We start from the raw sequence: 57671 nt of genomic DNA on the forward strand, positions 1-57671 counted from the left end.
AACCCCATGAAGCTGGAATACGTTTTTCGCTAAGTCGATACCGACAGTTGTCATCGTCATGCTCGTTCTCCTTTCCCGCAGTTACCGCCATAGTAGACGGCTGAGAGAGGGGCGACCATTCCATTATTATACGGATCTTGAAATCCCTGCTCCATGGTACACTTCCTTTATTGACTGATTTGGTGTTAATGGCTCCTGGGCCATCATTTATAAGTGCTGTCAATATAGCGGAATCGCGCTACGACAAAAACCGAGAGAAAATAAGGTTATTGTCATACAACCCCATAATTGTTTGATTCAAATCACAATCGTTCTCAAGAATCGTCTTAGACTGAAATAATCACAAATAAAAAGAATGAAAGGCTTATGACAACGTCAGATAAACTTTACGATCAACTGCAGCAGCGCCTTGAACAAGAGCACGGAATGTTGTCACGCGAACTCAAACACGAGATGCTGCTCAATACCCTAGTGCCATCGGCAACGGCGATTGAGAATGCGGAACTTAGCGAATTAATCGTGATGGCCAAATCGTCTTTTATTCCCAACCTGTTTGACTTGGCCGCCCGGATGGAACGTGTCGACGCTGCCGTGTGCTCGGTGAAACTGGGGATGTACGGGCTGTGTGTCGATTGCGAAGAAGAAATTGCCCTCGAAGATCTCGAACAAGATCCGGCCCAGCCGCGCTGCAGTAGCTGCCGCGAGCACAGCCGCTACCACCACGATAGCTAACACCGACAATAAGCGGGCTCTCCCGCCTATTGTTATTTCGAACATCTCGTTATATTCGACTACCTTGTTTGCTGGTTATCGCAGCTAATAACAGTGTTAAGGTGCTGATTGCTGCTGCACCCATTGCTCGAAAGCAGCCCTTTCTTCCGCATTCGCCTTGCTGTACCACAGCTTGAGCTGGACAAAGGCATCACCAGTGATGCTCACTTCCCCTTTATCACTGACTTCCACCGCCGCCTGCTCGAGATCGACCGCATACCCCTCTTCAAAGGTAATACCGTGCTCGCGGTTGTACTCGGCCACGACCGCTTCCATATCGCTGAAGGCGGCAAAGCCCTTGCCCTGCAGCTCGACATGGTTTAGGAGCCGGGAAGTCCCATCCGCCAGCTCAAGCTGCCATTCTGGGCCGCGTTGGAAATACGCTTTGGCCTGGCTCAGGGTCGATAGACGGGGCAAGACAATGGTGGCATCTTGCTTCGGGACGTCCATTTCGAACAAGTAAGGACGTGTGGTATACATTTTGCTCTTCGAGCCGTCTTTGAGCTCGCCGTCAAAGCGGACCACCACCTGGTGGCGCCCTTCCGTCAGCTCGATGCTGTCAGTTTCGGACCAGAACGACGAATCGACCTTTTTGCCGTCGACCACCAGCAGCTTGATGTTATTGCCGGTGCTCAATGTGGCGGCCTGCACGCCCAGCGGCAGCGCCAATAGCCCAAGGGTCACTAACCATTTTTTCATTATCAATCCCTTACTTACTGTCATAACACAATTTTGTCACCACTAAGATAACAAAAAGCCGCCTGTGAAGGCGGCTTTTTAGGAGAGTTTTTAACCGAAAAAGACGATTAGAATACTACTTCCATACCTACTACGTAGCCGAACTCTGCGTCATCAGCGTCTGTGTAGCCGATTTCACCGTAAGCTTTAACATTGCTGTGTAGCTGCTGAGTCACGTTCGCGTAGAAAGTGTTTACGTCATCAGAAGTCTTACCACCAGCGGTTGGCTTTTCATCCCAACCTAGGTAAGTGTAACCAAGAGCAAAAGTAGTTTGGTTCATAGTGTATGAACCAGCAAGTGCTGCTGTGTCTGCTTCAACTTTACCTTTGTTAGCAGAAGTTGCATCTTCATACTCGATCTGGCCGAAAGAGGCAGCTAGCGCGAATGCATCCATGAAGTATTCCGCTTCTAGGTTGTAGCCGTCGATGTCCAAAGAACCATTTTGACCAAAGAAGCTAACGAAGTCGCCGCTCACATCAGAGCCAGAGTATAGGTATACACGCGCATCGAAGTTACCGAAACGAGCACCTAGACGGCCATCAACGATGCTTGTGTCTGCTGTTGTGTCTTTGTTGTCTTCAGCAATAACAGCAGAAATACCCGCGTAGAACTGGCCGTTGTCGTATACGTACTTAACAGTTTGATCGCCTTCAGCCTGAACGAAATCTAGACCGTCACCGCCTAGCTCGTAGTCTTTACCGATACCTGAGTCATCAGCAATCAATAGCTGGCGACCGAAAGTAACAGTACCGAAGTCGCCACCAAGACCAACCCATAGCTCGTCGTTCTTAACATCGCTATCTTCGAATGCGAAGGCAATACCAGCAACCGCATTCAACTGGCTGTTAACCGCGATAGTGGTGTTTAGCGCTAGGTCACCGTCATCCAAACGTAGGAACGGGTCGCTGTTTGGTGTGTATTCTTGAATGTACTGAACTTCAGCTGCAGCTGAAAGGTCAACGATTACACCGTTTTCGTCATATAGGTTTACACCAGCTTGTGCTGAACCTGCTGCTAGTACTGATAGTGCTAGAAGAGTCTTTTTCATGATATCCACTGCCTTTTCTTATTTAGACTGGAATTCCTGTTTCCAGAATTCCTTTTCTTTTTTTATCCCCAGTTTCCCATGCCTTATGAACATATAACGCAATAAGAAAACCAAAGAGTCGAAATTTATGGAACTCATCCTGACAGAATATTCCTCTTGATGTCAAATCTTCTAAATTCAAACTAAAAAAACATCAACAACCATTTAATTCAGTTACTTACAGAGCGTCTGCGTGCTAATTGAGCATTGTTTTAATATAAAAAAAGCCTATTCATAAAAAAGTAACCCATCAAGCATCAACATAAAAAACTACAAATCGAGAAAAAAAAGGACAATAAAAGCACAATTCACCACTCAGAGCAGGAACTTGTGGTGATTTAGCATTGAATAGCGCTCGCCCCACATACAACGAAACAAGTTCAATCTTATTTCGTGAACTGGTTCTCATTTTTAAAAGGCAAATAACAAAAACCTGCGAGCGGTCACATCCAGATGTTCGTGCTATAATGCCGCACCCTGTCCCTATGAAGTTTCAGTTATGCTACACAACCAGATAAAAAGTGATATCAAGCAGTGCTACGAGAACCTGAGCAACCAGCTCGATAACTTTATACCTAGAAGGGCTCAAAACTATCTGGTGGCTGAAATTGCCAAAACCTTGGGCGGCGAATACCATGCCAAGCACCGCATGCTGGTTGCCGAAGCTGGCACTGGGATCGGTAAATCGCTCTCCTATCTACTAGGAGCCATCCCTTTTGCCGTGTTCAATAACAAGAAAATATTGATATCAACGGCCACCGTTGCCCTGCAAGAGCAGCTGATCAACAAAGACCTGCCGCTGTTTAACCGTATTTACCCTAAAGAGTTCAGCTTCATCCTGGCAAAGGGCCGACAGCGCTATTGTTGCAACCACAAACTGGAAACCAGCTGTAGCAGTGATGAAAATCAACAGGTTAGCTTGTGGGATGAAAAACCTAAAAAGTCTGATTTAGATATTTTGAAGCGGATGTTGATAGCCAGCGAGAGCGGAAAATGGGACGGTGACCGCGACAGCTGGCCAACCACCATCCCCGATCGTGTCTGGCAGCAGATTGTCGCTGACAAACACAGTTGCCATGCCGGCCTGCCCAAGCACCGGGATTGCCCATTTGCCAAGGCCCGCGAACACCTGGAAAAAGCCGATGTCATCATTGCCAACCATGCCCTGCTGATGGCCGATATTGAGCTGGGCGGCGGTATCATCTTGCCGGAGCCGGAAAAAACCATCTATGTCATCGACGAGGCCCACCACCTGCCGCAGGTTGCACGTGACTTTTCATCGGCAGCGGCGAGCCTTAAAGGGGCCGCCAACTGGCTAGAAAAGCTCAATCAGTCTGTCGGTAGACTGGCAGAGCTGGCCGATTACAAGAAATCAGGCCGTTTCCAGACCGCGCTGAGCGAAAATATCGCCTTGCTGATCCCCTCCCTGCGCCAGATCGCCAACAGTATCGACGATGCCCAGTTCAACAAGGACGGCGTTTACCGCTTTGAGCACGGTGAACTGCCTGCATGGCTGCAAGAAGAGGCAAAGGGCTGCAAAGATGCCAGCAAGAAAGCCCTGCAGGCGCTGGGGAAAATTCACGACCTGATCTCCGAGCGCAGCAAAGACAATGAAATTTTGCCAAGGGTTGGTGAGCAGGCGCTTACTGAGTCTGGCTTTTACCTGCAGCGTCTGGAAAACCTTGAAAAGGTCTGGAACCTCATGGCCCAGCCCAACAAGGACAAAGGGGCACCTTTAGCCCGCTGGATAGAAAAAAGTCCGGATAGGGAGAATGACTACATCATCGAAGTCTCGCCGCTGGAAGTCGGCCACCGCCTCGACCAACTGCTCTGGAGCCGTGCAGTCGGCTCTATTTTGGTTTCTGCGACCCTAAGGGCATTGAACCAGTTTGATTATTTTTGCCGCCAGGCCGGTATCTTCGAAAAGGAAGCAACCCGGTTCTTGGCCTTGGCCTCGCCGTTTGACTACAAAAATAACGCACGCTTGGTGATCCCGGCCCTACCACTGGAGCCACAGGCTGACAAGTTTACCGATTTGCTTATCGACACCCTGCCGGAGTACCTCGAAGGTGAAACCTCTAGCCTGGTACTGTTTTCGTCCTATTGGCAGATGAACCAAGTGGCCGACAAACTACGCCCGCTGGCGAAGAAAAATCGCTGGGAGCTGCTGATCCAAGGCGAGGAATCGCGCCACATCATTCTAAAAAAACATAAAGAGAACTGTCAAAAAGGTAAAACCAGTATTTTATTTGGCACAGGAAGCTTCTCTGAAGGGCTTGATTTGCCAGGTAATTTACTCAAAAACCTGATCATCACCAAGATTCCATTCGCGGTGCCGACCTCACCAGTTGAAGAAGCGCATGCCGAGTACATCGAAAGCCGGGGCGGCAACCCGTTTTTACAAATTTCAGTCCCGGAAGCCAGCAAGAAACTGATCCAATCGGTCGGCCGCTTGCTGCGCAAAGAAGAAGATTCGGGTCGGGTGGTATTGCTCGACCGCCGGGTGATCACCCGGCGCTATGGCAAGGCTTTGCTCGATTCGCTGCCACCTTTCGAACGTGTTATCGAACACGTCTGATTGTAGGTAATTAACAATGATTGACATGATTGAGCCAAGCATGTGGCTCCTGCTTGGACTGGTAGCCCTACTCGCCGGTTTTATCGATGCGGTTGCCGGCGGTGGCGGTATGCTGACCGTCCCAGCTCTGCTGTCTATTGGTCTACCGCCCCACATAGCATTAGGTACCAACAAGCTCGCGGCAACATTTGCCTCGTCGACAGCCGCCTGGACCTACTACAGAAAGCAGCTCTTTTCGCCTTCATTCTGGCGCCAGTCGTTCGTTGCGACCCTGATTGGTGCGATTGCCGGGACCCTGGTGGTTGATTTGATTGCCACCGAATGGCTGGAAAAAATGCTGCCGTTGGTTATCTTGGCCACGGCGCTATATACCCTTTGGCATCCGCACCCAAAGGGAAACAGCCACAGTCTGCCCGAAAAGTCCGCAAGCCTGACAAAAAAGCAGTGGGTACAAGGCACCAGCCTAGGTTTCTACGATGGCGTTGCCGGCCCCGGTACCGGGGCGTTCTGGACCGTCTCTAACATGGCCCTCTACCGGTTGGATATCTTGATGGCTTCGGGGCTATCCAAGGCTATGAACTTTACCAGTAACCTGACCTCGCTGGTGACCTTTGCTATCTTAGGGCATATTAATGTGATACTGGGCCTGACAATGGGCGTCTGCTTGATGATCGGTGCCTATATCGGCGCCCATTCCGCCATTCGCTTCGGCGCACGTTTCATCCGGCCTGTCTTTGTCACCGTGGTGATTATTTTGGCCATCAAACTGGCCCTGCAGGCTTGGTTTTAACCGGCCGCTGAATCTGGAGTCATACCATGCTCGACTTCCAACGACTGGAAGACCTCGCCACCCAGTTGGCCGACGAGGCCGCCAATACCGATAGCAAACGGGGAGAAGCCCAGCGCCCGCTATTTGATGAGCAGCTGTTTCATTGCCGCAGCAAGCTGCTGGTTCCTTGCGTTGAAGAGATCCGTGAAGAAATCCTGGCACTCAGCCGTGAGCACAGCCAAGGCAAACTCAACCCCAGCCGTACCCAGCATATTTGTGAACGCATTGTTTCACAAATCCAGGCGGTACAACGGGAACTGGCCACACAGCAAATCCGCAAAAATGAACCACAACGAACGAGAAGCCGACGCAAGCCAATTTATGAACTCAAGCAAGATCTCGCCCAGCATCAGGTCTGGGCAAAACGTCTTGCGAACATGCAGCGGCACAAGGAGAGGGCGCTGAGCCAGTGCCGCTCTGCCGATGAGCAACAAGTATTACAAAACGAAGCGGCGACATTGGCCGAACGCTTGCGTCGCTGCAAAATCGCACTGGCAAAAATTGAAAAGCAAATCAGTATGCGGGAGCGTAAAGGCTAATGGCACTGCATCTGGTTTACCACCCAATATACTCACAGCTCGAGCTGCCGCCGGAGCACCGCTACCCTATCAACAAATATCGCATGCTGTATGAGTATCTGGAGCAAGCGCTGAAGCTTCATTCGCATCCCCAGCTCCGGTTACACTGCCCACAGCCTGTTGATATCGCGGAAATCAAACAGCTCCACCACCCTGACTATATTGATGGACTGTTCGGAAACACGCTACCGGCAGCCCAAATGCGCCGAATTGGTTTTCCTTGGAGTGCGCAGCTCATCGCGCGCACCCTGACCTCGTCTGGCGGGACCAAATTGACCGTCGATTTAGCCTACCAGTACGGCCTGGGTATTCACCTCAGTGGCGGCTATCACCACGCCCACCATGATTTTGGCAGTGGCTTTTGCCTGGTCAACGATTTAGCGCTGGCAGCTCGCCACGCCCTGACCCTGGACGGGATCGATAAAGTCATGATCATCGACTGTGATGTCCACCAAGGCGACGGTACCGCAACGCTACTGGCAGATGATCCAAGGATCATCACCTTTTCTGTACACTGCGACAAAAATTTCCCGGCCCGTAAGCCTGATTCGGATATCGATCTGGCCCTACCGCGGGAAACAACCACCCGCGAGTACCTGGATGCCTTTCGCGGGATCTTGCCCTTGGCTCTGGCGCAACACCAACCCGATATGGTGATCTATGACGCTGGGGTTGATATCCACCAGCACGATGAGTTGGGCTACTTCAATGTCTGTACCCAGGGGATCTACCAGCGCGATCACTTGGTACTCAGCCATTGCCATGACGCCGGTATTCCTGTCGCCGCAGTCGTTGGTGGCGGTTACCGAAGCGAACACCAACAGCTGGTCAACCTACACGCTCAGCTTATATACTCAGCCATGGATGTACTGGCACTGCGCTAGTTCGCGTTATTCACCAACCCTGTGAGCACTATGACAGACTCGACCTCATCACCACTCGACAACGCCCCTGACGACATCAAACTGGCGGTTGATCTCATTTATCTCCTAGAGAGTAACGAGATTGATCCTGAAACCGCGCTGTCGGCTATCAAGATAGTCAAAAATGATCTGGAAGCAAAACTAAAAGCCAAGCAAGGGAAGTAAGAACCGTCCCTAGGAATTCGAAAATATCGATAGCCTTGCCTGCCGCAGCCTTGGCTATCCCCCCTGTCAAAATTACCACGCCCCGGTTAACTTGAACCTATCAGCTTGCATACTCCCCGGCCACTCAGTCTCACAATTGTCAGTATCTACCCAGCTCGGTAAGCATATTCTTGCCATAAAACCGGCCGTCAAATAAATGGCAGAACAATAAACACTGATAACTAAAATATACTTACCCCTTTTTTGAAAATAACTATTTTACGGCTGGGTGTTTATCTTATATTTATATCGTTCTACAATCTTTTATTAAAAATACTAATAATATTCATAAATAAACTTCACTCATATATACCAATTGGAGCCGTAATGAAAAAGGGACTAACACTAACAGCGATCGCTGTTACTGTACTTCTATCGGGCTGTGCATCAGACTCCGAGGCAACGAAAGCACTTCCACTCGACAGCAATCAATCTGGCGTTTCCACTCAAATTCATTCAATTGCTCACAGTTTACGCCAAGCAGAAGATAAGCGTGATAGCGCAAAAGAAGATGAACTTCAATGGTTTGCAACCAAATACTATCAGGATGCAGATAAGGCACTCAGTGACGCCAAAGAGTATTACGCGGTATTTGAAACCGATCCGGGCAAAGCCCATAGCAGCACAGGATTCTTCAGTTCTCGAACCAATATCCAAGCCGCCGAAGAAGCATTAAATCAATTCAACCTCAATATTGCCAAGGCAGAAATCATCCGGGAAAAAGCATTATCGGTTCTCGATGAAGCCTTCTCTTACCGCGCCCAATTACAGTCATTAGATGTCGATAAATATTACCCAAAATCTAATGCGCGCTTAGAAAGCCAACTCAAAACACTGGTAAACCATATTGCGGATGAACGCACTGAAAGAGCAACGTCAGGCCAGCCAGATTTGGTCAGCAAACAACGCGCGCTTGAAGTCAAAACGGTGACCCGTATTTACCTCTCAGCGGCACAAAAAGAGTTGGCACGGTTGAAAAATAGCAATATTGCCCTGCATGCCCCGGATACACTAGCCGTTGCCTCTACCCGCGTCACAGCCGCAGAAGCCTTTATTGCTGCCGAGCCGCGCTCGTTCGGCAAAATCGAGCACAAAGCCGACGAAGCCATGTTCTCGCTAAACCATGCCGAGCATATCGCCGATGTGGTGCAAAAGCTCAAAGCACTTCCGGAAAAAGACTATGAACGCCACGTACTGACGTTTGAGAAAATGCTGGTTAATATTGCCAAGGCTCTGGGTAGCGAGGATCTACGCGATAACCCAATCAGTGAGCAAGGCAAGCTGCTTGTCTCTCTTATCGAAGCGCAAAAGGCCCAATCGAGTGAAGGTGCCCAAAACCTTGAGCAACTACTGGCGCAGCTAACGGATGAACAACAAAAAGTGGCGGAACTAGAAGCCTCTCTGGCTGCGCAGCACAAAGCCACAGAGCATGCAGACCAAACCGTCGCCCAGTTGGAAGCCAAAATTGCCGAGCTGAACGCCTCGCTAGTCGCCGCCTACACCCAAACAGGCGAGCCAATTAAAACCACTCCCCTTACGCAAACAAAAGCACCGAAAATAGCGGGTAGTACAGCTGACGTTGACCAGGGTTCCGACCAAGCCCCCCTCGCTGAAGCGGAGGTTATCGATACACAGGCTACTTCGCCAAAACTCAACGCTGAAGTTGAGTCCGTCCCTGCGGGCTGATCGTTTGAGGCGTTATTACGAATAAGAAGTGGCTCATTAGCCACTTCTTTTTTATTGACCTTTACCCTAGGGGAAGGTCTAAACTTGTAACAATTGGATACTAATAATTTCTAGCTGTTACATGATGACCTTGCGCAGACCGTACAATTTGCTGGCATTACTTCTGGTGTTGATAACAAGCCTGATTATCAACCCGGTTTTTGCTATGCCTGGTCATCCAATACCAGCGGACACTGACTCTTCAGCCCCTCATCAAACCAGAGAGAACAGCCAAGCCCGTCAAGCCAGCACTGCCCATCATCCAACCGACGGACATGCCGGGCATCACGCTCCAGTACCAGCCGAGAGCTCCGTTGACAGTCATGCTAACCATCAGGCCCCCCTTCATTGCGAAAACTGCAATGATAAAACCATGACCGATGGTAGCCACTGTGACAATAACGGCGATACCAACCATTGCAAGAGCTGTAACAGCAGTCATTGCCAGTACTCAGCCCTGCCGATTTTCTACCTCTCTCAACCCGCATTTTCCGACCAAGCTGCGCCGCTGCGTTTATTGGTAAGTACGCCGATTTCGCGTATCGAGAACAGCCTACGCCCTCCCATTCACTGATTCGTACTTTGCCACCACTGGGTATATGGCTTTCGCTACCCAGTCGTTATCAATGTCGAATAAGTGAATAAATACATGCAAAAAAACACGATTTACCGGGCATTAGCTATGGTGTCGCTCATGGGGTTAGCCACAAACTCATGGGGCAGCAACCTCCCTGCCAATACTGCTCACAAGCCATCGAGCTTGAATACGCTGATCAACTGGGCTATCGAACATGATGTCGCCCAGCAGCAAATCCAATTTCAGGCTGACACGATCAGCGAAATGGGGGTAGCCAACAGCCAATTGATGGATCCAAAGCTGAGAATGGGCGTCAACGGGCTACCTGTCGATAGCTTTGCTTTCGATGAGGATCCCATGACCAATATTTCAGTCGGTCTCATGCAGCAGTTTGGCCGAGGCAATAGCTTGTCTCTACAGCACAAACAGAGCCAGCAGCAGGCCGGTAGTGTACGCAAGCAGGCCGATGTCCGCCGACTGGATGTCACTCAGGCAATCACTAGCGCCTGGATAGAGCTGGCCTACCTTGATCAAAGCTACTCACTGATGAAGCAAAACCAAGCGCTGTTCCGTGAGCTTACCCGCTATCTCAGCACCAACTATGGTGTAGGTGTTAGCCAAGCACAGGATTTGATTCAGGCCGAACTTCAAGTCAGCAAGGTTGACGAGCAGCTCCAATCAAACCGACAAATGCAGCAGCGTCTGCGGGCCCAGCTCTCAGAGTGGCTTGGTGAACAGGCCTGGCAGGTCAAAGCGACAACTTACCCTAAGTGGCAGGCCTTGCAAGATTACTTTACCAACTCACCGCGAGATCACTATCAGGCCCTTGCCGCCCATCCCCGTATTCAGGTCACCGATGAATTGATCAAAAGTAGCGAAACCGGTGTCGAGTTAGCGAACGAGTCCTATCAGCCCCAGTTTGGTGTCGAAGTCATGTATGCCTACCGCCAGGCCGATCGGATGGACGGCTCTCCGGCGCCGGACTTGGTCAGCGCCTTCGTCACTATGGATCTCCCTTTGTTCACAGAAAAGCGCCAAGACAAAAAGCTGTCTGCCGCCCAGCATCAGGTGGGGGCAGCCCGCACCCAGCGAGACTTAGCGCTCAAACAAATGCATGCCCAAGTTAGCGCAGCGGCAATAGATAGAGACAACATTGAGCAGCGACTGGTTCGTTACCGCTCAATGTTACTAAAGCAAGCCAAGGAAAAAACCCAAGCCATCGAACGCGGCTACCAGAACAATACCAGCCAGCTGGATGAATACATCCGCGCGGCCAGCGAAGAGCTGGCTATTGAGCTGGAACAAGCGCGTCTTGCCGCCGACTTACAACAAGCAAATAACACCTTGGCTTACCTGCTGAACAAATATTAAGGGTTAACATGAAAAACGCATTTTCCATCGCCTTCATCGCTCTCGCCATCGGCGGCGCCCTAGGGTACGTTGCGAACGGCTATTTTTCCGATGGGCAATCAAGCAAGAGCAATGACGCTGCCAGCAATGAGCCACTTTACTGGGTGGCTCCTATGGATCCGAACTACAAGCGAGACAAGCCGGGCAAATCCCCCATGGGGATGGACTTGATCCCGGTCTATGAAGAAGATCTTACCGGTGGCAGTAATGATCCGGCAGGTACCGTTACGATCAGCCCTGCGGTCGAAAATAATCTCGGTGTCAAAACGACCCAAGTTAAACGCCAGAAACTGGCGCCGAAAATTGATAGCGTCGGCTACGTCAACTTTGATGAGAGTCAGCTGTGGCAAATAAACAGTCGTGTCAGCGGCTGGATCAAAAACCTCAGTGTCAATGCCATTGGTGAGCGCGTGCTTGCCGGACAGGTTCTGTTTGAAGTTTACTCGCCAGATCTCGTGAGGGCGCAGGAAGAGCTGCTCAATGCCAAACGGATGGGCAAAGCAGCCCTGGTTAATGGAGCCAAAGACCGCCTGCGCTCGCTGGGCGTGGATAACGGCCAGATCAACGACATTCTCCGCCGCGGCAAAACCCGCCAGTACATTGCGATAAAAGCACCGGCTGATGGTGTGATTGCGACGCTCAATATCCGTAACGGTGCTTACTTGTCGCCGCAGCAAACCGTGATCAGCGGCGGCTCTCTATCTGATGTTTGGGTTGATGCCGAAGTCTTCGAGCGCCAGGCCCACTGGATCACCCCCGGAGCTGAGGCCACAATGTGGGTTGATGCCTTGCCGGGCAAAAACTGGCAGGGCAAAGTTGACTACATCTACCCGATCCTCGACCCCGCCACCCGCACCTTGAGGGTACGACTCAAGTTCAGCAACCGTGAGGCCAACCTCAAGCCCAACATGTTTGCCAACCTGACCCTGATCCCGCAGACCAAGGAGTCGGTGCTGGTCGTGCCTGAGCAAGCGGTGATCCGCTCCGGCAATATGTCACGGGTCGTCCTAGCTGCAGGTGATGGCAAATACCGCACCGTGCGCATCGAAACCGGGCGGACGGCGGCCGGCATGGTCGAAGTTCTGGATGGCCTGGATCTTAATGACGCCATCGTCACTTCTGCCCACTTTATGATTGATTCGGAATCGAGCCAAAACGCTGATCTCAATAGGATCAATACTCATATCCCGACCGAACCCGTCAGCCAGGTGCAAACAACAGGAGTGATTCGAAACATTATGCCGGATCACAAAATGCTGACCCTGGAACACCCGCCAATTCCTGAATGGGGCTGGCCCGCAATGACTATGGATTTCACGGTAAGTGACGACAGTGATCTGAGCCAGTTTGTCGGCGGCCAGTCGGTGCGATTTCTAATTACTAAGCAAGACAGTGGCCAGTACACCCTGTCAGAGATACAAGCGGATGAGGCGCACTCTAGCACCAACATGGACCATAGCACCATGGACCATAGCACCATGGACCACAGCACCATGGACCACAGCACCATGGACCACCCGCCACAGGTGCCGGCAATGGAGGAGGCTGAACAATGATCAGTGCCGTGATCCGTTGGTCTATCCAGAACCGTTTTTTGGTATTGGTTGCCACCGCTTTTTTAATTGCATCCGGTATATACAGCCTCAAGCGCACCCCGATTGATGCAATACCTGACCTGTCTGACGTGCAGGTTATCATCAAAACCAGCTACCCGGGCCAAGCGCCTCAGGTAGTAGAAGATCAAGTCACCTACCCGCTGACCACCGCCATGCTGGCGGTACCGGGGGCGGAAACCGTTCGCGGCTATTCCTTCTTTGGTGATTCCTATGTCTATATCATCTTCAACGATGATACCGACATGTACTGGGCGCGTTCGCGGGTACTGGAGTATCTCAGCCAGGTTGCCCCCAACCTACCGGACAGTGCCAAGCCGACACTGGGCCCCGATGCCACCGGTGTGGGCTGGATTTACAGCTATGTCCTGGTCGACAAAAGCGGCCAGCATGATCTCAGCGAGCTGAGAAGCCTGCAGGACTGGTTCCTGAAATACGAACTGCAAACCGTTGAAGGCGTATCGGAAATAGTCACTGTTGGCGGGATGGTCAAGCAATATCAAGTTCAGATTGATCCGAACAAGCTACGTGCCTACAACCTGACACTCCAACAGGTCAACATGGCGATTCAGGCCGGTAACCAGGAAGCTGGTGCCTCGGTGGTTGAACTGGCTGAAGCCGAGCATATGGTCAGGGCAACCGGCTACGTCTCCAGCATAGACGATCTTAAAAACCTGCCGTTGAAAGTCACGGACAAGGGCACGCCGTTGTTACTGGGCGATATTGCCGATATCAACCTCGGCCCGCAAATGCGGCGCGGGATCTCTGAGCTCAACGGCGAGGGCGAAGCCGTTGGCGGGGTTGTCGTGATGCGCTTTGGCGAAAACGCCCAGCAGGTCATCGGCAACGTGAAAGACAAACTAGCCGATCTTGAACGGAGCTTGCCCGATGGCGTGGAGATCGTCACCACCTATGACCGTTCGGGCCTGATCGACAGCGCGGTAAAGAATCTGTACGAAAAACTCATCGAAGAGTTCATTGTCGTTGCCATTGTCTGCGCCCTGTTCTTGTTCCACTTCCGCTCGTCGCTAGTGGTTATGATCAGTCTGCCGATAGGCATCTTGTCGGCGTTTATCATCATGCACTGGCAGGGGATCAACGCCAATATCATGTCACTGGGCGGCATTGCGATTGCGATCGGTGCCATGGTCGATGGTGCCATCGTGATGATCGAGAACGTGCACAAGCATATCGAAAGAACCCCGCTCAACGATGAAAACCGTTGGCAGGTGATCAGCCGTGCGGCAGAAGAGGTCGGTGCACCGCTGTTTTTCTCGCTGATCATCATCACCCTGAGCTTTGTACCCGTATTTGCCTTGGAAGGGCAAGAGGGCAAGATGTTCTCGCCATTGGCCTTCACCAAAACCTACGCCATGGCAGCGGCTGCTGGCTTGGCGATCACCCTAGTGCCGGTGCTGATGGGCTACCTGATCCGTGGCAATGTCTTGCCCGAACACAAGAACCCGATCAACCGCTTGGTGATAGCTCTCTATCGCCCATTGCTCAATTTCAGCCTGGCCTTCCCCAAAACGGTGATTGTCATTGCCCTGGCGCTGATGGCGTCCGCCTATTACCCGGTCCAAAAAATGGGCAGCGAATTCATACCGCCGCTGGATGAAGGCGATTTGATGTACATGCCAACGACCTATCCGGGCATCTCTATCGGCAAGGCGCGCGAACTGCTGCAGCAAACCGACAAGCTGATCAAGACTATCCCCGAAGTAAAAACGGTTTGGGGCAAAATCGGCCGGGCGGAAACTGCCACTGACCCGGCTCCTTTAACCATGATCGAAACTATTATCCAACTCAAACCCAAAGAGCAATGGCGAGAAGGGGTAACGACAGACAGTTTGCGCCGAGAGCTAGATAACTTGATCCAATTCCCGGGCCTGACCAATGCCTGGGTGATGCCGATAAAAACCCGCATCGACATGCTGGCAACCGGTATCAAAACCCCGATTGGAGTCAAAATTGCCGGCCCAGATCTCAAGCAAATTGAACAGATTGGTGCCCAGCTGGAAACCTTGCTGCAAGAAGTTGAAGGCACGGCATCTGTCTATGCCGAGCGGGTCGCCGGCGGCCGCTATATCACCATGGATATCAAACGCCGAGAAGCCGCCCGTTACGGCCTCAATATCCGTGATATCCAGCAGGTGATCAGCACCGCTGTCGGCGGCATGAATGTCGGGGAGTCGGTCGAGGGGCTGGAGCGCTACCCGATCAACGTCCGTTACCCACAGAGCTACCGAGATTCGTTGGATAAATTGCGTAACCTACCCTTGGTTACCCCCAACGGTGCCCGAATTGCACTGGCTGATGTGGCCGATATCCGCTTCGAGGATGGTCCACCGATGATCAAGACAGAAAACGCCCGCCCCAATGGCTGGGTCTTTATCGACATCGACGGCCGTGATCTCGGCTCTTACGTTAAGGACGCCCAACAAGTTGTTGCCGGACAACTTGAGCTGCCTGCGGGCTACTCTCTGGTGTGGTCAGGCCAATACGAATACATGGAGCGGGCCAAAGCCCGGCTAACCGTCGTCGTCCCCGCCACGATAGCCATCATCATGATGCTGCTCTACCTCAGCTTCCGCCGTGTCGGTGAGGTAATGATCATCATGGGTACCCTGCCGCTGGCAATGGTCGGCGGCATCTGGCTGATGGAATGGCTGGGCTATAACTTTTCGATCGCTGTAGGCGTTGGCTTCATTGCACTGGCCGGTGTCGCAGTCGAGATCGGCGTCATTATGCTGGTCTACCTCAACCAGGCCTGGAAATACCAGCTGGAAGAAGCCGAGCATACCAACCAACCGCTGACGCTCGACACACTCAACCAGGCAATTATGGAAGGAGCCGGCTTGCGGGTGCGGCCAATCATGATGACCGTTTCTACCGTGATCATCGGCCTGATACCGATCATGTATGGCTCTGGCACCGGCTCCGAAGTCATGCAGCGCATCGCCGCGCCAATGATTGGTGGGATGTCGTCAGCTCTGCTATTAACCCTGGTGGTATTGCCGGCCTCTTTCCAACTTTGGAAACGCTTTAGCTACAAACTAACGAAATAACAATAGCCCATTTTCCCGGTGTCCTGCACCGGGTAAGGAATGATGATGAAATTAAATCTTGCTCTTTCGCTAGCTCTGCTAGTCACAACACCGTTTGCTCTTGCTGCAGGCGATCATGCCCACCAACATGACGGGCATGGCGCCATGTCTGGTCACGGTGCCATGGCCTCGGCCGTCGGCATGCCAGCCCCCGCCTCTCAAGCAAGCCAGACCTATCAGGTCGTACTGACTGATGACATGAAAATGCAATTCGAGCCAAGTTTGGCCATCAAACAAGGGGATGTGGTGCGGTTCGTAGTAACCAATAAAGGCCAGCTTCCCCATGAATTTTCCATCGGCAGCATCGATGAACAAGCCAAGCACCGTGAAATGATGCAGGCCATGCCAAATATGGAGCACCATGACGGCACCACCATCACCCTGGCCCCTGGTGAAACCACGGAAATGGGATGGCACTTCATGGGGCAGAACTTTGTCGAATTTTCCTGCAACATTCCCGGCCATTCAGAGGCGGGCATGAAGCGTAATACCATTTTGAAATAACGATATGGAACAGGCTATGAAATACCTAATACCTACCCTCCTTCTCGCGCTAGGCGGTGGCCAGGCAATGGCAAGTGTTGATGCACAAGCTTTCGCGGCGCTTTCCCCACAGCAGGCACTCGAGCAGTCCCATCAGTGGCACCGAACGGGCGAGGCAAGCGTAAAAGTCATGCCGGATGCTATTCACGCCGAGTTTACCGACGGTACAAAAGCAAGGGTAGCGATCGACGATGAATTCCTGCTCTCCATTGCGCCATACGAACAGGTGACCCATGGCTGCACCTTCCATGTCCCGACAGGCTGCCAGGGAGAAATGGTCAACAAAGCGATGATGGTCGAAATCAAAGATACCCAGACTAACGAAGTGGTTCAGTCTGGCATGGTAAAAACCCAGCAAGACGGATTCATTGATTTCTGGATGCCAAAAAATGGCCGCTACCAGTTCACCTTCACCTACCAAGGCAAAACCGCGACGGAAGTACTGAGCACCGAAGGTAACAGCCGTACCTGTATCACCACTATGCAGCTAATCTAGAAAGCATCATCACGCTATAGTCCCCCCCCTGCAGACTATCACTCTGCAGGGTTTCTTCTATGCTCCTCTCACCTCTCACCTCTCACCTCTCACCTCTCACCTCTCACCTCTCAATATACTTTGACTTTCAAACTATATGATCACAAAATACATTGACAATCAAAATATATAAACTTCAAACAAAATATATAAACTTCAAACAAAATAGCTTACACCAATCAGGAAAATACTCATGCACAGCGAGAATTTGCAGCAATGGCAACACAGCCATGACTTTGTCTCACTCAACCATCAGGGCGAAAGGCGGACACTCTGGGTACTCGGGCTGACCATGGTTACCATGGTGGCAGAAATCACCGCAGGCACACTTTTTGGCTCGATGGCGCTGCTGGCGGATGGTTGGCACATGGGTACCCATGCGGCGGCTTTCCTGATCACCCTGTTTGCCTACCGCTATGCCCGCAAGCATGCCAGCAACCCGGCCTTCTCATTCGGTACCGGCAAAGTCAGCGTGCTCGGCGGCTTCACCAGCGCCATCGCTCTTGGCCTGGTCGCTTTGCTGATGCTGGTTGAGTCATTTCAGCGCCTGTTCTCCCCGCAGCCCATTCAGTTCAATGAAGCTATTCTGGTGGCCCTGATTGGTTTGGTGGTCAACATCATCAGTGTCTTCCTGCTGCACGGCCACAGCCACGATGATCATGGGCACCACCACGGCCACACGCACGACCACAGCCATAACCACGACCATAATCTGCGTGCCGCCTATTTCCATGTCTTGGCTGACGCCCTCACCTCGCTGTTGGCTATTGTGGCCCTACTGTTTGGTAAATACCTCGGCTACGACTGGCTGGATGCCGTTATGGGGATGGTCGGTGCGGTCATTATTACCCGCTGGGCATGGGGGTTGATGAAGCAAACCAGCCCGATCCTGCTCGACGGCAATATTGACCCTAACTACCAGCAAAAAATTATCGCGGCCCTTGAGAATGAAGCGGATAGCAAAGTTAGTGATATCCACATCTGGAAAGTCAGTGCCGACCATTATGCGGCCATGATATCGCTGGTTACCCACCACCCCAGATCCGCTATGGAATACAAGCAATTGCTGGCAGAATTCGATAAACTTAGCCATCTCACGATAGAGGTCAACCCGTGCCAGCCGGCACCCTGACAACGAGACAAGAATGAAAGACATTGAACAGTTGAACCATGCCATTATCGAATTTTACGAAAAGCTCTCTTCTTGGGAGCAATCTGTCGTCCGTGGCAAGGGCTTCTCCCTGCCACAGATCCACGTTGTTGAAATTCTCGGTGCCCATGGTGCAATGCGGATGAAGGAGCTGGCAGATAAAATTGGCGTCACCACCGGCACCCTGACTGTTCAGGTCGACAAAATGGTCAAACTGGGTCTGCTGGTACGCCGTCCGCATGAATCTGATCGCCGGTCGATCCTGGTTGAGCTCACCGCTGAAGGCGAAGCATTGTACCGCGAACATGATCAGCTTCACCTCAGCCTGACGCAGGACATCACCGCCAAGCTCAGCGCAGAAGAGTGCCAGCAACTACTCGCCAGCCTGACCCAAATAAACCAAGAATTCTGACCACGCGTCTCTCCCCCTCCATATCCAGGTGCACACCAGCACCTGTATATCCCTCCCCCGCATATGCACTGACACTCTTATTAAGTGACCGAATAAACATCCATAATTATTAATTCATCGATAATTTGTTGGTAACTTCACACCACCCGCTTACAATCCTGAACCATTCCTGAATAACAGTTGTCTGCTTCTAGACACACTTTCGATACTCGGCTGCTAACAGCCCCGGCCAACTGAGTTTGGCCTGAATGGATACGGACATGAACGATACCACCTACGGCCAGTACAACCCGGCTTTTCAGTTTTCTTTTTTACACCCACGCCACTGGCTACTGTGGACAGCAATGCCAGTTATACTATTGCTTGCCCTTTTGCCCCATGGGGCACGAAAAACCATTTCCCGTTTCGCGGCCAAGCTGATTTTAAAGAAAAAAAGAGGAGCAAAGCGCCGAGCACTGAAAAACATCGAGCTGTGCTTTCCCGATTACGACGACAAACAGCGATTGGCGCTGCTGGAAGACACCTTCACCGTCGCTGGCTGTATTTTGCTTGGCTTCGCCCAGCCTATCATCAAGGGCCGCCGTTATATGCTAAACAGCCATGATGTCCGAGGACTTGAACACTTGGAAGCCCTGCAGGCCGAAGACAAGAACATCATTATGCTGGTGCCCCACAACTGGGCCATCGACTTTTCTGCCCTCTACTTTGCAGCCAACGACATGCCGATGGTGGCGATGATCAAGCCACAAACCAACCCCATCATTAACTGGCTGATGAACATACAGCGCAAGCAGTTCGGTGGGCGAATTTATCAACGTAGCCAGGGGATCAAACCTTACCTGCGCGCGATAAAAGAAGGCTACTTGGCCTATTACCTGCCGGATGAAGAGCATCCGCTCCAGCAAAGTGTGTTTGCCCCCTTCTTCGGCCACGAAAAAGCCACAGTGAAGGGCGTCGGCAAACTGGCCAAACTATCCAATGCCGCGGTACTGCCGGTTTTTCCGGCCTATGATTTAACCACCGGCCGATTTACCATCACCATCCAGCCGCCATTGACCGACTTTCCGTCAGGCAATGAACACCGAGATGCCGCGCGGATGAACCAAGTACTGGAGGCCATGATCTGCCAGCAGCCGGAGCAATATATGTGGATCCTCAAAATCTTGCGTACCCACCCCGATGGCAGCAGGCGCTATTAACGGGAGCCGATGACCACTAGCTGGCAGTTAGGCATAATAAGAAGGGGCCAGATGCGCTTTGCATCCGGCCCCAACAGATCTCTCATCAAATGTTATGGTGCGGCGCCGCAAGTCGCGCCTAACGTTATACGGTTTCTAGTACTTTCACCCGCAAACCCTCATCGACTTGCTGCAACGCCTCAAGCAACTGCTCGGTATCCACCTCGGTCGGCACATCGACCTGCAGCTCGGCAAAAAATAACGCCTGTCCGAGATCGGGGACGCCGATACGGTGGTTTTCGATTTTCACGATGCCGATCCCGATGTTGTCTAGGATACGGGTAATATCATTGACGATACCCGGGCGGTCACTCGACTCAACCTTCAAAGTCAGGTGGTCGGTTTTGATGTCACCGACATGTCTGGCTTCAATGACCCGGACATCCAATTCTTGCTGGGACTGGAAAAGCTCCTTGAGCTGGCTCACTGCCTGGGCAGGAATATCTATTTTCAAGATCCCGACAACCTGGTTATCCAGCCTGTTAATTTTACTGATCAGCCACTTTCCGCCAAGCTCATGCGTCTTGGCTGCCAATTTATTGATAAGTTGAGGATGATCTTGTCCCGCCAGTGTTACGGTTAGTTGAGTATTCATACGCGCTCCCCCTCTACACTCGAGCCAGAAAAAACTGGCTATATATACTCAGACTAGCAAGCAAGATGAAACCGTGCCGTGATAAGGCTCCATTCTGGTTACGAAAAAAACCGGTTACCCGTACTGAATTCACAAATCCATATAAAAAAGCCAGTTACACGCGTAACTGGCTCATGGGTGTAGTGCCGCTCTGCAACCTTAACTGTTGGTGCGATACTTCTGCAGAATTTCCCCCAGCTGGCGGGAGGTATCCCCCAAGCGGGTGCTGTTGTCAATCGACTGTTCGCTCATGGTCCGGATCAGCTCCGACTGGGAGCGGATATCATGCAGCTCTGAGGCAATATCATTGGCCACTGTCGTCTGCTGGTGGGCAGCCGTGGCAATCTGGGTGCTCATATCCATCACCTGGCGCGCCGACTCCGCAATGTTATTCACATCACGGCCGATTTCAGTGATCATCTCGCGGCTCTGGTGGGACTGCTCCAAGGTAACGGCAGTAATGTTCGAAATGCTGCTTGTTTCAAGCTGCAGCTTGTCGATCATGGCCTGGATCTCGACCGTCGCCTGCTGAGTACGACCCGCCAGCGTCCTCACCTCATCAGCCACCACGGCAAAACCGCGCCCTTGCTCACCCGCACGGGCTGCCTCAATCGCCGCATTCAAGGCCAGAAGGTTGGTTTGCTCGGAGATCGCATTGATAGTCGTGATCACCGCATTGATCTCTTCTGCCTTCTCGTTGAGGCTGCCAACAGCACGCGAAGCTTCATCGGTTTGCTCTGACAGCTGCGTCACTTTAACAATGGCCTGCTGAACGTTACGGTTCCCCTGCTCAATGCTTTGCATGTCAGCATCCGACTGCTCTGAGGTTTGCTGTGCCAAACCGGCAATATCGTTCGCCGATGCCGTCATCTCCTCCATCGCCGTCGCCACCGAATCCAGCGAAGCATACTGCTGGTTCACCTGCTGGCCAGCCCCCTGGGCAACATCGCTGAAGTTACCAGCCGCAACCTGCAAGCTCTGCGTGCTTTGCTTAACGGTATTGACCAGCTCGCCCAAAGTATCCATGGTACGGTCTAGCTCAAAGCCAATAATACCGAATTCATCCCTGCCGACATGGAAACCCAACCTTGAGGTCAAATCACCATCAGCAATCCGCTTGGTCGCCTGATGCATCACCCACAGGGCTCCGCCAAGGAAAGTAGCCAACCAGTAACACAGCAATCCGACAGGAAGAAGTGTGGCTAGAGAAAAGAAGAAGCGCTGTAGCGCCTGGTCTTTGTCTGCCTGCAACAAGGCCGACGGCTCCTGCGACAAACTTGCGCTACCCAGCGGTGTCACCACCATAACCTGGCTACTGGCCGCTGCGCGGGAGTGATTGGTAAAGTTGACCCCTTGCTGCTGCAGCACGCTACGCTGGCTATCACTGTCCAAGCCAGAGGCCTGCACAGCCTCGACCATGGCCGTTAATCGCGCCTCCGCCACCCTCAGCCGCTGTTGCTCCAGCTGGGTAACCGTTTGGCGGTATTGCAGACCGGCGATCGCCGTTACGACCGTGGCAATCAGGGCAAAGAACACCCAGAACTTATCATTGACCGACATTTTGACAAATAGCCTGTCAATGGTACGAAATTCAACCTCTCTCATCGTCGTTCCCTGTAATCATTATGGTTTGCGGCATATGGTAGCAGCTCGACCAATCCATTTGTGATGCAGGGTTTATTTTTAGGACAAGAAAAACAGGCATTTTCATCAAAAGAAGATTTAGATCACAAACAGGATTAAATAACCGCTTCCAACGATTTGACGAAATAAAAAAAACCGGCTGATAGCCACCCTGATGTCAGGATGGATACCAACCGGCTTTTAGTAGCAGAACGGTATCAGGCCGAAGCGATTAGATACCCGCGCGCTTGAACAGGCCAGCCATCAGTGGCGAGTTCGCCTTCACTTGCTTCGACTTAGTTTTAAACTCACGGGCCAACGAGGTATCATTGATTGAGTTGGCAATGTAAATCATTGACTGGTACATATCGCCAGCAGTCTTGATACGGGCCGTATCATTCATCGGGCTGATGATATTCACCACATCAGTTCCCTTCATGCCATTTTTGGTTGCATGGTTCTCAACCGAATCTAGCAACTTATCTAAATCCATCACGAAGTCAGAATTTTCAACGCCTAACTTCTTAATCTCTTTCAGGTTACGTTTGCGAACCCGATTAATAATAAACGCAGGCTTGTTGATAAACTTAAAGCCAGCAAAACCAGCAACAATCAGCAAGGCAACACCACCAGCTACATAACCCCAAATCGAACCCGAAGATTCAGCAACCGGCTGGATCACTTCGGCGGCGGTTGTAACAGACACTGGTACATCAGACATATTGGTAACCTTTCATTTCTCTGGAACAGAACAACAGTGACATTATGCACTCCGGCCACGAAGAACCATGCGTTTTATCAATATTTGTTGCAAATAGGGTGATCGACTTCAAGCTTTGGAAAATATACCAGCGAAAATCCCGTGCCACAACGCATAACCTGTCACGGTTTTTGGCTTCGCCCTGGTCGATATCACACTTACCACCACCAACTCGTGCCCTCGTTTAGGGTTGATCTGGCAAGTACCAGGTTGTGGCACCTTGGAGCAAATAATTATTGATACAGATCTCAGTTTCACTCTTCCTTACTATATGCAACGCTAAGTACTTGCTATCTTAAAACTTCAAAATATTGAAGATAAGTACAGCAAGATATGAAGACGCAATACATCAGCAAGGAAGGGGCAGCCATTATCAACATTGCCCGCTACTTAATGTCAACGGCAGTCAATGACCGACTGCGGACCATTGACGCCTTATCTGAAGATATTGGGGTATCTGTTGGCTTTGTCCAAAAAGCACTGACTACAATCGAGCAACAAGATGCGGTGAGGTTATCCAAGCAAGGGCGCAATGGCACCTTTATCTCCAAACTTGACTACCGCGCCCTCGCCAAGCTGACCGGGTTTTCTCATATTGTCTGCGCTATGCCGCTTCCCTATACCAAGCACTATGAAGGGCTGGCCAGCGGGTTAAAGCAACAGATCGGCGATCTTCCATTATATTTTGCCCACATGCGTGGTGCCGGTGTCAGGGCTGAATGCTTGCTGGAAGGTACCCATGATATCGCTATTATGTCCAAGCTCGCGGCACAGGCCTATTCCGGGGGAGTCGTTACCGCCATTGATTTGGGCCCGCATTCCTATTCCCACCCCCACCGCCTTATCTTCCGGCAAGGGGAATATGAGCAGATCAAGTATGTCGGGGTTGATCCTGATTCACCGGATCAGAAGTTGCTGACCCAGTCCGCCTTCGAGGGCAAACCTGTTACGATAGTGGAAATCAACTATGCAGACAGTATGAAATTACTGCTTAGCGGTGAGATCGATGCCGTAGTATGGCTACCCGAAGCTATCGACATGGCAAAATATGGATTGGCAGAGCGACCGCTGGATCATATCGAACAATGCCAATTGGCCTCCGAAGCGGTCATGCTTGTTAGCGGTGAAAACCCCCACATTACAACGCTGATCAGAAAGCTCATTAACATTCCCGTTTTGCTAGCGCATCAACAACAAGTCGTTAGGGGCGAGATCACCCCAAGTTATTAATTTCAGATCAGGAGCGAACAATGAAGGAACGTCTCACTCTGCTACAACAAACCAAGGTGATTAGCCATGAGGCCAGCCAAGCAACGGAAACCGCTATCGGCCTAATTATCCAGCAACTCGCTATCTCTCAGGATAACGATCAATTCCAGATGGCAATGACCCACTTTGCCAGGGCCTACGACCGGATCAAAAATGGTATCCCGGTGGCTGAAGGGTTGGATCAGGACATCCTCGACGAAATCATGAAGGATAACACCTATGAATTCGTCCTGAAGCTCAATCAGGCCATCACCGACAAGGTTGGGTTATTCGACGTCCCCGTAGCCGAAAACTCTTTTTTTATCAGCAACCTATTTTCCCTCTGTCAAGCTTGTCCGACTAAGGAGGAAGCATGTTGATCGACGCGGATGGCTATACCTATTGCCATGAGCATTTACATATTGATTTGTCCGCACAAAAAGGCGATATCGACTGCCGGTTGGATCAATATGCGCTGATCAAAGCGGAAATGGATGCTCTCGTCGAACGTGGCGTTTTTAACATTATCGAAGTCACAAATTCCTTTATGGGAAGAAATCCTCAATTTATTGAAAGTTTAATCTCCGATACTGGAATAAATATCCTTCTTGCCACCGGATATTACATAGAGGGATTTTTTCCTCCTGCACTGTATACCAAAACAGCAAGAGACATTAGTCAGGAAATGATCCGTGAAATTGTCGTTGGTATCGAAGGCAGTTCGCTGAAAGCCAGTGTGATTGGCGAGGTCGGCAGTAGCGAGAATGCTTTTACGGATGCTGAACAAAAAGTCTTTGAGGCCGCAGCAATGGCCCACTATGAAACAGGCCGTCCAATATCGACCCATCAATCAATGAGTACCATGGGCAAGCAACAGATCGAATTGCTCCAAAGGTTCGGGGTTGATATGGAAAGGGTTACTGTTGGCCATTGCGATCTTAAAGACAATCTAGACGATATCTTATGGCTGCTCGATCAAGGCTGCCACATCCAGTTCGACACCATCGGCAAGAACAGCTACTACCCGGATAGCCGTCGCATTGACATGCTCAAAGCCTTATCGGAACGCGGTAGGCTGGACCAAGTCATGCTATCGATGGATATCACTCGACGTTCACACCTTAAACAAAACGGCGGCCTCGGCTTTTGCTATCTGATGGACAAGTTCGTTCCCCAGTTACTGGCGAGCGGCATCAGCCAGGCCGAAATCGACATGATGTTGAAACACACCCCCTACAAGGTTTTCCAATAACAAGCAGAAAAATAACAAGGATTGATTATGAAAAAAATCGGAATTGCCGGCTTACAACGTGAGCAAATTAAAGAGCAAATTGAACAAACGTCACCGGGCCTGTTTGAGTGCCACATCCTCAACGATATGGAAGCCGCGATGAAAGTCAAAAGCGGGGAGCTCGACTATTACATTGGCTGTTGCAATACCGGTGCTGGCGCCGCGCTGTCAATCGCCATTGCGATCATTGGCTTTGCCCAAAGCTGCACCATTGCCAAGCCCGCGATTCGAGCCAAACAAAACGAAATCGATCAATTCGTCAGCGAAGGCAAAGTGGCCTTCGGCCTCTCGGTAGAGCATGTCGAACATGCTGTCCCCATGTTAATCAATACACTCGCAAGCAGGTAAGCCGATATGGATATGATGAACATCGGGCTGGTTGCCCTACTCTGCGCCATGACGGCATTTATTGCCAACCTCAGCGCCTCTGTGTTCCATGACGGGATCCGCCCAATCCTGCCGCAGTTGGTAGAAGGCCATATGACCCGCCGCGACGCCGGCTCGGTCGCCTTCGGCCTATCAATTGGCTTTGTCGCCTCTGTCGGTATTTCATTTACCCTGTCGACAGGCCTGCTCAACCCTTGGTTACTTTTCCTGCCCACCGATATCCTCGGTGTGATGATCGCCAGCCACTGGTTGGCAGCACTTGCTGGTGGATTATGGGGGATCTTGGTTGTCACCTCCCTGAGCGGTGTCAATGCGGTACTAACAGGCCTCCCCATAGATGCCCTTGGCGCGCTGGGCGAGCTCGGCACCCCGGTCATGACCGCTTTTGCGCTATTCCCTCTACTCGCCATTTTCTATCAGTTTGGCTGGAAAGCCGGTGCTATCGCAGCCGCCGTCGTTCTGCTCTCGCGCCTGCTCACCATCCAATTTACCGCCATCTACCCGGAGTCCATCCAGATTTTTGTCGGTATGCTGATGCTGGTCGGTACGGCCGTTCACAAAGATATCAATGACAAGCGAAACGGAATCACACCACCCGATATGTCGGGCATGCATAGCCTGTTTGACGAACGCACCAAGCGGATAATGAAACACTTACCGCTGCTCGCGGCAACCGGCTCGCTGATCGCCATTGTCGCCAACGCGGGTATCTTCGCGGGATCTGAAGTGTCCATCTATGCACTGGCAGATGCCTATAAACTGACTGATCCAATAGAGAAAGAAGCCGCAATGCAGCAAGTGGCCTTGTCCGAGTTTATGCGGGGCCTGGGCTTTGTACCGCTAATCGCCACTACGGCACTGGCCACTGGGGTATACGGCGTGGTCGGAATGACCTTCGTATTTGTCGTGGGTTACCTCTCGCCTAATATCCCTGTTGCAGCGGTTCTCGGCGGCCTCACCATCTGTGTCGAAGTCTTCCTGTTGCGCAAAATCGGCCACTTTCTCGAGCAATTTCCTTCCATCCGCAATGCCTCGGACAACATCCGAAACTCCATGAACACCTTGATGGAATTTTCACTGCTGATCGGCGGGGTACTGGCCGTCATGAAGATGGGGGCAACGACCGGGCTGACCATCTTCACCATGCTGTTCTTCCTCAATGAGGTCATGGGACGGCCTATCTTGAAAATAGCGGCCCCAGCCGTTGCCGCCATTTTGACCGGTGTCGTACTCAACGTGCTTTATATGTTCGGTCTGTTTTCTGTCTAGCGAATAGCGAAAAGAGCCAGTTCCAACCTGATGAAAACCAGTCCTTGTCCACATGCATCAGCCGTGGACTGGCTCTGTTCATCCTCAAAAAGGGGTTTACATGTTTCTAAGAGCATTACAAAAACAAAACCCAGCGCTTATTGATAGTGCTATTGACCTATTGCAAAACGGTACCATCCTTCCCGATACCTATGTTATTGATGTCGACCAATTTATAGAGAATGCGCGTATCATCAAGGAAAAAGCCGATGAGTACGGAATCAGGCTCTACGGGATGACCAAGCAACTTGGCCGCAATCCCCTGCTGGCTAGAATTCTGGTCAATGAGCTCGGCTATGACGGGATGGTCTGTGTTGACTACAAGGAGGCCCGCCAACTCCACCAGGCGGGCATTAAGATAAGCCACCTAGGTCATTTGGTTCAACCGCCCAGCCAGTACATTCCTTATATTCTCTCTGTTATTCAGCCTGACGTGATCACGGTTTACTCTATTGAAAAAGCAAGGGAAATATCCGCTGCTGCCGTAAAGAGCAACCGGATCCAGGGCGTCCTCCTGAAATTCTTCCACACGGCCGACACCTTCTATATCAATCAAGAGGCGGGCTTTCCGATCGAGTCTCTTCAAAGCGTCTGCGATGAGATATCAGCCCTGCCCAACCTGCAAATAAGCGGACTCACCCATTTCCCTTGCTTTCTCTATAACCCCGAGTCCCAAAATACAGAGCCGACGCGAAATCTCGAGAGCTTACTAGATGCTAAAGCGCAGATGCACAAACTCGGCTACGAAAACACTCAGCTCAACATGCCTTCGGCTACCAGCTCGCAGACACTAGCGCTAATTCGGCAGTACGGTGGTACACATGGCGAGCCCGGTCACGCATTAACAGGCACGATGCCGGCCAACCATGATGGCAGCCAGCCTGAAAAAGTCGCCATGGCCTATATCACAGAAGTCTCCCATCAGTTCGGAGGCAACAGCTACTGCTTTGGCGGCGGCTATTATCGTCGAGGCCACATGAATCACGCGCTGATCAGGCAGCGCTCCGCTCACGGATTAACCCAAGACTCTATCGTCAGTGTGCGCAATGATGATCAAGCCAGTATCGATTACCACCTGCAACTCGAACATCCCTGTCCAGTAGGCACTCCGGTGGTCATGGCATTTCGAACCCAGATTTTTGTGACCCGAAGTGATGTCGCGCTGGTCTCGGGGATCTCAAGCCATTCCCCCACATTGCTCGGGCTATATGACGCACAGGGCAACGAGGTACACCATGGCTAGATTTATTGTCGTAGTACTCGATGGTTTTGGGATTGGGGAAATGCCCGATGTCGCAGAATCGCGGCCGCAAGACTGCGGTGCCAATACCGCCACCAAGCTGCTGGATCACTTCCCGTTAAAAAGACTACCTACGCTAGAAAAGCTCGGGCTCATCAATACTACCGGCTTGACACGTTCGGTGATGCAGCCCTCGCCTCATGCCAACTGGGGAACGGCTAAGCTAGCCCATGACGGGTGCGACACTTTTATGGGCCACCAAGAAATCATGGGAACGCAGCCCAAACCACCAATGATCAAGCCCTTCCAAGCCTCTATCGATAGCATTGAACAGGCGCTAAACCAACAAGGTTACCCAACAGAGCGTATCAGCCGGGATTCCCTGCAGTTACTGGTGGTAAAGGGCGCTGTGGTGATCGGCGACAACTTAGAAGCCGATCTCGGCCAAGTATACAACCTGACCGCAAATTTCAACCACATCAGCTTCGAAGAAGTAAAGAAGATCGGACAAGTTGTTCGCGGGGCAAATGCCGTCAGCCGCAATATTGCTTTTGGCGGTTTTATCCCATCGATGGAGCGCATCTTCCACGCGATTGAGATCAAAAAAGATCAACAGGGCAAGCCTGCCTATATCGGCGTCAATGCCCCCGACTCCGGTGCCTATGACGAAGGTTTTCAAGTGGTGCATTTGGGCTATGGCGTCGATGCCCAGGTCCAAGTTCCCCACCAGCTCCACCAAATCGGGATACATACCTACCTGTATGGCAAAGTGGCCGATATTGTCCAGAACGATTCAGGGACCTCGTACACCTCGGTGGTCGATACCGATGAGATATTTACTCTGCTACTTAAAGATCTCGACAACCACCAAGGCTTCTTCTGCGCCAATATCCAAGAAACGGATTTATCCGGACACCAGCAGGATCCCAAGCGCTATTGGCAGGTATTGGAAAAAGCCGATCGCGGCTTAGCCGCAGTGGTAGATACCCTCGTCGCCAGTGACGTTCTGATTGTCATGGCCGATCACGGCAATGACCCCTTCATCGGCCATACCAAACATACCCGAGAACAAGTCCCCTTGATGGTATACAGCCCAGGGATCACCGGAGTTCAAGTGGGATACCGAAACACCCTCGCGGACATCGGCGCCAGTGCCGCTGCATTTTTCGGCGCGAATCCCCCCGAGTCGGGATGCTCGCTACTGGCACCGCTCAAACTCGAAAAGGAGCCGCACTCCTTCTAATAAATGCCACTTTAATCATTAATCCAATAACGTATCAAAACCAACTAAGGAAAACGCAATGACACCTAACAAAATAGTTTCCATTGCTGTTGCACTGGCGATCTCCCCCACAGCATTCGCCAGCCAAGGAGGCATGCAAGACTTCCTAGACGCGCTGCGTGACTTTGAATCAGGTATCAACCCGAACCTGAGCACATTCTACGCCGAAAACTTAGATAACCCGGTGTATACCTATGCCAAAGTCACCAAACCGGGGCGACTTGTCCGAGACTGCTCAACCGGCGTCATGGTATCCGAGCCCACGACAATTAATCAGTTTTTCCAGAAGTTAGGAATTGACGGCATCTACAACCCTAACACCCCGCACGATCCAGAAATGTTCCGTCAAATGCAGTTCAATTCATTGAATGCATGGGGATTTGTCGGGTATCAACTTGGCGAAGCGGTATTGATTGATGCCGGCTACTACAGCCCTAATACCGTCAATATCGACGGCAAAGAGTATGACAGTTTCTATATGTTTGTGCCCGATTCAACCTGGATTGGCTGTAAAACTGAAGCCCTGGCCGAAATTCCGGGCTCTGGAGGCAACCAAGTCTATGTCACTGACACAAACCTCTGGCAGGGTACCTTTGTCGGTAAAAATGGCATCAATAGTTTCAATGACTTGGTCATACCTGAAAAACAGGAGTTGGTGATCCGGGATGCGATGCACTTTAACTATAAAATCATGTCCAAGCTCCTTGCCGATGCCAATATGACCTGGGAGCAGGCGCTAGCGAAAAGCTGGCCGGATAAAGATGATAATGGGCAACCCATTCAAGTACAGGCGACCATGTCAGGCATTCTGGCCGCCGCTCACCTTCGCGGAGCTTGGGGGACCGGGGCCCTGTTAACCAAAGACCAAATTACCTGTGACGAACTAGGTACCTGCATCACCAAATACGTTCATAAATTCGGCGGCTTTGATACCTTATTCGATGTCCCGGGAGACAGTGTCAGCCACGGCTCAGTCTATGATGAAGTCCTGACCGCAGGCTGGGGGAACGACACCGTTATTCTCGGAGGCGGCAAAAACCAGCTATTGCTTCATGAGCAGAGTGGTACGACTACGACAGTCACCGACTTTGTGCTGAACAAAGACCTCATCATTCTTCGGGGCTGGCAAACGGCCGATCCACTCGCCACCCTGACAGTGTCAGATCGAAATGGCTCCAGTGAGCTACAATTTGCCGGCCAGTCCGTCATCCTTAACGGGATTGCGGCCAGTGATATTCTCGCCAGCCCAGAGAGCGTTATTCAGGTCTCCAATATCTACACCCTAGCCTGGAACATCGGTAAGCAGGTTGTTGATAATTTTAACCCTGCAGTCGATAAGATCGAAGGCAGTGCGGGCATAGGCTTCAAGCACCTCAAAGCCTACGAGACCGCCAATTCCATTATCATCGGACCACAGGCTGAAGATGGCGGCATCTATGCCTCCTATGAGCTCATCGGCTTAACCTTAGCCGACTTGACCCCCGACATGTTTATAAACGTAACCGGAGGGTACGACCGACTCGGCTTCATCGTCCCGCTAAGCCACCTCAATTGGGGGTGGAATATGACTCTCGATGTGGCCAGCTTTGATGTGAACAAAACCGTGCTTACGCTACCCAGCAACCAGCCGACTCCTTTCTCAGCCCTCAAGCTAACCCAGGAAGGGGCAAATGTCGTCATCACCCTGCTAGAGCCTACAGCCCAGGGGGACAAGAAGAAGATTGTGCTGCACAATACCGATGTGACCCTGCTGTCTGCCGCTAACTTTTCCGGTTTCTCCGGCAGCTACAGCGAAGTCACTATCGATATCCCAGTGATGTTTGATATCCACGTTGCCGTTAACGGCACAGGCGGCACCATTTCCCCGGTCCCCGGCACTGATGGTCTGCTGCAAGCAAAAGGCGGAACAGATTTCACCGTTAACTTTATCCCTGACAACGGCTACAAAGTAAAAGACATTGTGGTCGATGGCGTGAGTTATCCCGCAGCCAGCTCCTACACATTTACCTCGGTCAATAGCTCGCATAACCTGACCGTGTCTTTCGAAGCGGGTGCTAGCTGCCCTGTCGCCTGGGATAGCAACGCCGTCTATGTGGCCGGAGATCAAGTCACTTACAACGGTACCGTGTATGAAGCAAAGTGGTGGACATCAGGTAACCAACCAGATCTAGGCGGTCCTTGGCAAGCTATCGCCAGTTGCTAATAGCACACCAACCTTCGCTAGTACTTGATAGTAAACCACAACAACAAGGCTGCTCCTAAGAGCAGCCTTTATCTTGACGGCACAGTCAGCCCTTTGTCCCGCCGCTTACAAATCACGAGACATTGATCGCAAAAGCCAGAAAGGAAAGTTGTAAATCTAAAATCCTGCAATTCAATTTATTGCATATACCCTTACACAAAACATGGACAAGCCCTTATTGCCATCTTCGGCAGTATGTTGGCTGTATGGTCTTGCCCTTATTATCCACTCACTTGATAAGGAAAGATCATGGCTAGTGAAAACCTCTCCAGTGTCATTACAACACTTCTCACCGCCCCTGCGGACGCTGTGGTTCAAGCCTCAACTGCCCAGCGTCATATTTGGATGAAGTGGCTCAGCGATCTCTGCAAGCTCATTCAAGATCAACCCGATAATGTCAAAAAAAACATCATCGAAGAGCACCTCAAACTTGCCCCAACGTGGAAGATGTCTGCCCAGTTATCCCTCTCAATATCCATGCGTATCGCCTCGCTGGAGCGAACCGAAACAGGCGTCTCATTGGGATTAGGCATCGGAATGATCCAAGCCAGCGGCACATTTGGCTTTGCCCGAGAAATCGCCTCAGAAAGTGTCCTTCAGGCCCAGGCGATATACAACCTCACCAACGACAAGGAAATTGCTCTCAAAGACTACCTCAGTATTTTGGGTGCTCCAGAACTGGTAGATAGCACGACGATCAATACAGCCGTCACTATGCTTGGTAGCGTCTCGCTTCCTGCCGTCGAAAGCAGCACTGATTGAGCATAGTTTCACTACGTCGAGCATCAACCCTGGTTGGAGAAATAAGGATGTGCCTTTATGAATACAAACCGTGAAAACGAATGTGGCCCAATGCCGGATAAGACTCTCGAGCAAGTTCTTATTGCCCTGCAAAAATCAATCAGCCGGGTCAATTCCATGTCGAGCAAGGTTCCCCCCACCCAAGCCCGGGCGTTAATACTTGGAGATATTGACTTTGATATCAGCCTGAAATGCGACCAAGACGGGGATAAACTTAGGATCTCCAATAGCGGAGGAATAAGTCTCAACCTCAAAGGGATTATCAATACAGATATGGATATAACCCACGAGGAGGAAGGATGACTGACAAAACCCAGCTACCGGCAATATCGGTAGGTAAGCTTTTTACTTCAACTATTGCCAATATTGCCGAGGTACGTAACCAACTTGACTTCACTGGCACTGTCGATGTGGGTGTCACCCTAAACACGACGTTGAAGGATAACACCGGCGTTCTGCTCGTGCCCTTCAAAGGTAAAGATACCAGTCACTCAACAATTGAAGTGAAACTAGCTACCCGAATACACCTATCAGAAGTAGAAAAAACACTACATTTCATTTACCAGGGTGAGCTGCGTCTAGGAGATAAAGGGCCCAAGGTCAAAGCATTACAAAGAAAGTTAAACCAACTACTTAACCTAAGCCTAAAGGTTGACGGCGATTTTGGGAAAAACACAGCCGATGCCGTCAAAGCCTTTAAGTACCTGCAAAACCTCCCATTCGATAGTGTTCTCGACGAAGTTGCAGGCATGAAGCTAATGAAGCTCCCCCACCTATAGAACTGGAGGCGTTATGGAATTCTATAAACCCAAGCGTAGTATCGAAGTGGTATTTCTACACTGCAGTGCCAGTGACAGTCCAGCACATGATAATGTCGAAACCATGAGGAAATGGCACCTTGCAAGGAAGTGGCATGATGTCGGATACCATTACTTTATTCGAAAGGACGGACTTATCGAAACTGGCCGGGATATTGAAAAAATACCGGCCGCACAACTCGGCTACAATCAAGGGTCAATAGCCATCTGTCTTCATGGCCTAAAACCAGAGCTATTTACTGAGCAGCAGTTTAATTCTTTAATTTCACTCTGCAGGCAGATTAACGAAGCCTATGAAAACCAAATCATCTTCCGCGGTCATTGCGAAGTGTCAAACAAAGCTTGCCCGGTATTTGACTATCGTACAGTACTTGGCCTAGACCACTTTGGTGAGATGACATACGCATCCAACCCTCACTTTAAAGAGTCACCAGCCCGAATACTGCATGGAACACTTAAACTCACCTCTTTTGGCGCTGAAGTACTTGTACTGCAACAGCGCCTAAACCAAACATTACAAACGGCGTTAGCAGAGGATGGGATATTCGGTCAGCAGACAAAATCTGCGGTCATGGCCTTTCAGGAAAAAAGAAGTATTACTGTTGATGGTGTAGTAGGTCCAGCCACCTGGCAACAGTTGCTCTCAACCTAAATTGATCACCGCAAGTGAGATGTATTTGGCAGCTTCAGGTCAAACCCGCTTATTTAAGGAAGACGATGAGCACTATCAGTGAAACTGCCAATCTCTCACTTGCTATAATCCTATGGGTTTATTCTACCGAGAGTGGCTATTTAACAAAACGGGGATTGTAGCGGCTGACTTGTGAACATGGAGTTATAACCTATGCTTTGGTCAAACTTATCTGTCTGAACTCATTGAAAGAGGAGAAACGCCAGTGATTGAGTGGAGAGCATGGAAACTAATTGTCCTTGTTTATTTCTTCGACATCACAGGTGCGATGAACTCTTCGATTGCAGCCGAGGTGGTTGCCCCCCCATCGCTGCGACATAATCTTCAGGTTACAATTATTCCTAACCAGAACCATCTCAGAGCCACAGATCGCATCGAAGTCACTGGTGCCGATACCTTGCGTTTTACGCTTGCTGATGAATTGACGATCAATCAGGTGCATCTCGATGGCAACCCCGTATCAATTCAAGCTACGGATGGCCAATGGTACATAGATTTGGGAAAGCCTGGACCACATGAACTGGAAATCAGTTATTCAGGCTCTTTCTTACCCAAAAAACAAACAGATAGATCTTCACACACCTCCAATTTATCAGGGCCAATCATTGCTCCCGAAGCCAGTTATTTACCAGCTGGATCTGGCTGGTACCCAGAGTTTGAAACAGGTCACTTCACCTATGAGCTTATGGTGAGCCTTCCGTCACCACAGAAGGCCGTTGTTCCAGGCCTTTTGGTACATGAAACAGAGAATCATGATAAAGGGGGCTATTATCAAGCTCGCTTTACATTTAACGATCCAGCTTGGGGCATTCCTCTTTTTGCTGGCCCCTACCAGGTTCGTGAACATCATCATGGTGCTTACCGTCTACGCACTTACTTTTTCGAGGAAATGGAGCCCCTTTCAGCAGACTATTTGGCCCTGAGCAAAGACTACCTTGATCAGTTTTCAGCCCGCATTGGCCAATACCCTTTTGACAGCTTTTATATAATTGCTGCGCGGTTACCGGTCGGGCTGGGCTTTCCCGGTATCACCTATATTGGCGAGCATGTATTAAAGTTACCGTTCATCAAATATAGCTCCTTAGGCCACGAATTCCTCCATAACTGGTGGGGCAATGGCGTCTATGTCGACTATGCCAATGGTAACTGGGCAGAGGGGTTAACCACATATCTGGCGGATTACTCATTTTTGGAGCAGACATCCAGTGCAATGGCTTTAGTACGACGTCTTGAGTGGTTACAAGATTACGCAGCACTGCCGCCTGAGCGAGATCGCCCTTCACGTACCTTTACCAGCAAGACGCATAAAGCGTCCCAGGTGATCGGTTACAACAAGGTCGCTTTTTTATTCCATATGCTTCGCAGGCAATTGGGTGAGGATGTATTTGAAAGCTCCCTTCGTCGATTCTGGCGTGAGCAGCGTTTTCAAATCGCCGGCTGGGATGAGCTGGAAGATGCTTTCAGCGATGAAGCAGGCAAGGACTTATCGGTATTCTTCTCCCAATGGCTAGACAGAACTGGCGCGCTTGATATTTCTTTTGGAAAAGTAGAAAAAAGGCGTGAAGAACAGAACAAATGGCACTTATCCTTCGAAATCAAGCAATCTGAGCCCTCCTATCAGCTGCAAGTTCCATTAACAATTCTGACCGCTAAAGGTCCGGTTGAGCGCCTGATTCCGATTAAGGGAACTGACACAAAAGTAGAGATACAGCTCTCTTCTGAGCCTATGGCGTTGGTAGCCGATCCCGATTTTCACCTGTTCCGTCGCTTGGGCTCAGGCGAAGCACCACCGATCCTACGAGATACACTACTTCATGGCCAGACTCAAACATTGGTTCTGGGGGATGAGGCATTTCAACAAAAAGCCATGGAATTAGCTCACGCGATGTTGGATTCATCACTACAACCCAATAACACTCTTGAACCCGGGAAACCATTTTTGTTGATCGGCCTGAGCCCCTCAGTAGATACCTTCTTGCATACTCATGAGCTCCCAGGAGTCCCTGATGAGTTAACAGTGAAGAGCAGTGCACAAGTTTGGGCACTACGTACCCCACAAGGGCAACCATATGTAATCATTTCTGCCGACACCCTAGCATCGTTGGAAGCTTTGTTCCGTCCACTGCCCCATTATGGTCGTCGAGGCTACATGGCGTTTGAAGGCTCAAAAGCCGTTGTGAAGGGTAATTGGCCACTCAGTAACAGCGGGATCATTTATCGGTTTGATCCGCACTAGATAAACGCATCATTGGGAAATGTCTTTTCATACCGCGTAATTGCCGACACCCCACGCTCAGCTTCATGTTGATCTTGTGCAAAGGGATATCCTGAGGTCTTTACGCTTACCAGAGGGCAAAATATAGACCTTACGGAAGTACCAAATACCGAGCGGAGATAGCCATAGATTTGTCATGCCAGCCTCGTGTCATACACACAAAGTGGATCACCTAGATGGGGTAAAGCTTGAAAAGATTGGTAAGGGTTTGATTTGATTTACCAAACGCCAGATGGGTGGAAGCCCCACCAGCCACATCTCGGCACACACGTCGCTCGCTGCGGCTGCTCCCTTCCGGGCCTGACCGGGTTCACGAGTTAGTGTTGCGAGAGGACCAGCAGGGCCTCCATAGATTCTTTGTCTCTTTGCGAGAACGGGATGGATTATCCGCTATGGCCGGAGCGATTGCAATAGCACAACCCAAGTTTCCCGACCGACTGCCGATTTATTACCCAAACCCTCCCCTTTTCACACAGTTAGCGTTGCTAAAGCTCTTCTTCCGGGTCTTCCAGCAGGTATTCCCCGAGCAGTGCCCCGCCCAGCACCAGCAGCCAGGCCACCAATATTGGGTTTGGCACCTCAAACCATGGTACTAACACCAAGGTGGCAAAGCCAACGGCCGGGAGTATCCACATCATCCGCGGAACCCACTCGCTGAGTTTGCTTTTCGCCATCCCCTGCAACGAGGCAATCAGCCCGGTCACACACAGCGCAACCAACGCCGCATGGCCCAGCCCCCCAACCCAAAGCGGGATCACCAGGAACAACGGCCACCAGGTATTACCTTCTACCAGCCGCCAGCTGCGGGCCGCAATCCAGATCACCCCAACTGCAAGGATTTGAATAATGGTATAGGTCGGGCTTCCTTCAAGCTTACCTTCGGTTTGCAGTGCCATTAAACCCACATCCATCGCAAGGACGATAGATATTAGCAACGCCGCCAATTGCCAGGAGCTCTTGGCGGAAAAACTTACCGCAAACACCGGCAGCATCATAAAGACGCTCACCGCAAGGGCGATTGGCTGCTCGGGGAGAACAAAACCGAAGGTACCCAGCCCTATAAGCAACAGCCAGGCAGACACGCCGCCTTGCGGCAGCAACCAGAGTGCGGGAATAGCAAGGGCCAGCGCAGGCAGCTCTCCGTGGCTTTGCCCCAATGCACTGACTCCGACGATGGTCAACGCAATGCTGACCACAACAAGTAACGCGGCATACAACATGGCAGCACCTCCTTGCGTTCTCTGACAACCGTAATACCATGTTCGGTCATCAGGTTTTTGTATGGTACAGGTATAAATATGGATGATTTCGCGTCTCAAATCTACACCCAAGTTCACCAAATTCCACATGGAAAAGTCGCAACTTATGGCGATATAGCCAAATTTGCAGGTTTTCCCGGCTATGCCCGCCAAGTGGGGCGACTTATGGCAACCTTACCGGACGGGTCAACACTGCCATGGCACCGGGTTGTGAATGCAAAAGGAGAGATTTCGCTCACAGGGCTCGATTTACAGCGCCAACGCCGCAAATTGCTTGATGAAGGGGTGGAAGTCAGTGATGCCGGGCGGCTCAAACTGAGCCAGTATCGATGGGATGGCTTTTGATGCCGCCGATCCTGGCAGCATCATATCGTATCTCGGTAAGTCTTTAGTTGACCTTCACCAAGACCAAATCTTTATGAGTCGACTCGGCTTGGTCAGTCAATACATGATTAGCCGTATCGGTAATGAACCACAACTTGCCGTCCACTTCGATACGCGCACTCACCGCATAAGTATGGTTAGGCCTGATTTCCTGACGGGAGAAATTTAATTGGTAGTCAAAAGGTACCTGGTTACCATCCGCCAAGAAAGCCTGGCTACTGAGCACTTCTGCAGCGACATCCATTTTGGACACATCGGCCAACGTCACAGTGATACGGGCATGATCCGGCAAGGCAATACGCTCTTTGTACATCAAGGTCCCCGTCACCGCTTCCAAATCCGCATCTTGTTGGATCATACTGCTACAAGCCGATACGATCAGCGCCACAGCCAATACCGAAATCAGTGCAAAAACCCTTTTCATTGCCTCTCCTAAAACAAAACTGTCATTTTCATGTGTGACAAGCACTTGAACTCATGTTTAAACTGAATAATCATCATTCATCATTGAAAGATTTTTTCACTCCCAACGGCGCGTAATAATAACATTATTTTTGGAGATCCGATGAGCAAAGAACTGAATGAACTTCTCACTCTGCTACATTTAGAGCAGCTTGAACAAGGATTATTCCGTGGCCAAAGTGAGCATTTGGGTTTACCACAAGTTTATGGCGGCCAGGTCCTGGGACAAGCCCTGTCTGCGGCGAAGGAAACCGTTGATGAAGACCGCCAGGTGCATTCATTCCACAGTTACTTCTTGCGTCCGGGCGATCCTCACAAACCGATCATCTACGATGTCGAAAACCTTCGTGACGGCAACAGTTTCAGCACCCGCCGGGTCAAGGCGATTCAGTATGGCCGGCCAATTTTCTATATCACGGCCTCTTATCAGGCCGAAGAGAATGGGTTCGATCACCAATCGACCATGCCTAATGTCCCTTCCTATGAAGGATTGCAGTCAGAACAGCAGCTGGTGCTGGCGATGGCCGATAAATTACCCAAGAGTGCAGTCAAGCATTTTGGTTGCGATCGACCGATTGAAGTACGCCCGGTCAATGTGGTCAACCCGCTAGCCCCGCAGCCAACGGAAGCCAAGCAGTACCTGTGGATCAAAGCCAACGGCGAGATGCCAGATGATCCGCGTATCCACCAATACCTGTTGGCTTACGCCTCTGACTGGGGATTCTTGGTCACCGCGCTGCAACCGCACGGAGTCAGCTTATTCAACCCACAGATGAAAGTGGCGACCATTGACCATTCCATGTGGTACCACCGCCCGTTCCGTATGGATGAGTGGCTTCTCTACGCTATCGACAGCCCATCGGCAAGTAATGCCCGCGGCTTGGTCCGAGGTGAGATCTACAACCAGAAAGGCGAGCTGGTCGCCTCTGCGGTACAAGAAGGCTTGATGCGCCATACGGGAGCGAAATAAGCGGGAGCCCGCTCTCGTCTCGGCAAGCAACCAGAGGCGGTTTAACCCGCCTCTTGCTGCTGGGGATGTGACTGAGGACTCCGCGACGCTTCCGTCGTAATCTCACTTTCCAGTTGCTGGAGATGTTCTCCGGCTTGCTGCAACTGATACATCTGTCGATAGTGGCCATTGTGTCCCAGCAGCGCATGGTGCCGACCCCGCTCGACGACTTCCCCGCGGTGCAGAACCAGTATTTCCTCCGCCTCGATCACCGTCGACAAGCGATGCGCAATCACCACCACACTCATATCCTGGCGTAGATTGTTCAATGCCTGCTGGATATGCTGCTCGGTACCGGAGTCAATGTTAGCTGTCGCTTCATCGAGGATCAGAATTTTTGGTTTTCGATACCATACCCTTGCCAATGCCAATAACTGCTTCTGGCCAGCAGAAAGGTTCACCCCTCCACTCCCCAGTAGGGTATCCAGCCCGTCGTCATAACGGCGAATTTGCTCGGCCAAGCCAACCGCTTCCAAAGCCTGCCAGGTGCGATGATCCGTCTCTGCCTCACCAACCAGCCCCTTGGATTGGCCAATGGGTGATCGGCCCAGTGTGATATTCTGCCGTACCGTGGCACTGAGGATATGCGGGTCTTGCTGAACCATGGCAACCCCTGCTCGCAACACCTCGTGAGACAGGCTCTCAAGCGGCCTGCCATCGAGCGAAATCTGCCCTTTCGATACCGGATAAAAGCCCATCAGCAACGACGCCAGGGTGCTCTTGCCGCTTCCTGTGTGGCCAACCAAAGCCAGGAACCCCCGGTGCGGCATCATCACGTTGATCCCTTGTAGGACCGGATGCTTGCCGTCATAGCTGAAGTTGACCTGGCGGCATTCGAGCTGGCCTGAGGCCAGAGACACCACGTCATCGCCGTATGCCTGCTGCTCGGCATCAATAAAGCCAAAAATACGCTCGCTGGCCACCAATGCCTGCTGCAACAACGATAGCTGCTGGGTCATTTCGATCAGTGGCTCGGTAACCCGTCCGAGATAACTGATAAAGGCGTACAGCACCCCGACACCGATAAGCTCAACCCCACTCATGCCAAACAGGGCCACCAAGGAAAGCAATGCCACCCCGGATAGAAAGTCAATCAATGGACGCAGCATAAAACCGTTTAATTTAATCACACTGCCTTGGGCTGCTAGATGGCTTGCTGTCAGTTCGGAGAACTGGTTATAAAACGCTTTTTCCTGCCGCATCAGTTGGATCAGGCTCATCCCCTGGATGGATTCACTCATCGAGGCATTGATGTCTGCCAGCAGATCGCGCATTTTCCGATAGGCGTCCGAGCTTCGGCGCTGGTACAGAACCATAATACCCACCACGATAGGCAGCAGGACCAGCGCAACTAACGTCAGGCGCCAGCTCAGCAGCGACATCGCCACCAGCATCACCACAATAAACACCACATTCTTGAGCACCGTTCCTATCACATGCACATAAAAGTCTCTGAGTGACTCGGTGTCATTGGTGATCCTCGAAATCAGTTTGCCCGACGGCATGTAGTCAAAGGCCGACAAGGGCTGATTAATGATCCGCTTGAAAAGCTGTTTACGGATCGTTTTTACCACCCCTATGGCGAGTTCATAAAACCGAATCGCCATCAAATATCGGAACCATGCCGTCGCAGCAGTCAAGCCGATATAGGCCGCCGCCAGCATTGCTAAATCAGTCGCCGGGAAACTATCCTTGGCAATATTGTTATCTATAAAGTAATGGATCAACCAGGGGCCAGATACATCGGCTATTGAAGCCAAAAACAATAATCCCAGCGCCGCTGATAGCCGTTTCTTATCTGACAGGGCATACTTCAGCAACCGGGTAAAGACAGACAACTTAATGGTCTCTTTTTCCATCATCCCCCCTCCACTGCCTGTTGTAGTTTCTGATAGCGATACATCTCCGCATACCATTTATCCAATGCCAGCAAGCTGGTGTGATCGCCCTGCTCACTGATCCTGCCTTGCTGGAAAACCAGCGTCATATCGGCCTGTTCCAATGCCGTTAAACGGTGGGCTATCACAATCACCGTTCGTTTTTCCTGGCGGCGCAGATTTAAAAGGATATGGTGCTCGGTCTTACCATCAACAGCCGACAAAGCGTCGTCCAGCACCAGGATCTCGGCCTCCAGCAGCAAGGCTCGAGCGATGGCAATACGCTGCTTTTGTCCTCCCGATAAGGTAATACCCTTTTCCCCCACCAAGGTCTGATAACCGTCGGGAAACTGCCTGATATCTTCATCGATACAAGCGGCTTGCGCGGCCGAGCGGATCTCAGCCATGCTGGCATTTGGCTTACCAAGGGCAATATTGTCAGCAATGGATCGCGAGAATAAGAATGGTGATTGGCTAACAACAGCAAATCGGCTGCGCCACTGTGATAGTTCAGCCCGCTTGATCTCAATATCACCGTAGTGAATTTGGCCATTTTCGAGCTCTTGCTGTCGCAGCAAGAGTGACAATAGTGTCGACTTGCCACTACCAATGGACCCGGCAATTCCCAGCATGCTACCGCTGGGCAACGTAAAGTGGACATCGGCCAATGCTGGCAGCCCCTGACCAGGCCAAACGAATGTATCTATCGCAACCTTGAGCGGTTGATAGGTCTTGTCCAGCGGCAGATCACCACTGACAATGTCTGGTTTTTCGTCAAAAATGTGAGCCAAGCGATTCCACGCTGCAGAGCCTCGTTCGAGAATATTAAACAGCCATGCCATCGCCAGCATCGGCCAAATCATCAGCCCCTGATAAAGCACAAAAGCGGTCAGATCACCTAGCGTCAAACGCTGTTCAGTGATCAAATACGCACCGCCGGCAACGCTGAGGAAAAACGACATTCCGATAGCAATTTGGATCACAGGGTCAAACTTGGCATCAACCCAGGCAACAGCCAGGTTTTTATCGCCAACATCATCGACCACGCCGGAAAAATCTTGCTGCTGGCGGCTCTCCAGACCAAAAGCCCGGATCATCCGCACGCCATTGAGGCTTTCTTGGGTTCTGTCCGTCAGGGTTGAAAACGCAGCTTGCGACAAAGAAAACCGGCTGTGCAATTGGCGACCAAGAAAGTACACCGCAATAGCCATCAAGGGCATTGGTAGCAATGCCAATACTGTCAGTTCCCAGCTAATGAAAGTGGTCATGACAAACAGTACAGCGATCCCTGTAATGAGCGAATCGGCCGCGGTCAGTACCCCCTCTCCCGCCGTCATCACCACCGCATTGACATCGTTGGTTGAGCGCGCCATCAAGTCACCGGTTTTATAACGCTCGAAAAAGGCAGGAGAATGGGAGGAGAAATGGCGGTACAGACGGTTGCGAAGTACGGTCCCCAATTTAACCGCAGCCCCGAACAGCCAGCAGCGCCAGACAATTCGCAGGAAATAGACAATAAGCCAAATCGCAGCCAAGCCCAGTAGCCAGCCCAGCATTACCCCGGTTGACATACTCCCGCTAACCACACCGTCAACAACCCAGCCAATCGCCTTGGGAGGAACCAGCTCAAACAACGAGACAAGAACAAGAATACCAATGGCACCACCATAGCGGCGCCATTCCTGGCGAAAATACCATTTAAGTTGCCAGAACACCTGCATAACCCTCTCCCTCCCGCCATGTTAAGCCTTTGTTGCGAGCGTTATTATGCTGATTTATTGGCTTTTATTTCAACAACTTATATTCAATCGTGGATTGTTTGGTATTTCATCCTGATTTTCACTAAATTGCATACCAAACAACTGAAATAATGGCCGCTCATCGCAGTATAAAGGCGCAAAATATTACACCGGCAAGGCCGTGGTGTACTTGAGCGGCTCCATAGCAAAGGTCGACGTCACGTTGGTCAGCCCTTCGATACTGTTCACCAGCTTTTTATAGAACTGATCAAACGCTGACATATCGGCCACCTGCACCTTCATCATGTAGTCATACTCACCGGCCATGCGGTAGAACTCCATCACTTCAGGAAAGTCAGACACCGTATCAACAAATTTGTGGTACCACTCCTTGGAGTGGTTACTGGTTTTGATCTGAACGAAAGCTGTAAACGACAAGCCGAGCTTTACCGGGTCCAGCAAGGCAACCCGCTGGCGTAAAATCCCACTCTCTTCGAGACGCTTGAGGCGCTTCCAGCATGGCGTTGTCGTCAGGTTTACTGCCTCTGCCAGCTCCGCCAGTGCCAGCGTGCCATCTTGTTGCAATAGACGTAGTAGGGTTCTGTCTGTTTTATCCAAATCAGCCAATTTGTTTTACCTTGGTAATAGTAATTAGAATATTTTTCTCCATTTTAATTCATCGGGAGTAAATTTGATAAAGATTTTTTCTGCTCTTAGTCATACATTACTTACATAATATGTATACCCAAGTAACTCCAGCAACACAGCAAAAGGAACGACCATGAGCCACGACCCGCAATGGATTCACACCGCGATCCGCAAAATTGAAGCCGACTTTCAACGCTCAGCCGATACCCACCTGATCAAGCTGGATATCCCATCGCTGGACGGCATTGACATCTACCTAAAAGACGAAAGCACTCACCCAACCGGTAGCCTCAAGCACCGTTTGGCCCGCTCGCTGTTCCTGTTTGCCCTGTGTAACGGTTGGATTGGCAAAGATACCCCAATCATTGAGTCCTCATCAGGAAGTACTGCGGTCTCCGAGGCCTATTTTGCCCGCTTGCTCGGCTTGCCGTTTATCGCCGTGGTACCGCGCAAAACGGCCCGCAAGAAAATTGAGCAAATCGAGTTTTACGGTGGCCGCACCCATTTGGTCGACAGCCCTAGCGAGATCTATGAGGCATCCCGGCGCTTGGCCAAGGAACTCAATGGCCACTACATGGATCAGTTCACCTACGCCGAACGGGCGACTGACTGGCGGGGAAATAACAACATAGCCAACAGCATCTTTGATCAGATGAAGCTCGAAGAGCATCCCATTCCAAGCTGGGTTGTTATGAGTCCGGGTACCGGCGGCACATCGGCAACTATCGGCCGCTATATTCGCTACCAAATGCACAACACCAAACTGTGTGTGGTCGACCCGGAAAACTCAGTATTTCACCAGTACTTCAAGACCCGCGATCCTTCGCTGACCGGCGAATGCGGCAGCCGTATCGAAGGTATCGGTCGACCGCGTGTAGAACCTAGCTTTATCCCCGATGTGGTGGATGAAATGCGCACGATTGCGGATGCTGCCAGTATTGCCACAGTGCACTGGCTGGAGAAACTGCTTGGCCGCAAGGCCGGCGCCTCTACCGGCACCAACCTATACGGCGTGCTGCAGCTCGCCAGCGAGATGAAAGCCCGCGGTGAGACCGGCTCAATTGTCACCCTGCTGTGCGACAGCGGCGAACGTTACCTCGATACCTATTTCAACCGGGGCTGGGTTGAAGACAACATAGGGGATATCAGTGGTTACCTAACCCAGCTCAAGCAGTTTGAGCAAACCGGCAAACTGAGCTAGCTCTCTGTTTCTCCACGCCGCAGCAACGCCCCCCCCCCTGCTGCGGCATTTCGTTTCAAGACTTTTTTCTTTTCCCCCGCTGCGGTAGCATGAGCCTGCCAATAGAGAACCTGCTGTTGGCCTACCCTTATAACAATTGGGGTAGTCCCTACCGACTGTTTTTCGGTACGACAACAACATAGGAAAATTTTTCATGCGCAAAGCCGTAGTTGTATTTAGTGGCGGTCAAGACTCCACGACCTGCCTGATCCAAGCCATGGCCCATTACGATGAAGTTCACTGTATTACGTTCGATTATGGCCAACGCCATAAGCTGGAAATCGAAGTGGCTGAGTCTATCTGCAAAGAGCTGGGCGTGGCCGCGCACAAAGTGATGGACGTAGGCCTGCTCAATGAACTCGCGATCAGCTCCCTGACCCGCGACAATATTCCGGTCTCCCACGAGCTGCAGGAAAATGGCCTGCCAAACTCCTTTGTCCCTGGCCGTAATATCCTATTCCTGACCCTGTCTGGCATCTATGCCTACCAGATCGGTGCCGAAGCGGTGATCACCGGCGTTTGTGAAACCGACTTTTCCGGCTACCCAGATTGCCGCGACGAGTTCGTCAAGTCACTGAACCAATCGCTGGTGCTGGGTATGGATCGCCCGCTGAAGATTGAAACCCCACTGATGTGGCTCAACAAGGCCGAAACTTGGGCGCTTGCTGATCAGTACAGTAAGCTCAACTTCGTCCGCGAAAAAACCCTGACATGCTATAACGGGGTGATCGGTGATGGCTGTGGCGACTGCCCATCTTGCGATCTACGCAAGGCCGGACTTGATGATTACCTCGCCAACCAGAGCGATATCATGGCAGAGCTAGAAGCCAAGCAGCAGGCCGGGAAGGCCTAGCAGAGATCCCGCCTTAAACTGTCTATACCATGAAATGAGTACCTAAAATCACGAGTGGTATAGCGAATAAATAGCGAGGCAGATTGCTGCCTCCTTTTTATTTTCATCTCACAGCTTCCGCCCGTTATTCTATTTTTTTGCCCCTAAAAAAAGAAATATTCCGCCAGCGTATTCTTCAACAATAAAACAAATTTAATTTTCTTCGAGACCCGCAGCATAATATAGCAACCTGTCATGTTGTTTTTCACAACAAATGGGATTTATTTCATTTTTATATGAAAATTAACACCTTACAATTTAACAACCCTACCCATGACATTGTTTTTTATTTTTCTTACGACAAAATAAATACCACCTTTTTTATGCTTGGTAGATAATCATGAATAACCCCATCCCAATACTAACGCCACTGCGTGGTATCGCAGCGTTGTGCGTCGTCTTCTTTCACGCCAGGCTGATCATCTTCCCGCAATGGATGGAGCCGTTGACTGAATATACCCACTTTATAGAGAATGGCTACTTATGGGTCGATCTGTTTTTTATTCTCAGTGGCTTTGTCATGATGCATGTCTACCGCGCAGCCTTTTCCCAATCCATTACTCCATCGCGCTGGTTACAGTTTATGTGGTTAAGGTTCTCTCGGATCTACCCTTTGTTTTTAACCACACTGCTTGTATTAGTTGCCTGGGAAGCCTTCAAATCCAGTAAGGGGGTGGGCTTTTATGGTGGCGCGTTGTTCGAAAGCTGGGGAGTCAGTGGCATTCCTGCCTTTGAGGGGCCATTCAACCGTTCAGAGGCCTTATGGCAAAATGTCTTAATGCTGCACGGTGTACTTGTCCAAGATTTATCATGGAATATTTCATCATGGTCACTAAGCGTCGAATGGCTCAGTTACATGGTATTTCCTTTCTTGGTTCCAGTCTTATTGAGAAGGAAGTTATCATATCTGGCCCCTGTATTATTTATTCTTAGTTTACTTTATATCAACCAGTTAAAAGGCTCTATGGATGTCACCGGTGGCTTGCTCGCATTGCTCAGGGCGCTAGCGAGCTTTACTCTTGGAGCTTGGATGCATACCCTTGCACTTTCTTCTAAACAACGCCTCCTTCTGAACAATGACTGGGCTCTACTGACCATATTTGCTATCTGCATTGGCCTGCTTCATCTCCCTAAAAGCGGTTACCACAATGTTGTGGTTATCTCGGCATTTGCGCTGTTAGTGCTAATTTCTGCCCAACAAACCGAGAGAGCCACCCCGGTATTCAAACTGCTGGATAACCGTGTCACCCGCTTCCTCGGTGATATTTCCTACTCTCTTTACCTATGGCACGCAGTTCTGCTGCTTTCCGGCATAGAGCTTGCCAACCTGGTATTTCCAGACGCACTATCGCTGTGGAATCGCCAAACGGGCTGGCTAGCCGCAAGCGCTGGCGCAATGGTATTTATTACCGTCGCCATTGGTGTATCGACACTCAGCTATTACTACATTGAAAAACCCGCCATGAACGCGCTAAGGTCGCGCAAAAAACGAGGCATGGCAGCCAATCCAACGTAGAACACGTAAGCGTCAGATATAAAAAATGCCGCCAACCTATCGGTTGGCGGCATTGTGCTATCTCGCAATGGCGTCACTAATTAGTCGCGGTAAAGAGCAAACTCATCAGCACACTCTAGCAACTGGTCACGGGTCATCATGAATACACCGTGGCCGCCGTTTTCAAACTCGATCCAGGTAAACGGAATATGCGGGTACTGCTCTTCCATATGGATCATCGAGTTACCCACTTCGCAGATCAACACACCGTCTTCTTTCAGGTAGTCAGGGGCATTGGCCAAGATACGGCGAACCAGCTTGAGGCCATCGGTACCCGCAGCCAGGCCCAGTTCAGGCTCGTGGCGGAACTCGTCCGGCAGGCTATCCATGTCTTCCTGGTCCACATACGGTGGGTTGGTGACGATCAGATCGTATTTGTCTTTTGGCACATCACGCAGCAGATCAGATCGCAGCGGGATCACCTGCTGCTCCAGGCCGTGGTCCTGAATATTCTGCTCGGCAACCGCCAGCGCATCGACCGAGATATCTACAACATCGACTTCAGCTTCAGGGAAAGCATGGGCACAGGCAATACCGATACAGCCAGAGCCGGTACACAAGTCCATAATGCGGGTCGGGCGCTCTTTGAGGAACGGTTCGAAGAAGTTTTCGATCAGCTCACCGATTGGCGAGCGCGGCACAAGTACACGCTCATCAACAAAGAATTCCATACCGCAAAAGTAAGCTTTGTTGGTGAGGTAAGCCACAGGGGTACGCTCGTTGATACGACGGATCACACGCTCAACAATGCGGTGACGCTCACTGCTGGTCAGGCGTGAATGACGCACTTCCGATGGCACATCAAGGGGTAGGTACAGCGTTGGCAGGACCAGCTGAACCGCCTCGTCCCACGCATTGTCTGTACCGTGACCATAAAATAGACCGGCAGCATTGAAACGGCTAACCGTCCAACGTAGCATGTCCTGCAATGTATGAAGTTCGTTGACGGCTTCGTCGACAAAAATCTTATCCAAAATAGCCTCCGAATGGCGCTACAATACCGCTATAAAGTTGTTGGAATTTCACTATGAGCAAAAAAGATACTAACCTGGACGAAGATCTGATGCTCTTCCAGGAAGCGGTTAAGGGCGTAAAAAAGATCACCAATGATACCATAATCACGCCGCGCCGACAGAGCCCAAAGTCTGATAAACCAAAAGTCTCGGCAAAAGAGACACAAAATCATGAATTCTACTTCTCTGACGAGTTCGAGCCGCACCTCAGCGAGACCGGCCCGACCCAATACGCCCGAACAGGCGTGTCCAAATATGAAGTGAAAAAGCTCCGTCGCGGGGTATATGTCCCGGACATGTACCTCGACATGCACGGCATGACTCAAAAAGAGGCCAAGCGAGAGCTGGCGGCGATGATAGCGGCCTGCATCAAGGAAAATGTCGCCTGCTGCTGCGTCATGCACGGCATCGGCAAGCATATCCTCAAGCAAAAAGCCCCGATGTGGTTGGCCCAGCATCCTGACGTGATGGCGTTCCATCAGGCGCCGCTGGAATTTGGCGGTGATGGCGCCCTTCTGGTGCTACTGGACATTCCGGAGAGGTAGTAAACGGGTTAGGGGCTCGGCTACAAATTTCCTTTGCCCCTCGCCAATCAGTAAACGAATTTGGCCAAAGAGCCTACGTTAATAACCTGGCCTTCTACCAGCAGGGTCACTTCGCCGCTATCACAAATATTCATCCGTGTTTTCACGGCCTGTTCGCTGTAGTAATGCTCGCAGGCCCCGTTGCGGGCACTGTCGATCCGCGAGAAAATCGTGATCCCTCCCGGATTGAACAGGCTTTGCGGCGACGCAAAGGTCAGGGTGCTACCTGACGCTGAAATATGCATATCTTCGGTGATACCATTGGCCCACCTGATGGCACCATTGGCATTGATGCTTGGTGCTGTCGGCACTTGCACACATCCCGCCAGCAGTGCGACACCCATCGCTAGTAATAACTTTGCTTTCATCAAAACGTCTTTGAATTCAAGAGGATTAGAGAATACATCGGCACCACCCGGAAAAACCTTAGGATTTTTCCTAATGTATTCCGGGGGTATCTGAACTAGCCTTCAGGGTTGGCGTGCCACAGCAGGTCGCCACTGTCGCTATCTGGCTGGTAATCTATCGCAGCAATGGAAGAGGTAATGAACATTGGTGGCTGCAAGCCGGGGACCATTTCGGCAGTCAGGTAGCCCACCAAAGGCAAGTGCGAGACGATCAGCAGGTTCTCGGGCTGCTCGATACCGATCACCGCTTTAAGATAAGCGGCGACATCTTCGGCATCACCATAAGGTGTTATCTCATCGACGGTCATCACTCGCTTGGGTTCTGGCAGAGACGACGCCATTGCTTGCCACGTCTGCTGCGCACGAAGATAGGGGCTTACCCAGACCATGTCCAGATCGTTATCGAACTGGCCGGCAAGCTGCGCAGCCATCTGCTCGGAGAGAGCGGCTCCCCTGTCGGTCAGCGGGCGGTCTGCATCACTGGCCGCAAAATGCTGGGCTTCGCCGTGACGCATAATATAAATTCGCATAATTTTTCCAATTTCACAGTCTGATACCCGAGCGCACACTCATTTTTTATTACTATCAGTGGTTAGGGATCGATCAAACTCAGGCTTACTCATCCGACTTCTCAGCATCAGAAAAGACGTACTCCAGCGCTATGCTAGCAAGTAAAGCAGGCGGAAAACAGAGATCCCGCTCACCCTGTGGAAGTTCCGTGATCCTGATAGGAACTCGCCCAGCTAACCTTTTGTTTATTGGCAAATAAACATGGGTTAAATTTGCCACCCCTTCTAATGGGCGTCATAATTAGTTTAATTTCCTCTGAATAATAGGCGCTTCCTGTGCATACAAGTCCTAATGACCCAAAGCAGTACCGTTACCTCACCCTGGCCAATGGATTGAAGGTGCTGCTGGTACATGATGCTGAAGCCCCCCGCTCAGCCGCTGCACTGTCGGTAAAGGTCGGTCACTTTGACGATCCACTCAACCGTCAGGGCATGGCGCACTTCCTTGAGCACATGCTGTTTCTCGGTACCGAAAAATACCCCAAAGTGGGCGAATTCCAAACGTTCATCAACCAAAGCGGCGGTAGCAACAATGCATGGACAGGAACCGAGAACACCACCTATTTCTTCGAGGTCAGCCCCCACGCCTTCGGTGAGGGCCTGGATCGCTTCGGCCAATTTTTTACCGCTCCGTTATTCAATGAGGAAGCCGTCGATAAAGAGCGCAATGCGGTCGACTCCGAATACAAGCTCAAGCTCAAAGACGATGTGCGCCGGCTTTATCAGGTTCACAAGGAAACCATCAATCCCGAGCACCCTTTCGCCAAGTTTTCCGTTGGCGATCTGACCACACTGGAAGATCGCAACGACAAGTCGGTTCGCGACGAGCTGATCTCTTTCTACCAAACCCATTATTGCGCCAGCCTGATGGGCCTGGTACTGCTCGGCCCCCAATCTCTGGAAGAGCTGGATGCCTATGCCCAGAACTTTTTCCACGATATTCCCAATACCGGTAAAGCCAAGGCAGACATTGCGGTTCCTTTGGTCTCAGAAAACGAGAAGGCCAAGTTCATCACGATCGAACCGATCAAGGAAGTACGCAAACTCACCCTCTCGTTCACCCTGCCGGCCGTTGATCAACATTACCGCAAAAAGCCGCTTTCGTACGTTGCCCATTTACTGGGCAATGAAGGCAGCGGTAGCCTGATGTCATTACTGAAGACACGAGGCTTTATCAACACCCTGGCAGCCGGCGGCGGTGTGAGCGGCAGTAACTTTCGCGAATTTACAGTCAGTCTCAACCTCACACCAAAAGGGCTCGAGCACATTGACGAAATTGTTAACACCGTTTTCCAATACATTGAGCTGATCCGCCAGCAAGGGTTGGACGAATGGCGTTTTACCGAGAAAAAATCCGTACTGGATATGGCTTTCCGTTACCAGGAAAAAAGCCGCCCGCTCGACACCGTCAGCTATCTGGTGATGAACCTGCTGCACTATGCGCCCGATGATATTATCTACGGCGACTATATGATGACTGAGTATGACGAAGCGCTGATTTCATCCTTCCTAGAGCAGCTAACCCCCGACAACATGCGTCTGATCCTGGTCGCACAAGGCCAAGACAATGATAGGATCGCCCAGTGGTACCATACCCCGTACAGTGTGAAACCACTGACCGAGCAGCAACTGGCCAGCTGGCAGTCCCCGGGCAACGAGCCTAAATTGCAGCTACCAGAGCTGAACCCTTATCTTTGCGAGAGGCCCGACCCGCTTCCACTCGCCGCTGACGCAGCCAAGCCGCCTCAGCTGCTTCAGGATCTGCCGGGCTTTCGTCTGTGGTACAAGCAAGAACACGAGTTTCGGGTGCCCAAGGGGATTGTCTATGTGGCCATCGATAGCCCACATGCCGTAAACTCGCCGCGCAATATTGTCAAGACACGGCTATGTGTCGAAATGCTGCTCGATGCCATCAATGAGTCCGCTTACCCGGCCGAAATTGCCGGTATGTCCTATAACCTTTATGCCCACCAAGGCGGCGTGACCCTGCAGCTATCCGGCTTTAGTGAAAAACAGCCGCTGCTGCTCAAGCTGTTGCTCGACCGCTTTGCCAACCGCGAATTCAACCCAGAGCGGTTCAGGAACATCAAAGCCCAGATGCTCCGAAACTGGCGCAATGCCGCGCAGGACAAACCGATATCGCAACTGTTCAATGCGCTGACCGGGGTATTGCAGCCCAACAACCCACCCTACCCAGTGCTAATCGAAGCGCTGGAAAGTATTGAAGTCGACGAGTTACCGGCCTTTGTCGAAGCGATGTTTGCCGAGCTGCACATCGATACCTTTGTCTATGGCAACTGGCTCAAGGAAGACGCTATCGCCTTGGCCGAAACCCTCAAAGATGCCTTCCGGGTGACCGACCAGCTCTACGGCGAAGCTCAGCGGCCATTAGTCCGTCTGGGCAATTCAGGTACCCTCAGCCATGAGATCAGCTGCGACCACGCCGACTCAGCGTTGCTGATGTACTATCAATCACGTGAAACAACTCCAAGGAAAATCGCCATCTATACCTTGGCCAACCACCTGATGTCGACCACGTTTTTCCATGAACTGCGTACCCGCCAGCAACTTGGCTATATGGTGGGAACGGCCAATTTACCGCTCAACCGACATCCTGGGTTGATCTTGTATATCCAATCGCCGGTCGCAGCCCCGACACAATTACTCGAGGCCATTGATGAGTTTACCAACGCCTTTGCGCTGGTTCTGCTCGAGCTCAATGAAGCGCAGTGGCAAGCCAGCAAACAGGGCTTGATTGCCCAGATATCAGAGCCTGATACCAATTTGCGCGCCCGAGCCCAGCGCTTCTGGGTGAGCATCGGCAACAAGGATACGGAGTTTAACCAACGGCAAAAAGTGATCGATGCCCTCGCTGACATCAGCCGTGCTGACATGGTGAAGTTTATTGTCGATGTGGTGAAACCACGCACCTCCAACCGCATTGTGATGCACAGCCAGGGGCAAGCACACAGCAACTTGGAGCCTTTGCTTATCGGCAGCCCCATCGGCTCCATAGACGAGTTCCAGCAGAGTGCCTACTGATCCCTAAATGACACTCTAAATGAAGGTAAAAATTCGGCACTGCCAAATTTTTACCTTTATTCAATCAATTACAAAAAAACACTTTTTGCGTTTTATCTTTTTTAGGGTTTTTCACCTGCCAATACATCTCCTGCAATAATTTCTCAAAACTATTTAGTAGCAGAACACTGAACCATTCCACATTATCGGTCGTCCTATAGATTTGTTACCTCCCCCGTTCTTGGCAACAGCGATCAACAGAGAGGTAAAACGTCCCCCAGTTTGAGATCATGAAGGAGTTGCACTGATGAGCCAGCACTGCCCACATTGCCACCAGCCAATATCCCCCCCTTTGTTGAGCCGTTACGAAGATTTTTTTACCTGTCCGCATTGCGAACATGCTTTAGTTCACCACGAAACCGATATCGTGCTCTATGCGTTGGCCTTCATTCTTATAGTGACAGTGCTGCTTGTCTTGCTGGCAGGTATCAACAGCTTTATCGCTATGGCTAGCACCATGCTGCTATACCACTTCTTACGACCAAGATGGTTTGAACCCCACTTCCGGTTACGCATTGCCAAATGCTATACGCCCTCGAATTTCAAGCTCTGCCCAGACAAAAAAGCCAGTCACTCCCGCAACTGGCTTTAGGTTTGGGCCTATTTAGGCTGGTCTAGTTAATCTTGCGCCGGGTAATAGCTTTGCCCCGCTTCAGCCATATCAATCAACGCCTGGCACGGTTTGAACCGCTCGCCATACTTGTCCGCATGCTCTGTCAGTAACTCAACCACACGCTGGATACCAAGCTGATCCATATAACGGAACGGCCCGCCAAGGAATGGCGGGAAGCCAATGCCGAAAATGGCCCCGATATCGCCATCGCGCGCCGAGCGCACCACACCTTCATCCAGGCAGCGCGCGGCTTCATTGAGCATCATCAGCGTACAGCGAATTGCAATAGCCTCGGCGTCAGCCTTCTTCTCGGGATCCAGCCCCAGCAGTTTGTAGACGCTCTTGTCGACCGCTTTCTTCTTGCTGTTATACAGGTAGAAGCCTTTGCCTGTCTTGCGCCCTTTGCGGCCGTCGTTAAGCAGCTTGTCGAAGACATCTGGGCCCTGGAACCGTTCGCCCAGCTCACCGACCAGTACAGGCATGATTTTCGCGCCGATATCGACCCCCACTTCATCAAGCAAAGTGATCGGCCCAACCGGGAATCCGAAATCCAGTAGCGCATTATCGAGATGTTCAATCGGCTCGCCGGCCAACAGCACCTGCGCCGCTTCGTTCATGTATGGTGCCAAGATACGGTTCACATAGAAGCCGGCTTTATCACCGACCACAATCGGGGTTTTACCCTGTTTTTTCGCCAGCGCCACAACCGTAGCGACGGTTTCGTCAGAGGTTCCTTGGTGCGGGATCACCTCAACCAGCGGCATTTTTTCTACCGGGCTGAAGTAGTGCAGTCCCACCACATTTTCAGGACGCTCTGCCGCCTCAGCGATCTGGTGGATTGGCAGCGACGAGGTATTGGTAGCAAAGATGGTTTCCGGCTTGGTGTTGGCCTCAATCTCCTTGACCATCTGGTGCTTGAGGCCAAGATCCTCAAACACTGCCTCAATGACCACGTCCATGCGATCAAAGGCAGTATAATCAATGCCTCCAGCAATGCTTTGCATCTGCTTTTGCAACTCTGCCTTGCTGATGATCCGGCGCTTACGTTTCTTATCCAGCAATTTGTAGTTGTAGGCCATCGCATTGAGAATACCGTCGTTGCTAATGTCTTTGATCCGCACCGGGTAACCCGCTTTGGTGGCCGTCACATGGCTGATCCCGCCGCCCATCAGACCGCCGCCCAGAACGCCAACATGGCCGATCGAGCGCGGCTGCGCATCCGACCCCGTTTCTTTTTTCATTGCTGTGGTGGCGAAGAAAATACTGCGCAAAGCCGCCGATTCCGATGTCATTACCAAATCGCCGAACAGTTTTGCCTCACGGGCCAAGCCTTTGGCCATCCCGTTTTGCAGACCATACTTTATGACATCCAGGATGGCATCGGCAGCAGGGTAATTACCCCGGGTTTTGTCATGGGTTTTCTTGGTCGCCTGATCAAACACCAATGAGCGCCCCAGTGCATTGCCCCCCATAGCACGATCTTGTAGCGATAAATGGCGCTTCGGCTTGGGTTTCAGTGCCTGCTTTTCCGCAACCTCAAGCAGGATACTCAGCGGAACCGCTTCATCTACCACCCCAACTTTCTTGGCTTTTTTGGCACGGAGCTGCTTACCGGTCAGGATCATATCCAGCGCGCCGGCTACCCCAATCAAGCGCGGTAAACGCTGGGTGCCGCCCGAGCCCGGCAGTAGGCCCAGCTGCACTTCAGGCAAGCCAAGGCGGGTCTTGTCATCATCGGAGCAAACACGGCTGTGGCACGCCAAGGCCAATTCAAGCCCACCGCCCAAGCACGGGCCATGTATTGCGGCGACAGTATGGAATGGCAGGTTTTCCAGCTCGGCAAAGAGCTGCTGGCCTTGTGCTGCTAGCGCGGCAGCCTCTTCGGCAGAGGTGCAGGCCGCCAGCATGCGGATATCCGCCCCGGCGACAAAGTTATCTGGCTTACCCGAATAAACCACCATCCCCTTGATATCACGTTTGCCTTTGAGCTCTTCGAGCACCGAGCTGACCTGCTCGCCGAACTGCGCTTGCAAGGTGTTCATTTTCTCGTTGGGCACATCGATTTTGAGCCAAGCAACGCCGTTATCGGCATAAGACAATGTGAATGCAGATTGTTGTTCAGTCATTATTCGGCCTCCAATATCATTGCGGCACCAAGGCCACCAGCAGCACAGGCAGTATTCAAAGCTAAACCACCACCACGGCGCTGTAGCTCCCTCAAGGTCTGGGTGATCATCCGCGCGCCCGTTGCGGCAAACGGGTGACCGTAGGCAATCGAGCCTCCGAGGACATTGAATTTCTCCATATCAATTTCGCCAATGGCTTCACTTCGGCCCAGCTTTTCTTTGGCAAACTGCGTCGAGCCGAACATTTTCACGTTGGCCAGCGCCTGGGCCGCAAAGGCTTCGTGCATATCGATCAGGGTCAGGTCACGCAAAGTGACGCCCGCGCGGTCCAGTGCCATCGGGGTGGCGTAGGATGGCCCCATCAACATATCCTGCTCGACACCAATTGCCGAAAATGCGTAGGAGCGGATATAACCCAAAGGTTTCAGGCCAAGCTCTTTTGCTCTGCCCTCGCGCATCAGCAAGAGTGCGGCGGCCCCATCGGTAAGCGGGGTGGAGTTGGCGGCGGTGACCGAACCGTACTTGCGGTCGAAGGCCGGACGCAATTTGGCATACGATTCAAGGCTGGAGTCTTCGCGGATATTGTTATCTTTATCGATCCACTGGCGATAAGGTTCCGGGAAAGCGGTGATCACTTCATCTTGGATCAAACCGTCTCGCCAGGCCTGGGCGGCTAGAGTGTGGGAGCGGTGTGCCAGCGCATCCTGCTCCTGGCGGGTAATGCCATGGCTTTTCGCCATCTGCTCGGCCGTTTGGCCCATACTCAAGCCTGTTGAATATTCCGCGACTGCAGGCGGGACCGGCATCAGATCTTTGACGCTGAGCTTGCTCAGCAGTTTTAAACGCTTGCTCATTGTCTTGGCTTTGCTCAGCGCCAGCAATGTCGCCGCAAGGTGCTTGGATACGCCAATGGGCAAGACTGAAGATGAATCCGCGCCACCCGCAATACCGATATCAATCGTGCCCGATATAATGCTCTCTGCCACATTGGCAGCGGCCTGGAAGCTGGTCGCACAGGCACGGGTGACGCTGTAGGCATCGGTGCCAATATCCATGCCGGTACCCAGTACAATCTCACGGGCAATATTCGGCGCTTCGGGCATCTGAACCACCTGGCCAAATACCACCTGATCAATCAGCTTGGGATCAATATCCACCTGCTGGAGCATTTCACTGACAACCATTTTCCCCATGTCCAACGCCGGTACACCGTCAAACGCGGTGGACTGGCGGGCAAAGGGGGTACGTAATCCACTTACAACGGCGATGCGCTCACCCTGTGAGGTCGTGAGCTTTTGGAGACGTGTCATCGCTACTCCTTATTAATATGTCGGGTACGGGGAACCTTGCCCCAGGATCTACTTTTAGAGGTCTGACCACACAATTGTAATCCAGCTGTTACCAGAATCAAACAAATGTTTAAAAAATGCGATCTCTATGGCAACAGAGATAATGTAGGACTTTGGCGCAGCTTAAAAATGGTAAGAGCTAAGAAAAATTAACGATAAGTGAAAAACTTAGCTATCAATTAAAACATGTGGGTCTTGGGTGGGTGGCAGTTTGCTAAGATAAAAAAAAACCATACCGAACGGTA

53 protein-coding genes and 1 other RNA gene are annotated in these 57671 nt (G+C 51.3%); 37 read left to right on the forward strand and 17 right to left on the reverse strand.

Going from position 1 to position 57671, the window contains the following annotated elements:
* Positions 1-366: 366 nt before the first annotated feature.
* The gene (locus C9J03_RS21590; protein WP_044622763.1) at positions 367-732 is read left to right on the forward strand and encodes a TraR/DksA C4-type zinc finger protein; all 366 of its coding nucleotides are present in this window, start codon (positions 367-369) and stop codon (positions 730-732) included.
* A 96-nt stretch (positions 733-828) separates the two neighbouring features.
* Here C9J03_RS21590 and C9J03_RS21595 read toward each other — a convergent pair whose 3' ends face one another.
* Positions 829-1470 (reverse strand): YccT family protein, encoded by a 642-nt coding sequence (locus C9J03_RS21595; RefSeq protein ID WP_044622762.1) that lies wholly within the window; start codon positions 1468-1470, stop codon positions 829-831.
* A 107-nt stretch (positions 1471-1577) separates the two neighbouring features.
* Positions 1578-2558, reverse strand: a complete 981-nt coding sequence (locus C9J03_RS21600) for a porin (RefSeq protein ID WP_044622761.1) — start codon at positions 2556-2558, stop codon at positions 1578-1580.
* A 538-nt stretch (positions 2559-3096) separates the two neighbouring features.
* Here C9J03_RS21600 and dinG point away from each other — a divergent pair.
* The 6 genes from dinG to C9J03_RS21630 all read left to right on the forward strand — a co-directional run bounded on the left by dinG (position 3097) and on the right by C9J03_RS21630 (position 9395).
* Positions 3097-5175: an ATP-dependent DNA helicase DinG gene (dinG, locus tag C9J03_RS21605; RefSeq protein WP_044622760.1), complete on the forward strand. Its 2079-nt coding sequence runs from the start codon at positions 3097-3099 to the stop codon at positions 5173-5175.
* A gap of 16 nt (positions 5176-5191) precedes the next feature.
* Positions 5192-5965, forward strand: coding sequence for a sulfite exporter TauE/SafE family protein (locus C9J03_RS21610; RefSeq protein ID WP_044622759.1), 774 nt, complete (start codon positions 5192-5194; stop codon positions 5963-5965).
* Positions 5966-5991: 26 nt separating this feature from the next.
* Positions 5992-6543 carry a primosomal replication protein gene (locus C9J03_RS21615; protein WP_044622758.1) on the forward strand — a complete coding sequence of 184 codons (552 nt, stop codon included), beginning with the start codon at positions 5992-5994 and terminating at the stop codon, positions 6541-6543.
* Complete coding sequence (locus tag C9J03_RS21620) at positions 6543-7466, forward strand: histone deacetylase family protein (protein ID WP_044622757.1); 924 nt, start codon at positions 6543-6545, stop codon at positions 7464-7466. The genes C9J03_RS21615 and C9J03_RS21620 overlap by 1 nt, the downstream gene beginning before the upstream one ends.
* Positions 7467-7496: 30 nt before the next feature.
* Positions 7497-7670 carry a pleiotropic regulatory protein RsmS gene (gene rsmS / locus C9J03_RS21625; protein WP_039467265.1) on the forward strand — a complete coding sequence of 58 codons (174 nt, stop codon included), beginning with the start codon at positions 7497-7499 and terminating at the stop codon, positions 7668-7670.
* Between the two features lie 366 nt (positions 7671-8036).
* A complete protein-coding gene (locus C9J03_RS21630; protein WP_044622756.1) occupies positions 8037-9395 on the forward strand; it encodes a hypothetical protein in 1359 nt (452 codons plus the stop codon).
* A 241-nt stretch (positions 9396-9636) separates the two neighbouring features.
* Here C9J03_RS21630 and C9J03_RS27120 read toward each other — a convergent pair whose 3' ends face one another.
* The gene (locus tag C9J03_RS27120; RefSeq protein WP_276329432.1) at positions 9637-9768 is read right to left on the reverse strand and encodes a hypothetical protein; all 132 of its coding nucleotides are present in this window, start codon (positions 9766-9768) and stop codon (positions 9637-9639) included.
* 39 nt (positions 9769-9807) lie between these two features.
* Between C9J03_RS27120 and C9J03_RS26780 the strand changes: the two genes are divergently transcribed.
* The 9 genes from C9J03_RS26780 (at position 9808) to lpxM (ending at position 19980) form a co-directional block, all read left to right on the forward strand.
* Positions 9808-10008: a hypothetical protein gene (locus C9J03_RS26780; protein ID WP_156149936.1), complete on the forward strand. Its 201-nt coding sequence runs from the start codon at positions 9808-9810 to the stop codon at positions 10006-10008.
* A gap of 120 nt (positions 10009-10128) precedes the next feature.
* Positions 10129-11382, forward strand: coding sequence for a TolC family protein (locus C9J03_RS21640; RefSeq protein ID WP_249031114.1), 1254 nt, complete (start codon positions 10129-10131; stop codon positions 11380-11382).
* An 8-nt stretch (positions 11383-11390) separates the two neighbouring features.
* The gene (locus tag C9J03_RS21645) at positions 11391-12977 is read left to right on the forward strand and encodes an efflux RND transporter periplasmic adaptor subunit (RefSeq protein WP_082060578.1); all 1587 of its coding nucleotides are present in this window, start codon (positions 11391-11393) and stop codon (positions 12975-12977) included.
* On the forward strand, positions 12974-16102 hold the full coding sequence (locus tag C9J03_RS21650) for an efflux RND transporter permease subunit (RefSeq protein ID WP_044622753.1): 3129 nt from the start codon (positions 12974-12976) through the stop codon (positions 16100-16102). Before C9J03_RS21645 ends, C9J03_RS21650 begins: the two co-directional genes overlap by 4 nt.
* A gap of 42 nt (positions 16103-16144) precedes the next feature.
* Positions 16145-16645 (forward strand): cupredoxin domain-containing protein, encoded by a 501-nt coding sequence (locus C9J03_RS21655; RefSeq protein WP_420813022.1) that lies wholly within the window; start codon positions 16145-16147, stop codon positions 16643-16645.
* A gap of 16 nt (positions 16646-16661) precedes the next feature.
* Positions 16662-17180: a CueP family metal-binding protein gene (locus tag C9J03_RS21660; RefSeq protein ID WP_044622751.1), complete on the forward strand. Its 519-nt coding sequence runs from the start codon at positions 16662-16664 to the stop codon at positions 17178-17180.
* 232 nt (positions 17181-17412) lie between these two features.
* Positions 17413-18351, forward strand: coding sequence for a CDF family Co(II)/Ni(II) efflux transporter DmeF (gene dmeF, locus C9J03_RS21665; RefSeq protein ID WP_044622750.1), 939 nt, complete (start codon positions 17413-17415; stop codon positions 18349-18351).
* A gap of 13 nt (positions 18352-18364) precedes the next feature.
* Entirely contained in the window at positions 18365-18781 is a 417-nt protein-coding gene (locus C9J03_RS21670) for a MarR family winged helix-turn-helix transcriptional regulator (protein ID WP_039467243.1), read from the forward strand.
* Positions 18782-19041: 260 nt separating this feature from the next.
* Complete coding sequence (gene lpxM / locus C9J03_RS21675; protein WP_052829727.1) at positions 19042-19980, forward strand: lauroyl-Kdo(2)-lipid IV(A) myristoyltransferase; 939 nt, start codon at positions 19042-19044, stop codon at positions 19978-19980.
* Between the two features lie 124 nt (positions 19981-20104).
* Here the strand turns inward: lpxM and C9J03_RS21680 are convergent, their stop codons facing one another.
* The 3 genes from C9J03_RS21680 to C9J03_RS21690 all read right to left on the reverse strand — a co-directional run bounded on the left by C9J03_RS21680 (position 20105) and on the right by C9J03_RS21690 (position 22997).
* Positions 20105-20614: a glycine cleavage system transcriptional repressor gene (locus tag C9J03_RS21680; protein WP_039467239.1), complete on the reverse strand. Its 510-nt coding sequence runs from the start codon at positions 20612-20614 to the stop codon at positions 20105-20107.
* 198 nt (positions 20615-20812) lie between these two features.
* Complete coding sequence (locus C9J03_RS21685) at positions 20813-22258, reverse strand: methyl-accepting chemotaxis protein (protein WP_044622748.1); 1446 nt, start codon at positions 22256-22258, stop codon at positions 20813-20815.
* A 250-nt stretch (positions 22259-22508) separates the two neighbouring features.
* Positions 22509-22997, reverse strand: coding sequence for a hypothetical protein (locus C9J03_RS21690; protein WP_039467234.1), 489 nt, complete (start codon positions 22995-22997; stop codon positions 22509-22511).
* 372 nt (positions 22998-23369) lie between these two features.
* Between C9J03_RS21690 and yhfZ the strand changes: the two genes are divergently transcribed.
* The 13 genes from yhfZ to C9J03_RS21755 all read left to right on the forward strand — a co-directional run bounded on the left by yhfZ (position 23370) and on the right by C9J03_RS21755 (position 36580).
* On the forward strand, positions 23370-24266 hold the full coding sequence (yhfZ, locus tag C9J03_RS21695) for a GntR family transcriptional regulator YhfZ (protein ID WP_044622747.1): 897 nt from the start codon (positions 23370-23372) through the stop codon (positions 24264-24266).
* A 20-nt stretch (positions 24267-24286) separates the two neighbouring features.
* A complete protein-coding gene (locus C9J03_RS21700) occupies positions 24287-24664 on the forward strand; it encodes a PRD domain-containing protein (RefSeq protein ID WP_044622746.1) in 378 nt (125 codons plus the stop codon).
* Positions 24661-25536 (forward strand): phosphotriesterase family protein, encoded by an 876-nt coding sequence (locus C9J03_RS21705; RefSeq protein ID WP_044624402.1) that lies wholly within the window; start codon positions 24661-24663, stop codon positions 25534-25536. The genes C9J03_RS21700 and C9J03_RS21705 overlap by 4 nt, the downstream gene beginning before the upstream one ends.
* A gap of 27 nt (positions 25537-25563) precedes the next feature.
* Complete coding sequence (locus tag C9J03_RS21710) at positions 25564-25923, forward strand: DUF2620 domain-containing protein (RefSeq protein WP_044622745.1); 360 nt, start codon at positions 25564-25566, stop codon at positions 25921-25923.
* 6 nt (positions 25924-25929) lie between these two features.
* The gene (locus C9J03_RS21715) at positions 25930-27231 is read left to right on the forward strand and encodes a YhfT family protein (RefSeq protein WP_044622744.1); all 1302 of its coding nucleotides are present in this window, start codon (positions 25930-25932) and stop codon (positions 27229-27231) included.
* Between the two features lie 100 nt (positions 27232-27331).
* A complete protein-coding gene (locus C9J03_RS21720) occupies positions 27332-28513 on the forward strand; it encodes a YhfX family PLP-dependent enzyme (protein ID WP_044622743.1) in 1182 nt (393 codons plus the stop codon).
* Positions 28506-29753, forward strand: a complete 1248-nt coding sequence (locus C9J03_RS21725; protein ID WP_044622742.1) for a phosphopentomutase — start codon at positions 28506-28508, stop codon at positions 29751-29753. The genes C9J03_RS21720 and C9J03_RS21725 overlap by 8 nt, the downstream gene beginning before the upstream one ends.
* Before the next feature lie 58 nt (positions 29754-29811).
* Positions 29812-31995, forward strand: a complete 2184-nt coding sequence (locus C9J03_RS21730; protein ID WP_044622741.1) for a carbohydrate-binding protein — start codon at positions 29812-29814, stop codon at positions 31993-31995.
* A gap of 288 nt (positions 31996-32283) precedes the next feature.
* Positions 32284-32796 carry a hypothetical protein gene (locus tag C9J03_RS21735; protein WP_039467218.1) on the forward strand — a complete coding sequence of 171 codons (513 nt, stop codon included), beginning with the start codon at positions 32284-32286 and terminating at the stop codon, positions 32794-32796.
* Between the two features lie 57 nt (positions 32797-32853).
* On the forward strand, positions 32854-33138 hold the full coding sequence (locus C9J03_RS21740) for a hypothetical protein (RefSeq protein WP_044622740.1): 285 nt from the start codon (positions 32854-32856) through the stop codon (positions 33136-33138).
* Complete coding sequence (locus C9J03_RS21745; protein WP_044622739.1) at positions 33135-33614, forward strand: peptidoglycan-binding domain-containing protein; 480 nt, start codon at positions 33135-33137, stop codon at positions 33612-33614. Before C9J03_RS21740 ends, C9J03_RS21745 begins: the two co-directional genes overlap by 4 nt.
* Positions 33615-33627: 13 nt before the next feature.
* Entirely contained in the window at positions 33628-34305 is a 678-nt protein-coding gene (locus C9J03_RS21750) for a peptidoglycan recognition protein family protein (protein WP_044622738.1), read from the forward strand.
* Positions 34306-34549: 244 nt separating this feature from the next.
* On the forward strand, positions 34550-36580 hold the full coding sequence (locus C9J03_RS21755) for a M1 family metallopeptidase (RefSeq protein WP_052829726.1): 2031 nt from the start codon (positions 34550-34552) through the stop codon (positions 36578-36580).
* Positions 36581-36862: 282 nt separating this feature from the next.
* On the opposite strand, the gene ffs is transcribed toward C9J03_RS21755, so the two are convergent.
* Positions 36863-36959, reverse strand: an RNA gene (ffs, locus tag C9J03_RS21760) — signal recognition particle sRNA small type.
* A 145-nt stretch (positions 36960-37104) separates the two neighbouring features.
* Positions 37105-37839 carry a VP0952 family biofilm-associated protein gene (locus C9J03_RS21765; protein ID WP_044622737.1) on the reverse strand — a complete coding sequence of 245 codons (735 nt, stop codon included), beginning with the start codon at positions 37837-37839 and terminating at the stop codon, positions 37105-37107.
* 78 nt (positions 37840-37917) lie between these two features.
* On the opposite strand from C9J03_RS21765, the gene C9J03_RS21770 reads away from it, so the two are divergent.
* On the forward strand, positions 37918-38223 hold the full coding sequence (locus C9J03_RS21770; protein WP_044622736.1) for an MGMT family protein: 306 nt from the start codon (positions 37918-37920) through the stop codon (positions 38221-38223).
* Positions 38224-38266: 43 nt separating this feature from the next.
* Here C9J03_RS21770 and C9J03_RS21775 read toward each other — a convergent pair whose 3' ends face one another.
* On the reverse strand, positions 38267-38686 hold the full coding sequence (locus C9J03_RS21775; protein ID WP_039462067.1) for a YbaY family lipoprotein: 420 nt from the start codon (positions 38684-38686) through the stop codon (positions 38267-38269).
* Positions 38687-38827: 141 nt separating this feature from the next.
* Between C9J03_RS21775 and tesB the strand changes: the two genes are divergently transcribed.
* Positions 38828-39694 carry an acyl-CoA thioesterase II gene (tesB, locus tag C9J03_RS21780; RefSeq protein WP_039462065.1) on the forward strand — a complete coding sequence of 289 codons (867 nt, stop codon included), beginning with the start codon at positions 38828-38830 and terminating at the stop codon, positions 39692-39694.
* 41 nt (positions 39695-39735) lie between these two features.
* Here the strand turns inward: tesB and C9J03_RS21785 are convergent, their stop codons facing one another.
* The 3 genes from C9J03_RS21785 to C9J03_RS21795 form a co-directional block, all read right to left on the reverse strand.
* Positions 39736-41592 carry an ABC transporter transmembrane domain-containing protein gene (locus tag C9J03_RS21785; protein WP_044624400.1) on the reverse strand — a complete coding sequence of 619 codons (1857 nt, stop codon included), beginning with the start codon at positions 41590-41592 and terminating at the stop codon, positions 39736-39738.
* Positions 41592-43331 carry an ABC transporter transmembrane domain-containing protein gene (locus C9J03_RS21790; RefSeq protein ID WP_044622735.1) on the reverse strand — a complete coding sequence of 580 codons (1740 nt, stop codon included), beginning with the start codon at positions 43329-43331 and terminating at the stop codon, positions 41592-41594. Before C9J03_RS21790 ends, C9J03_RS21785 begins: the two co-directional genes overlap by 1 nt.
* Positions 43332-43514: 183 nt before the next feature.
* Positions 43515-43976, reverse strand: a complete 462-nt coding sequence (locus tag C9J03_RS21795; protein ID WP_039462060.1) for an Lrp/AsnC family transcriptional regulator — start codon at positions 43974-43976, stop codon at positions 43515-43517.
* 154 nt (positions 43977-44130) lie between these two features.
* Here C9J03_RS21795 and C9J03_RS21800 point away from each other — a divergent pair, with 154 nt between their 5' ends.
* The 3 genes from C9J03_RS21800 to C9J03_RS21810 all read left to right on the forward strand — a co-directional run bounded on the left by C9J03_RS21800 (position 44131) and on the right by C9J03_RS21810 (position 47645).
* On the forward strand, positions 44131-45198 hold the full coding sequence (locus tag C9J03_RS21800; protein ID WP_044622734.1) for a PLP-dependent cysteine synthase family protein: 1068 nt from the start codon (positions 44131-44133) through the stop codon (positions 45196-45198).
* Between the two features lie 193 nt (positions 45199-45391).
* Complete coding sequence (gene queC, locus C9J03_RS21805) at positions 45392-46090, forward strand: 7-cyano-7-deazaguanine synthase QueC (RefSeq protein WP_044622733.1); 699 nt, start codon at positions 45392-45394, stop codon at positions 46088-46090.
* A gap of 379 nt (positions 46091-46469) precedes the next feature.
* A complete protein-coding gene (locus C9J03_RS21810) occupies positions 46470-47645 on the forward strand; it encodes an acyltransferase family protein (RefSeq protein ID WP_044622732.1) in 1176 nt (391 codons plus the stop codon).
* An 80-nt stretch (positions 47646-47725) separates the two neighbouring features.
* On the opposite strand, the gene prmB is transcribed toward C9J03_RS21810, so the two are convergent.
* Positions 47726-48658: a 50S ribosomal protein L3 N(5)-glutamine methyltransferase gene (gene prmB, locus C9J03_RS21815; protein WP_039462047.1), complete on the reverse strand. Its 933-nt coding sequence runs from the start codon at positions 48656-48658 to the stop codon at positions 47726-47728.
* A 53-nt stretch (positions 48659-48711) separates the two neighbouring features.
* Between prmB and smrB the strand changes: the two genes are divergently transcribed.
* Positions 48712-49242, forward strand: a complete 531-nt coding sequence (smrB, locus tag C9J03_RS21820; RefSeq protein ID WP_044622731.1) for an endonuclease SmrB — start codon at positions 48712-48714, stop codon at positions 49240-49242.
* A gap of 47 nt (positions 49243-49289) precedes the next feature.
* Here smrB and C9J03_RS21825 read toward each other — a convergent pair whose 3' ends face one another.
* Together C9J03_RS21825 and sixA are read right to left on the reverse strand one after the other, a co-directional pair.
* Positions 49290-49649 carry a hypothetical protein gene (locus C9J03_RS21825; protein ID WP_197078618.1) on the reverse strand — a complete coding sequence of 120 codons (360 nt, stop codon included), beginning with the start codon at positions 49647-49649 and terminating at the stop codon, positions 49290-49292.
* A 95-nt stretch (positions 49650-49744) separates the two neighbouring features.
* Positions 49745-50218, reverse strand: coding sequence for a phosphohistidine phosphatase SixA (gene sixA / locus C9J03_RS21830; RefSeq protein ID WP_044622730.1), 474 nt, complete (start codon positions 50216-50218; stop codon positions 49745-49747).
* A gap of 315 nt (positions 50219-50533) precedes the next feature.
* Between sixA and C9J03_RS21835 the strand changes: the two genes are divergently transcribed.
* Both C9J03_RS21835 and C9J03_RS21840 read left to right on the forward strand, forming a co-directional pair.
* Positions 50534-53299 (forward strand): insulinase family protein, encoded by a 2766-nt coding sequence (locus C9J03_RS21835; RefSeq protein ID WP_044622729.1) that lies wholly within the window; start codon positions 50534-50536, stop codon positions 53297-53299.
* Between the two features lie 286 nt (positions 53300-53585).
* On the forward strand, positions 53586-53930 hold the full coding sequence (locus C9J03_RS21840) for a hypothetical protein (protein WP_052829725.1): 345 nt from the start codon (positions 53586-53588) through the stop codon (positions 53928-53930).
* Between the two features lie 26 nt (positions 53931-53956).
* Here C9J03_RS21840 and fadJ read toward each other — a convergent pair whose 3' ends face one another.
* Entirely contained in the window at positions 53957-56077 is a 2121-nt protein-coding gene (fadJ, locus tag C9J03_RS21845; protein ID WP_044622728.1) for a fatty acid oxidation complex subunit alpha FadJ, read from the reverse strand.
* Positions 56077-57387, reverse strand: a complete 1311-nt coding sequence (gene fadI, locus C9J03_RS21850) for an acetyl-CoA C-acyltransferase FadI (RefSeq protein ID WP_044622727.1) — start codon at positions 57385-57387, stop codon at positions 56077-56079. The genes fadJ and fadI overlap by 1 nt, the downstream gene beginning before the upstream one ends.
* Positions 57388-57671 lie beyond the last annotated feature (284 nt).

Origin of the sequence: Photobacterium gaetbulicola (genome assembly GCF_003025515.1) — a bacterium.
In the GTDB taxonomy this organism is placed as follows: Bacteria; Pseudomonadota; Gammaproteobacteria; order Enterobacterales; family Vibrionaceae; genus Photobacterium; species Photobacterium gaetbulicola.

Coding starts and splice junctions, on each gene's coding strand:
- C9J03_RS21590 (WP_044622763.1), top strand. CDS start 367: ATGACAACGTCAGATAAACTTTACGATCAACTGCAGCAGCGCCTTGAA.
- C9J03_RS21595 (WP_044622762.1), bottom strand. CDS start 1,470: ATGAAAAAATGGTTAGTGACCCTTGGGCTATTGGCGCTGCCGCTGGGC.
- C9J03_RS21600 (WP_044622761.1), bottom strand. CDS start 2,558: ATGAAAAAGACTCTTCTAGCACTATCAGTACTAGCAGCAGGTTCAGCA.
- dinG (WP_044622760.1), top strand. CDS start 3,097: ATGCTACACAACCAGATAAAAAGTGATATCAAGCAGTGCTACGAGAAC.
- C9J03_RS21610 (WP_044622759.1), top strand. CDS start 5,192: ATGATTGACATGATTGAGCCAAGCATGTGGCTCCTGCTTGGACTGGTA.
- C9J03_RS21615 (WP_044622758.1), top strand. CDS start 5,992: ATGCTCGACTTCCAACGACTGGAAGACCTCGCCACCCAGTTGGCCGAC.
- C9J03_RS21620 (WP_044622757.1), top strand. CDS start 6,543: ATGGCACTGCATCTGGTTTACCACCCAATATACTCACAGCTCGAGCTG.
- rsmS (WP_039467265.1), top strand. CDS start 7,497: ATGACAGACTCGACCTCATCACCACTCGACAACGCCCCTGACGACATC.
- C9J03_RS21630 (WP_044622756.1), top strand. CDS start 8,037: ATGAAAAAGGGACTAACACTAACAGCGATCGCTGTTACTGTACTTCTA.
- C9J03_RS27120 (WP_276329432.1), bottom strand. CDS start 9,768: ATGGTTAGCATGACTGTCAACGGAGCTCTCGGCTGGTACTGGAGCGTG.
- C9J03_RS26780 (WP_156149936.1), top strand. CDS start 9,808: ATGACCGATGGTAGCCACTGTGACAATAACGGCGATACCAACCATTGC.
- C9J03_RS21640 (WP_249031114.1), top strand. CDS start 10,129: ATGGGGTTAGCCACAAACTCATGGGGCAGCAACCTCCCTGCCAATACT.
- C9J03_RS21645 (WP_082060578.1), top strand. CDS start 11,391: ATGAAAAACGCATTTTCCATCGCCTTCATCGCTCTCGCCATCGGCGGC.
- C9J03_RS21650 (WP_044622753.1), top strand. CDS start 12,974: ATGATCAGTGCCGTGATCCGTTGGTCTATCCAGAACCGTTTTTTGGTA.
- C9J03_RS21655 (WP_420813022.1), top strand. CDS start 16,145: ATGATGAAATTAAATCTTGCTCTTTCGCTAGCTCTGCTAGTCACAACA.
- C9J03_RS21660 (WP_044622751.1), top strand. CDS start 16,662: ATGAAATACCTAATACCTACCCTCCTTCTCGCGCTAGGCGGTGGCCAG.
- dmeF (WP_044622750.1), top strand. CDS start 17,413: ATGCACAGCGAGAATTTGCAGCAATGGCAACACAGCCATGACTTTGTC.
- C9J03_RS21670 (WP_039467243.1), top strand. CDS start 18,365: ATGAAAGACATTGAACAGTTGAACCATGCCATTATCGAATTTTACGAA.
- lpxM (WP_052829727.1), top strand. CDS start 19,042: ATGAACGATACCACCTACGGCCAGTACAACCCGGCTTTTCAGTTTTCT.
- C9J03_RS21680 (WP_039467239.1), bottom strand. CDS start 20,614: ATGAATACTCAACTAACCGTAACACTGGCGGGACAAGATCATCCTCAA.
- C9J03_RS21685 (WP_044622748.1), bottom strand. CDS start 22,258: ATGAGAGAGGTTGAATTTCGTACCATTGACAGGCTATTTGTCAAAATG.
- C9J03_RS21690 (WP_039467234.1), bottom strand. CDS start 22,997: ATGTCTGATGTACCAGTGTCTGTTACAACCGCCGCCGAAGTGATCCAG.
- yhfZ (WP_044622747.1), top strand. CDS start 23,370: ATGAAGACGCAATACATCAGCAAGGAAGGGGCAGCCATTATCAACATT.
- C9J03_RS21700 (WP_044622746.1), top strand. CDS start 24,287: ATGAAGGAACGTCTCACTCTGCTACAACAAACCAAGGTGATTAGCCAT.
- C9J03_RS21710 (WP_044622745.1), top strand. CDS start 25,564: ATGAAAAAAATCGGAATTGCCGGCTTACAACGTGAGCAAATTAAAGAG.
- C9J03_RS21715 (WP_044622744.1), top strand. CDS start 25,930: ATGGATATGATGAACATCGGGCTGGTTGCCCTACTCTGCGCCATGACG.
- C9J03_RS21720 (WP_044622743.1), top strand. CDS start 27,332: ATGTTTCTAAGAGCATTACAAAAACAAAACCCAGCGCTTATTGATAGT.
- C9J03_RS21725 (WP_044622742.1), top strand. CDS start 28,506: ATGGCTAGATTTATTGTCGTAGTACTCGATGGTTTTGGGATTGGGGAA.
- C9J03_RS21730 (WP_044622741.1), top strand. CDS start 29,812: ATGACACCTAACAAAATAGTTTCCATTGCTGTTGCACTGGCGATCTCC.
- C9J03_RS21735 (WP_039467218.1), top strand. CDS start 32,284: ATGGCTAGTGAAAACCTCTCCAGTGTCATTACAACACTTCTCACCGCC.
- C9J03_RS21740 (WP_044622740.1), top strand. CDS start 32,854: ATGAATACAAACCGTGAAAACGAATGTGGCCCAATGCCGGATAAGACT.
- C9J03_RS21745 (WP_044622739.1), top strand. CDS start 33,135: ATGACTGACAAAACCCAGCTACCGGCAATATCGGTAGGTAAGCTTTTT.
- C9J03_RS21750 (WP_044622738.1), top strand. CDS start 33,628: ATGGAATTCTATAAACCCAAGCGTAGTATCGAAGTGGTATTTCTACAC.
- C9J03_RS21765 (WP_044622737.1), bottom strand. CDS start 37,839: ATGTTGTATGCCGCGTTACTTGTTGTGGTCAGCATTGCGTTGACCATC.
- C9J03_RS21770 (WP_044622736.1), top strand. CDS start 37,918: ATGGATGATTTCGCGTCTCAAATCTACACCCAAGTTCACCAAATTCCA.
- C9J03_RS21775 (WP_039462067.1), bottom strand. CDS start 38,686: ATGAAAAGGGTTTTTGCACTGATTTCGGTATTGGCTGTGGCGCTGATC.
- tesB (WP_039462065.1), top strand. CDS start 38,828: ATGAGCAAAGAACTGAATGAACTTCTCACTCTGCTACATTTAGAGCAG.
- C9J03_RS21785 (WP_044624400.1), bottom strand. CDS start 41,592: ATGGAAAAAGAGACCATTAAGTTGTCTGTCTTTACCCGGTTGCTGAAG.
- C9J03_RS21790 (WP_044622735.1), bottom strand. CDS start 43,331: ATGCAGGTGTTCTGGCAACTTAAATGGTATTTTCGCCAGGAATGGCGC.
- C9J03_RS21800 (WP_044622734.1), top strand. CDS start 44,131: ATGAGCCACGACCCGCAATGGATTCACACCGCGATCCGCAAAATTGAA.
- queC (WP_044622733.1), top strand. CDS start 45,392: ATGCGCAAAGCCGTAGTTGTATTTAGTGGCGGTCAAGACTCCACGACC.
- C9J03_RS21810 (WP_044622732.1), top strand. CDS start 46,470: ATGAATAACCCCATCCCAATACTAACGCCACTGCGTGGTATCGCAGCG.
- smrB (WP_044622731.1), top strand. CDS start 48,712: ATGAGCAAAAAAGATACTAACCTGGACGAAGATCTGATGCTCTTCCAG.
- C9J03_RS21825 (WP_197078618.1), bottom strand. CDS start 49,649: ATGAAAGCAAAGTTATTACTAGCGATGGGTGTCGCACTGCTGGCGGGA.
- sixA (WP_044622730.1), bottom strand. CDS start 50,218: ATGCGAATTTATATTATGCGTCACGGCGAAGCCCAGCATTTTGCGGCC.
- C9J03_RS21840 (WP_052829725.1), top strand. CDS start 53,586: ATGAGCCAGCACTGCCCACATTGCCACCAGCCAATATCCCCCCCTTTG.
- fadJ (WP_044622728.1), bottom strand. CDS start 56,077: ATGACTGAACAACAATCTGCATTCACATTGTCTTATGCCGATAACGGC.
- fadI (WP_044622727.1), bottom strand. CDS start 57,387: ATGACACGTCTCCAAAAGCTCACGACCTCACAGGGTGAGCGCATCGCC.